Raw genomic sequence first — 55,749 nt, forward strand, 5'->3', positions numbered from 1 at the left:
GGCCAGCGGCCCGAGCAGTTCCAGCGGGATGTCCTTGTCCACCTTCACCAGCGACGACGCCAGTGCCAGCGAGTAGTCGGCGAAGGATGACTGGCCGAAGAAGTGGCCGGAGATCTTGCTGCCGTCGGCCCTGGTGTAGGCGGACTGGCCGGCGTCGGGTCCCTTGAACCGGGCACCGCTCACCAGCGCCTCGCCCAGCCGCAGGCAGTACCGGTGCTCGCCGCGCAAGCAGTTCTTGCATTCACCGCAATACGCCCAACCCATGATCACGTGGTCGCCCACGGCAACATTCGTCACGCCGTCCCCGACGGCCTCCACCACGCCGGAGCCTTCATGGCCCAGCACTCCGGGCAGCGGCAGCGGCATGTCGCCGGCCTGGGTGATCAGGTCGGTGTGGCAGAGCCCGACGGCGGCCACCTTAACCAGCACTTCGCCTGGCCCTGGCTCGTCCAGATCCAGCTGCTCGGGGACGAACGGGGCGTCCTTTTTCTCGACCACCCATGCATTGATCTTCATTGCCATGCTCCTTACAGTTTCGCCCGGCTATGTTGATGTCTCACTTGTTCAACGTTTCACTGCGGAGGAAAAGTCCCTGGGAGGCACTTGGAGCGGTTCCGCCTGGACCGCCGCTGTGGAACGGACGCCCTACCGGTCTATCGCAGCGCGGGCGGTGCGGTCCATGGCGGCTTGTGCCGGTAGCCGACGGGGAAAGAGCCGGATGCCAGATCCCCCTCCGACGGTCGCCGACTACGCCGTGGTGCCGATCTCCCGTTCCATCTCGACCGTGCTCATCACCCGGCCGAAGAAGGTGCCGATGGCGTCCAGGGTGGCGGATTGGGCCTTCTCCGACCGGCCGCCGGTGGCGTCCGACAGGAACGCCACCTTGTAGTCGTTCATGTAGGCACTGCGCGCGGTCGATTCACAGCACACCTCGGTCAACGTGCCGGCGATGATCACGGTGTCAACGGTGTTCAGGCCGCGGATGGTCGCCAGGACGCTCTTCAGTTGCGTGTTGTGGAAGGCGTCGTAGCGGTGCTTATCCAGCACGTAGTCGTCGGCTTCGGGCTTGAGTTCCTCGACGATCTCAACTCCGCTGGTTCCGCGGCGCATGCCGGCCGTCCGCAGCCGCTGGTTGTAGGTGGTCTCCAACGGCGAAACGTCGAACGAATCCAGCAGGACGTGACGGGTGTAGATGACCGGGATGCCTGCCTGCCGACAAGCCGCGGCGGCGGTCACCATTTCCGGCAGCCGGTGGCGAGCCATCGGCACTTCCATCGGCGCGCCTTCCAGCACGAAATCGTTCTGCATGTCGATCATCAGCAATGCGGTCCTGGCCGCATCAATGCGCCACATGTTGGCCCCCTGTCGGCTCGGCCGGTCCGGGCATTCTGCCCGCCGGCCCTGAGACCTAGGCTACATGTTCACGCCAATGCCGGCCCCACGGTGACCACCGGGCGGCTAGTCTTGGTCGTCGAGTTCGCGGCGGGCGGCGGCGGCAGCCTTGCGCGTCCGATCGGCGGTCTTGGCCGCGGAAACCAGGTCTTCCTCGGCAGCTTCCATCTTGCGGTCCGTCGAGGCGACCTCACGTTCCAGGTCCTCGATGCGCCTCTTCAGTTCGGCGAGCTCGCCCACCAGTTCGTCCCGCCGGTTCTGCAGTTGGTCCAGCTTGTCCAGCACCTTCTGTTCCGATGCTTCGGCGTCTTCCTTGCGCTGCTCCGCCTTGTCCAGCGCCGCCTGCGCCTGTCGGCGCCGCCGTTCGGCCTCTTCGGCTTCCTGCTTGGCGGCCCGTTCGGCCTTCGCGGCCCGGCGCTCGGCGAGTTCGTCCCGCGAGGATCGCTTCGGCTGGCGCGGTGGCGCCGGCTCGGCACCCGCATCCGGGGGAGCGCCAGCCCCGGGCAGCGCCACCCGGCCGTCCAGGTCCACCGGGTCAATCCCGTTCGACGACAGCGACTCGGTCAGCAGGCCGCTGGTTACGGCCGCCGCGGCAGCGGCATCTGCCATCGCCGCATGCAGTGTCTGCTCCGCCTCCGCGACGGCCGCGGCACTCACCCTTTGCCCGAGCTCATCGGCCAGCTTCCGGCCCTCTGCCGCCACGGCGGCCAACAGTTCCCGGCGCTGGTCGCCCAGTCGGCGCAGCTGTTGCGGATCGAGCTGCTCCTGGGCTTCGCTCATGGCGTGGCCCAGTTCCACGATCCCGGCGATGTCCGCGCTCCGGTGCCGGCTCAGGAGATTGACCAGCCAAGCCGCGGCCGACGGTTTCGCCAGCGCTTTGATCTGCCGGGCCAGTTCCTTGTGGCCGTCCTGGGCTGCCTCCTTGGCCCTCGCGTTGCGAGCCGCGGTGAATTCACCGGGCAACAGCGCGTACAGCTCCCGTGCCGCGCTCTCCAGGTCCATGTGCCCCAGCCTAATAGGAGCGGCCGTCTGCGGTTGTTTGGGCCACGGCTGGCAGGCAGTGCCAGTCCCGGGCCCGTGCGGGCGGCAGCTGTCCCGCTGGCCACCCGCAGCAATGGATTCAGCTGAGGTCAGGGCACGACGCCGAAGCCGCCGCTCCAGCCAATCTTCTCGCTGGCGGCCAAGGTGATCTGCAGGAAGCCCATGGCTTCCAGTTCCCGTGCCCGGGAGAGGGCACCGGCGTCGATAACCCGGAGTCCGGCGGCGGCGACCACCTCGGCCAGCATGGTTTTGGCCTCTGCGTCGTCGCCGGCCACCAGCACGGTGGTGGTGAGCCCGCCGACCGTCCCGGCAACCAGCGTGGCGGCCAAGGTGGTGTTAAAGGCCTTGAGCACCGCCGAGTCCGGCAGCGCGGCGGCTAGTTCCGCGGCCGCGGAGCTGTCCGCCGCCACGGTGAGGGAGTCGAAGGTCTCGAAGTTCAGCGGGTTGGTGATGTCCACGACCACCTTGCCGGACAGCTGCCCGGAGCGCTTACCGAGGATGTCGGCCAGGGCGGGATAGGGCACGGCCAAGACGACGATGTCACCGGTGACCGGCTTGTCCTCGTCGGAGTGGCCGAGCATCTCGACGGTGTTGCCGCCCTTGGTGACGACCCCGGAAATGGCCTGGCCCATCTTTCCGGTACCGATAACGCTGACGTGTGCCATGGAATGCTCCTCGATCACGGATGGATACTGGAAGACGCAGCCAAGACGCTAGCGGCAGAAGCAGGGGCAGTCAACGGCTACCGGGACTTCCTGGTCTCCCTGTCGTTGGCCTTGCGCAGCGCATCCACCAGCTCCGACTTGTCCATCTTCGACCGGCCGGGGACATCAAGCTTCTTGGCCAGATCGTAGAGGTGCTGCTTGGAGGCGTTTGCGTCCACCCCGCCCTTGGTTTCCCGCGAGGTGCCGGCGCCGCCCTCGGCTTGCGGGTCGGAGGGGCCCTTCTTTTCCTTCGGCTCCCAGTGGTCGCCCACCTTCTCGTGCGTGTGCTTGAGCGCGCTGTAGGCCACGCGGTGGGCACGTTCCTCGTCGCCGTACGTTTCGGCGGCGGAATCGTGGGCTTCCGCGAAAGTTTCCTGGGCCTTCTGGCCCGACCGCCGCAGTGTGCTGGGCAATTCGCTCTGCTTCGGCTTGCCGCTCTTCGTCGTCTTCGGCATCTGGACCACGTCCCTTCAGAAAGGTTTGTTCGCCATTCCTCCTCCAACGTGGCACAGTTCGCCGGCCCTGCCAAGGGAGATGCGGCGCCTGTGGAAATCGGAACAACCACGGCGGAGCAGCCGCCTGCCGTCGGCGCACTTTCGCGATGCCGGAGGACGCAACGGGCAGCGGCACAATGGAAGGGTGAGCCAGTCAGCCCCGCAGGAACCCGCGCACCGCCACGTCCTTTTCGACCTGGCCGCGATGGGTGCGGGGCTGGTCTTCGCCGATTCCCTGGATGACTTGGCCGCTGCCCTGACGGGCAGCCCGGTTGGGGCGGGTGCCGGCGGGCCCGCAACCACCGGAACCCGGGCCGGCACCGCCGTCGTGCAGGCTCCGCCGGGCACGGGCAAGACGACCCTGGTCCCGCCGCTGGTCGCCAACCTGGTGGCCGGTAGTGCACCGGGCCGCCGGCCGCGCATCGTGGTCACCCAGCCCCGCAGGGTCGCGGCCCGTTCAGCCGCCAGGCGCCTGGCAGCCCTGGATGGCAGCCAGCTTGGCGGCCGCGTCGGTTATACGGTGCGCGGCGAACGCCGGGCGGGTCCGCAGACCCTGATCGAATTCGTCACGCCGGGAATCCTGCTGCGCCGGCTGCTCACCGATCCCGGCCTGGACGGGACGGACGCGGTGATCCTGGACGAAGTGCATGAGCGCGGCCTGGAGACCGACCTGCTGGTCGGCATGCTCGGCGAGGTCCGCCAGTTGCGCGGGGATCTCACGTTGGTGGCGATGTCGGCCACCCTGGACGCGCCGCGCTTCGCCGCCTTGATCGGCGGGGACGACGGCGCCGGGCCGGCCCCGGTGGTCGACTGCCCTTCGGCGCTGCATCCCTTGGAGGTGAGGTGGGCTCCTGCCTCCGTGCCACGGCTGGACGGGAGGGGAGTTGCCCGCGGTTTTTTGGACCACGTTGCCTCCACCGCCGCGGCCGCGCATGCCGCGGCGCTCGCGGACGACCCCTCGGTGGACGCCCTGGTCTTCGTGCCGGGAGCCTGGGAAGTGCAGCAGGTGGCCGCGCTGATCCGGGACAGGGTCCGCGGCGGCACCGGCACCGATGTACTGGAACTGCACGGCCAGGCCGACACGGCCACGCAGGACCGCGCCGTTTCCGGCCGGGAGCCCGGCGGTGCCCCGCGCATCATCGTCTCCACCTCTCTGGCCGAGTCCTCGCTCACCGTGCCGGGCGTGCGGTTGGTCGTCGACTCCGGGCTGTCGCGCGAACCCCGCCGGGACGCGGCCCGCGGCATGTCCGGGCTGGTGACGGTGTCAGCCTCCCGCGCTTCCGCCGACCAGCGCGCCGGCCGCGCCGCCCGCCAGGGTCCGGGCACCGTGGTGCGCTGCTACGAGCCGAAAACCTTTGGCGCCGCGCCCGCCCATCCCACCCCGGAGATCGCCGTCGCCGACCTCACCAGTGCCGCCTTGGTGCTGGCCTGCTGGGGTGCCCCGGGCGGCGAGGGGCTGCAACTTCCGGACGCGCCGCCGGCGACGGCCATGGCGGACGCCGTGCGCACTTTGCATGAGCTGGGCGCTACTGACGACGGCGGCCGTGCCACCGATTTGGGGCGTGTCCTCTCCCGGGTCCCGGCCGACCCCCGGCTGGGCCGGGCGCTGCTAGATGGCGCGGCGGCAGTGGGCCGGCAGGTTGCCGCCGAAGTAGTCGCCATGGTCTCCGGCGAGGAGCGGGCACCCGGTGCCGACCTCACGGTGCTGCTGTCCCGGCTGCGTTCGGCAGGCCGCGGCGACCCCGCCGCCCGGCGCTGGCGGGAGGAGGCGCATCGGCTGGAGGGCATCGCACGGCAGGAGGGCACCGCCGTCGTCCCTTCCACCGGCGATATGGGCGGTTCGGAACGTGCCGGCTTCGTGGTGGCGCTGGCCTTCCCCGAACGGGTCGCCCGCCGCGTGCCCGGTCCCGGGCAGACCTACCTGCTGGCGTCCGGAACCCGGGCCGGGCTGCCGTCCGGCAGTCCCCTGGCCGGGCAGGAGTGGCTGGCTGTGGCCGAGGTGTCCCGGGCGCAAGGCCGCGACGCGGCAGGCACCGGGGCGGTGATCCGCGCCGCCGCCCCGTTGACGGGGGAAACGGCGGCAGCGGCGGCCCAGCACCTGATGACAGACCGGGTGGAGGCGCGCTTCGAGTCGGGCAAACTTGCGGCCCGCCGGGAACGCAGGCTTGGCGCCATCGTGCTGTCCTCGGCACCGGTCCGGCCGTCGCGGGATGAGGGCCGGGAGGCGGTAGCGCGGGCCCTGGAAGACGGCGGGCTGGACATCCTTGGCTGGTCGGAAGCAGCCCGGGGGCTGCGCCGCCGGCTGGCCTTGCTGCACCGCGAACTGGGCGCGCCCTGGCCGGACGTCGCCGACGCAGCGCTGCTGGGACGGCTGTCCGATTGGCTGGCTCCGGAACTGGAGGCGCTGGGCGGCGGGAAGCCGGCCGCCGCAGTGGACCTGGCCGAGCCGCTGCGCCGGCTGTTGCCCTGGCCGGAAGCGACCCGGTTCGATGAGCTAGCGCCGGAGCGGCTTGAGGTTCCCAGCGGTTCACGGGTGCGGATCGACTACCCGGAACGTGACGGGGGAGAGCGCCCGGTGGTGGCGGTCAAACTGCAGGAGTGTTTCGGCTGGGCGGACACGCCCCGGCTGGTGGGCGGGCGGGTTCCCGTGCTGTTCCACCTGCTCTCGCCGGCCGGCAGGCCGCTGGCCGTCACCGATGACCTGGCGTCTTTCTGGTCCGGTCCCTATGCGCAGGTCCGCGCCGAGATGCGCGGCCGCTACCCGAAGCACCCGTGGCCGGAGGATCCGTGGACCGCGCCGGCCACCGCGCGGACTAAACACCGGAGGTAACGGCCGGACAGTGCCGCCAGGGCGGACTGCCGCGCGCGTGCCTCTCCGGCCGTTCGGCGGGCGCCTGCCGCCCCGGCCGGGCGGACTGCGGCCTTCAAGCGGGTCTTTCCGGCCCGGTCCCAGTCAGCGGATGAAGTGGCGGGAGATGAGCAGCCGCTGGATCTGGTTGGTCCCCTCGAAGATCTGCATGACCTTGGCCTCGCGCATGTACCGCTCGGCCGGGAAGTCCCGGGTGTAGCCGGCCCCGCCCAGCACCTGTACGGCGTTGGTCGTCACGCTCATCGCGTTGTCGGTGGCCACCAGCTTGGCGATCGAGGCCTCCCTGCCGTAGGGGAGGCCGGCGTCCTTCAACCGCGCCGCCGCCAGGTACATGGCGCGCGCGGTTTCCACCTCCACCGCCATGTCGGCGATCAGGAAGGCCAGCCCCTCGTGCTCGATCAACCGCTTGCCGAAGGCCTCGCGCTCGTTGGCGTAGGCGGCGGCCAGGTCCAGCGCGGCCTGGCCGAGCCCGGCAGCCACCGCCGCAATGCCCAGCCGGCCGGAGTCCAGCGCCGCGAAGGCGATCGCCAGGCCCTGGCCTTCCTCGCCGATCAGGCGGTTCGCCGGAACGTACGCGTCGTCGAAGTTCATCGTCGCCGTGGTGGAGGCTGTCAGCCCCATCTTGTGCTCCGGCGGGGCCGCACTCAGGCCTTCGGTGTCGGCCGGAACCAGGAAGCAGGAAACACCGTGCCGCGGATCATCGGACGTCCTGGCCATGACCGTGTAGAAATCGGCCTCGCCGGCGTGCGTGGTCCAGGCCTTCGCGCCGCGGATCAGGTAGCCGTCGCCCTTCCGGATGGCGCGGGTGCGCATCGCCGCGGGGTTGGAGCCCGCGTGCGACTCGGAGAGGCAGTAGGCACCCAAGGTGTCGCCCGAAAGCATGTCCGGCAGCCAGGTTTTGCGTTGCGCATCGCTGCCGAAATGCACCAGCGGGAAGCAGGAGAGGGCATGGACGCTGACGCCGACCGCCACGCTGCCCCACGCGGCGCCGAGTTCCTCCAGGACCTGCAGGTAGACCTCGGCCGGCTGGCCGCCTCCGCCAAACTCCTCCGGGTACGGCAGGCTGAGCAGCCCGGCTTCCCCCAGCATCCGGAAGACCTCGCGCGGGAACCGTTCGGCGGCCTCGGCCGCGGCCGCCTGCGGCAGCAGCTCGCGGTCCGCGATGTCGCGGACCAGCTCGATCAGGTCCTGTGCTTCCTCCGTCGGCAACAACCGTTGCACAACCATCGCCACTCACCCCTCCGGCTACCGGCCTGGGTGCGGACCGGCGCCTGGATTGCCGCAGTCAGGCCGGGTTCGCCGGGCCGCTGCGGTGCGTCCACGTCATTGCGTGAGTCAACTACAACACGGCAACAGAGGCCTGACAAGCATGATCCCCGGCGTGTGTGCGGGCGGGTCTCCAGCGGGTGTCCGGGCCGATCGAACGGTGCTGACAGGCAGCAGGAGCAGTCGCTGGACATCGGCGACGGCCGGGATCCTCCGGGCGGCCTCGATCCTCCAGGGCGGCCGAGCTGTGCCAGAACGGCCTTCCGCGACGGGCCTGTGTCGACTATCGGCCGCTCTGGAGCTTGGCGCGGAACGCCAGCCATCTTTCGTCGGCTGCTTCCGGCCTGGGGCCCCGCGGCACACGTTTACACGGGCTTGAGGCAAACGCGCGCTGCCAGCTGTCGCGGGAGCCCCGCGCCGCCGCCCCGCCGCACCAACACCCGCACCCGGGCCTTGGAGCTCCGGCGGGGCCGGCTTCGCGTTGACGGGTGACCGCGGGAGGCGGGAAGCGTAGGCTGGGAAGCGAGTCCTGCAGCAGCAGAAAAAAGGTGATGTGCCATGGACCGGACGTGGAAGCGCTGGCTGCCCGCCGCCGTCGTGCCCGCGGTGATTGCCGGCGGAGTGCTCACCGGTTCCCTGCAGGCCAACGCCGCAACCGATTTGCCGGACAAGACCCCGCAGCAGCTGCTGGAGCTGGTGGCGGACAGCGACGTCCGCGCGCTCTCCGGCACGCTGGAACAGGACTCCGCGCTGGGACTTCCGGAACTTCCCGAGGACCTGCCCGCGGACGAGGGCGGCGACGTGGCCGCGGCCCTGGAGCTGCTGACCGGTTCCCGCACCGCCCGCGTCTACCTGGACGGGCCGGATCAGGCCCGGCTGCAGCTCTTCGACCGCTTTGCGGAGCGCGACGTGATCCGCAACGGCACCGAGGCCTGGCTGTACAGCTCCAAGGAGAACGAGGCGGTCCGCCTGACGTTGCCCGCCTGTGCGGACGACGGAAAGGAAGACGACGGCGGTGCACCCCATCCGGGTGGGGCCTACACCCCCGAACAGCTCGCCGAGCACCTGCTGGCCAAGATCGGCCCGGAAACGAAGGTGTCCGTCGGCGCCGATACCGAGGTCGCCGGGCGCAGCGCCTATCAGTTGCTGGTGGAGCCGAACAGCACGGCCACGCTGGTGGGATCCGTGACCGTCGCCGTCGACGCCGAGACCGGCCTGCCGCTCAGCCTCCGGGTCGCTGCCCGGGGACAGCAGGACCCGGCGTTCCAGCTGGGCTTCAGCAAGCTAAGCCTCGAGGCCCCGGACCAGAGCCTGTTCGAGTTCACCCCGCCGCCTGGAGCCAGCGTCACCGAAAAGGCCGTGCCGCGGCACGGAGAGCAGTCACGGTCCGGACGCCATGGCCCGCACGGCGGCGGCGCTGCCGCGCTGAGGGATGACGTCATCCTGCACGGCACCGGCTGGGAAACCGTTGCGGAAGTCCCCGCGGGGGCCCTGCCGGAGGGCTGGGAAGACTCGCCCTTGCTCGCCCAGGCCACCGATGCGGTGGACGGCGGCCGGCTGATCTCCACCGCCCTGGTCAACGTGTACCTGACCGACGATGGCCGCGTTCTGGCCGGGTCGGTCCCGTTCGAGTCGTTGCAGGCAGCCGCGGAGGCCCGGTGAGCGGCAGCGGCAACCCTGCCGCGCTGGTCATCGAAACCTCCGGACTGACCAAACGCTTCGGCCGGCAAACCGCCGTCGACTCCCTTGACCTGGCCGTCCCGCACGGTTCCGTCTTCGGGTTCCTGGGACCCAACGGCTCGGGGAAAACCACCACCATCCGGGTCATGCTCGGGCTGGCCGCAGCCACCAGCGGGAGCGTCCGGATCTTCGGGCAGGACATGCCCGGCTCTTTGCGGGACGTGCTTCCGCGGGTCGGAGCCCTGATCGAAGGCCCGGCCTTCTACCCCTTCCTGTCCGGCGCCGCGAACCTGCACCGGCTGGACACCGCGGACCGTTATGCCCCGTCAAACACCCGGCGGGAGAGGATCGGCAGGGCGCTGGAGCGCGTCGGCCTGACCCACGCCGCGGACAAGAAGGTGCGCGCCTACTCGCTGGGCATGAAGCAGCGGCTGGGCATCGCCAACGCCCTGATGATGCCGCGCCAGCTCCTGGTGCTGGACGAGCCCACCAACGGGCTCGACCCGCAGGGCACCCGCGAAGTCCGCAGCCTGGTCCGTTCGCTGGCGGGGGAGGGCACCACGGTATTCGTGTCGAGCCACCTGCTCTCCGAGGTGGAGCAGATCTGCACGCATGCGGCCGTCATGCGCGCCGGCAAGCTGGTTGCGCAGGGGGCCCTGGATGATGTGCGCCGGGCGGGCCTCACCCACGTGAGCGTCCAGACCCCCGACGTCGCGGCGGCGCGCGGCGTGCTGCGCCGGTTGGGCCTTGAACCAGAGGGCCCGGACGCCGCACTCGACGGACACGTGAACGCCCCGATGAACCAGGGCGGACTGCTGCCCGAGCACATCGCCGCCGCCCTCGTGGCGGACGGCGTGCGGATCCGCGGGTTCACCGTGGAGGCAAGCAGCCTCGAGGACCGGTACGTGGAGCTGACGGGGGAGGGCTTCGACGTTGTCCAGTGAGCAGCAGCCCGGCCCGGGCGGCCACCGCCGGGTGGGGCCCGAGATTGTGGAAGTCGAGGCCCCCGCCGAGGAAAACCCCGGCGCTTCGGCGGCCCATCCGGTCGAGGGACCCGAAGGCGGTAAGTCCGCCGGTTGGGCCCTTTTCGGTTCCGAGCTCAGCGTGCTCTTCCGCCGCGGCCGGACGTGGGCCATGCTGCTGGCCTTGGCCGCTGTCCCGACGCTCATCGCGGTGGTGGTCCGGTTCGCTGCGGACGAGGACGGGCCAGGCGGCGGGCCGCCGTTCCTCAACCGGATCACGGAGAACGGGCTGTTCGTGGCGCTGACCGGGCTGGTGGTGTCCATCCCGTTGTTCCTGCCGCTGACCGTCAGCGTCGTTTCCGGGGACACGATTGCCGGCGAGGCGGGCCACGGCACCCTGCGCTACCTGCTCAGCGCCCCCGCCGGCCGCCTGCGGCTGCTGGCCGTCAAGTACGGCGCGGCGGTGGCCTTCTGCGCTGCCGCGGCGCTCGCCGTCGCGGTCACGGGTGCGCTGGTTGGCGGCCTGCTCTTTGGCATCGGGCCGGTGACTCTGCTGTCCGGCGACACGATTGGCGTCGGCGAGTCCCTGGCTCGCCTGCTGCTGGTGGCCGCCTACGTTGCCTTGTCACTGGCAGGGCTGGCGGCCATCGGGCTCTTCATTTCCACCCTCACCGAAGTCCCCGTGGGCGCCATGGCGGCGACGGCAGTGCTGGCCGTCGTCGCCCAGATCGTCGGCGCCCTGCCGCAGCTGGAATGGCTGCACCCGTGGCTGTTCACCCACCACTGGCTCAGCTTCGCCGACCTGCTGCGCCAGCCCATCTCCTGGGACGCCTTCGGCGCCAACGCACTCCTGCAGGGCGGCTATATCGCCGTTTCCTGCGCCCTCGCCTACGGCCGTTTCAGCACCAAGGACGTGCTGTCCTAGAGTCAGTCGCCGCGGAGGCGGACGATAGCTGTCCGCCGCTGGTTGAGGTTTGGTTACGACATCCCGGCCTTTTCGTCGGGCTGATGGATGCCGATGGTGTTGTTTTCCGTGTCCAGGTAGTAGCCCTGCCAGGCCATTCCCGGCAGCGCGTACTTCGGCAGGGCCGTTTGGCCGCCCGCATCCAGGATCTTCCGTTCGGTCGCGTCGTAGTCATCCACCTCCATGGTGACCACCCAGGCGTTGGTACCCTGGCCGGTGGCAGGCGCCGGGGCGGGACGCTGCATGAGGCCCCCGTTGATGCCGGCCTGGTCCTCCGGGCCGGTCACGACCCCAAAATAGGGAGTGCCCGTGACCTGCGAATAGTCCTCGAACGTCCACCCGAAAACGGTCGAGTAAAAATTCTTTGCTCGTTCCAAGTCATCAGCCTGAATCTCGAAGTGAACGGGGCGGGCCATGGTGACTCCTTAGCTCAGGGGCGGAAGCTGATGCTCTCCATTCATGCGGCCCCGAGGGCACAAGTCAAGGAGGCATCAACGAATCGGGTTCGATCGCCGATGGCTGCCGGTCGACCTGGGCGACCCTCGCGCGAAGGCTATTAAGCCAGACGGTGGCGCCCGGTTCCACGGCTCCAAGGAAGCCAGCTACGGGTGCGGCGTGGCTTGCCCAGGTGGCCTTCCTTTTCCAGCGGATCGGCCGCGTCATCCGGAAGATGCCGATCCTCACCGGCAACAATGTGCCCTGTTCCGGGGCCGGGTATCTGGGCCGCTGCCAGATTCGGCATCCCCATGCTGTCCCCGGACCCATGGACAGGCTTAGGTCCCATCCGCTCCATGTTCGCCACCGGATTGGCTTCCGGCCGTTCCTGATTTTCCCGCATGGTTGGCCCCCATTGCCGCTCAGTAAGTCCCCTGCGGCCAGAGTAAACCGGATAACCCGGAAATGGGGGAGAATCCCGAAAATTTATTGGCTGGAAGGGCCGGCTGCTGCGACAGCGCTGGCAAGCGGGCGACCAAACGCCAGCGGTGGGCCGGCTCCAAGAGCCGGCCCACCGTCGTAATGCTGGGTTTTGAGGTTTAGAGCTGCGTGCCGATGGGGCCGCTGTCATTCACTTCTCCGCGCCAGGCGCCGGTTTCGGTGCCGCGGGTTTCGATGAACTCCTTGAACTTGCGCATGTCCGACTTCACTTGCTTGTCGTCGATGTTCAGGGCGGCGCCGACCTTCTCGGTGAAGGTTTCCGGATCCCACTCGAAGCGCACCGAGACCTTGGTGCTGTCGGCACCCAGCGGGCTGAACGTGACGACGCCGGCGTGGGACTTGCCGTCGACGCTGCGCCAGGCGATGCGCTCGTCCGGCTGCTGTTCGACGATTTCGGTGTCGAACTCGCGCTCCACGCCGCCGACCTTGGTCTTCCAGTGGTTGGTGGTGTCGGTCAGCTGGGTCACGGACTCAACGCCGGACATGAAGTTCGGAAAGGATTCGAACTGCGTCCACTGGTCGTACGCTGTGCGGACCGGAACGGCTACATCAATGGTTTCTTCCACGGTTTGCATCAGTTGCCTCCTTTGGAATCGGGCCAGGGCCGCTGTTGCGCCCCTTGAGGTGGCCTCGTTGCCTACGCTACACAGGCTGGTGAAAGGTGACAACTCGATAGACAGCTTGCTGATCATTTTCCGCAGTACGTAGGGTGGCGTGTGTAGCTGTCGCAGAGTCACCCGGCAGGAGTGAATCATGCGCGCTGTAGTGTTCGAGGAATTCAAGACTTTCCCCACCATCAAGGATGTGGAGCGGCCAAAGCCCCGGGCCGGGGAGGTGCTGCTGAAGGTCGCTGGCGCCGGAGCGTGCCACTCCGATGTCGCGATCTACAACGACTTCGAGGCCGGCGGCCCGGGAGCGGTGCCGCCGCCGTTCACACTCGGCCATGAAAACTCCGGGTGGGTCGAAGAGCTCGGGGAGGGCGTGGAAGGCTTCAACGTCGGCGATGCCTATCTGGTGTACGGGCCGATCGGCTGCGGGCACTGCAAGGCGTGTTCGCGCGGCCAGGACACCTACTGCGAGAACGCGGCCAAGATGCCGTACCTCGGCGTGGGGCTGGGGCGCGACGGCGGGATGGCCGAGTACGTCAGCGTGCCGGCGCGGAACCTGGTGCCGCTGGGCGACGCCGATCCGGTGGCCGCGGCGCCGCTGGCCGACGCGGCGCTGACTCCGTACCACGCCATCAAGCAGTCGCTGCCGCACCTGGCCGGCGGCGGCAAGTACGCGTTGGTCATCGGGCTGGGCGGCCTGGGCCAGATCGCCGTGCAGATCCTCAAGGCGCTGACCGGCGCCACCGCCATCGCCACCGACATGAAGGAAGAGGCAATGCGCAAGGCCGAAGAGGCCGGCGCCGTGACCGTTCCCGGCGGCGAGGGGCAGGCCGAGCGGATCCGCGAAATCACCGGCGGCCGCGGCGTCGATGCCGCGTTCGACTTTGTGGGTGTGGGTCCCACCGTCAAGACCGCCGCCGCTTCCATGGCCCGGCTGTCCAGGCTGACGGTGGTGGGGATCGCCGGCGGCACGTTGGAGTGGAGCTTCTTCACCAACCCGTACGAGTCCGTCATCACGAACACCTACTGGGGCACCATCGAGGACCTGCACGAAGTCGTGGACATGTACAAGGCCGGGCAGATTGTTCCGGAGATCGAGCGCTACAGCATGGACGATGCGCTGGAGGCCTACCGCAAGCTGCAGGCCGGCGAACTTAGCGGCCGCGCCGTGGTGGTCCCGCACGGGAGCTAGGGAATTGACGTACCGGCGGCGGGGTTGTGGCGGATATGAAGCGAATCGGTTTCCTGTCCTTCGGCCACTGGAGCCCCGCCGTCGGCTCGCCGGTTCCAACCGCCGGCGAAGGGCTGCTGCAGAGCATCGACCTTGCCGTTGCGGCTGAGGAAGTTGGGGTGGACGGCGCGTATTTCCGTGTGCACCACTTCGCGCGGCAGCAGTCCTCGCCGTTTCCGCTGCTGGCTGCGATTGCCGCTCGGACCAGCCGGATCGAGGTCGGCACCGGCGTTATCGACATGCGCTATGAAAATCCGCTGTACATGGCGGAAGAGGCTGCGGCCACGGACCTGATCAGCGGCGGCCGGCTGCAGTTGGGCATCAGCCGCGGGTCGCCCGAGCCGGCGCTGAACGGTCCGGCAGCCTTCGGGTACCGGCCGGCCGAGGGCGAGAGCGATGCGGACATGGCCCGGCGCCACACCACGGTGTTCCGTCGGGCCATCACGGGTGCTGGCATGGTTCCCGCCGACCCGAACCACCTCCAGGGCAGGCATGCCGGCATGCTTCCGGTGGAGCCCACCTCCCCCGGGCTGCCGGAGCGGATCTGGTGGGGTGCCGGATCCCGAGCCACCGCAGTGTGGACCGCCGAGCAGGGCATGAACCTGATGAGCTCCACCCTGCTGATCGAGGACACCGGCGTGCCCTTCGACCAACTGCAGGCCGAGCAGATCCACCTGTTCCACGAGGCGTGGCAGAAGGCCGGCCACGCGCATGCTCCGCGGGTGTCGGTCAGCCGCAGCGTGATGCCAATTGTCGACGACGAGGACCGCCGTTACTTCGGGCTGCGCGGCCAGGCCGACCAGCACGACCAGGTCGGCATACTGGACGGCGCCCGCTCAAGGTTCGGCAAGAGCTACATCGGCGAGCCGGACAAGATCGGCGCCGACCTGGCCGTGGACCAGGCCGTGCAGGCGGCGGATACGGTGCTGTTGACGGTGCCGAACTACCTGGGCGTGGCGTACAACGCCAAGTTGTTGGACAACATCGTGCGGCACGTGGCACCGGCCGCCGGCTGGCGCTGAGACCCGGGCGACGTCATCCGGGCCGGCGGGCGCCGGGACCCGGTCGACGCACTACAACAGCACGTCGTTCAGGTCGTAGGAGACCGGCTCGTCCAGTTGCCCGTAGGTGCACGACTCCGGATCGCGGTCCGGCCGCCAGCGGACGAACTGCGCGGTGTGCCGGAAGCGTTCGCCCTCCATGTGGTCGTACTTGACCTCGAGCACCCTCTCCGGCCGCAGCGGCACTAAGGACAGGTCCTTGCCGCCGCTCCAGCGGCTGCCTTCGGTCGTCAGGGGAGTCCGCTTGCCGGCCTCGTGCTGCTCACGGTTCCAGGGGTGGCCGTCCGCATCGGCAATCAGCGGCTGCAGCTCCTCGAACAGCTCCTGGCGGCGTTTCATGCTGAACGCCCCAGCCACTCCCACGTGCACCAGGGTTCCGCCGTCGTTGTACAGGCCCAGCAGCAGCGACCCCACCAGGCCGGGCCCGCTCTTGTGCACCCGGTAGCCCGCGACCACGCAGTCGGCGGTGCGCTCGTGCTTGATCTTGAACATGCTCCGCTTGTCCGGCTGGTATTTTCCGTCCAGCGGCTTGGCCACCACGCCGTCCAGCCCGGCGCCCTCGAACTCACCGAACCACCGTTCGGCCACCGCCGGGTCCGTGGTGGCCCGGGTCAGGTGGATGGGCTTGACGACGGCGGAGAGCGCCTTCTCCAGCGCGGCCCGCCTTTCCTCGAAGGGACGGGAGGTCAGATCGTCGTCGCCGAGGGCCAGCAGGTCGAAGGCCACGAACCGGGCCGGTGTTTCCGCCGCGAGGAGCTTGACCCGGCTGGCCGCCGGATGGATGCGCTGCTGCAGCATCTCGAAGTCCAGCCGGTCGCCGCTTTCGCCCACCAGGATGATTTCCCCGTCCACCACGCAACGCTCGGGCAACTGCTCGCGGACTGCGTCCACCAGTTCGGGGAAGTAACGCGTCATGGGCTTTTCGTTCCGGCTGCCGATCTCCACTTCGTCGCCGTCGCGGAAGATGATCGAACGGAAGCCGTCCCACTTCGGCTCGTACGTCATTCCGCCGTCGGGTATCTTGGCCACGCTTTTGGCCAGCATGGGCGGAACGGGCGGCATTACGGGCAGGTCCATGCGCCCATTCTCGGTGCTGTCCCAGCCAGTGTCCATGACCTCGCGGACACGGACGACGCCGGAACGGGAAGGAAACCCTGCCGGCATGCGGAACTTTGGCTGCTTTACCCGTCTGCAGGCCGCTGGCCGGCGATGGGTGTCCTGAAGGCTGCAGACCCGGCGGGAGACCTACCTGTGGAGGCCTTAACCCCGGCGATAGATGTCCGCCACCGGACACTGGAAGGGATCGGAAGCGGCTATTCCTACGGCGCCCAAGTAGCGGACTATGGCCGCGTAGGATGCCAGCAGGCTGGTCTCCGTGTAGGGGATCGAGTGCTCGCGGCAGTATTGGCGAACCAGCGGCGCCGCCTTGCCCAAGCAGGGACGGGGCATGTCAGGGAATAGGTGGTGTTCGACCTGACGGTTCAGGCCGCCCATCAGCAGGTCCATGATCCAGCCGCCGCGGATGTTGCGGGAGGCCGTCACCTGGCGGGTGACGAAGTCCGGCCGGCTGGATTTGGAATAGATCGGCATGCCCTTGTGGTTCGGCGCGAACGACGCGCCCATGTAGAAGCCGAAAACCGCCATCTGCACGCCGATGAACGCGAACGCCTGCCCTAACGGGAGCAACCAGAAGACAACCGTTAGCAGCACCGCGGCGCGGGCCACGAGGATGCCCAGCTCCAGCCAGCGGTGCTCCACCTTGCCCTGCCGGATCAGGTACTTGAAGGAATCTGCATAGAGGCTGAAGCCCAGGAACGGCAGCAGCGGGAACAACAGGTAGCCCTGGAGCCGCGTGACACGGACCATGGCGCCGCGGCGGCCGGCCGCAGCATCCGGATGGAAGGCGATAGAACCTGTCCTGATGTCCGGGTCCTTGTCCACGGTGTTGGGAAATCCATGGTGCTTGGTGTGTTTGCGCATCCACATGGCGTAGCTGATGCCCACCAGGCAGGTGCCAACCAGGCGGGCAGCCCACTCGTTGACCCGCTTGGTCTTGAAGACCTGCCAATGGGCAGCTTCATGGGCGAGAAAGGCGAACTGCGTCAACAGGATGCCCATGCCGGCCGCGATCAGAAGCTGGAACCAGCTGCTCCCGAGCAACGAGAATCCCGTCCAGGCCGCGGCCAGCAGCATCGTGAGCACTGCGAAAAGGGTGATGTAGTAGCCCCTGCGGCGGGTCAGCAAGCCGGCGGACTTCATGCGGGCCATGAGTGCCAAGTACCCGGCAGCAATACTGTTGGGTGCGCGGGACGGAGCTGGTTCGCGAGCGAAATTGGGCTGGGGAGCCGTATTGGTCTGGGGCTTGGGCTGAAAGTCCATGACATGCCTTGCGTCCGGCGGGTTGATAAAGTCGGTGCAGCCGGCCGTAAAGCTTCAGCACCAGTCTTGTGAACTTACCGCCGCTGCGCCAGGTTGTCACCGCTGAGGGCCGTCCGGGCCACCATCCGGGGCCATTTTTTTGTTCCTTCGCCGCAAGCGACCGCTGCTGCGCTTTTCGAGGCGCTGTCGCGAGCGTAGATGGACTTTAGGCGATCACAAATCAGCGGGCCCCTTCCCACGCGTGGGAAGGGGCCCGCTGATCGTTCGATGCCGGACCGTTTAGTCGGCGATGTAGAACAGGCGCTTGTTGACGAACTCGTCCATGCCCAGCGGGCCGAGCTCGCGTCCGAAGCCGGAGCGCTTCACGCCGCCGAACGGAATGTCTGCGCCTTCACCGACTCCGTTGACGTTGGCCATGCCAACCTCCAACTGCTGGGCGATCTTGCGGGCGCGCTCCTCGTCGGTGGAGAAGACGGCGCCGCCCAGGCCGTAGTCGGTGTCGTTGGCCAGTTCCAAGGCTTCCTCGTCGCTGCTGACCTTGTAGACCACGGCCACCGGGCCGAAGAGCTCTTCGCGGTAAGCGCGCATTTCCGGAGTGACGCCGGTCAGGACGGCCGGGGCCAGGTATGCACCGGGGCCATCGTGCAGGGTGCCGCCGGCGTGCAGGGTGGCGCCCTTGTTGACGGCGTCCTTGAGCTGCTCGGCCAGCCCTTCGGCGGCGGCCCGGGAGGAGAGCGGAGCGAAGGTGCCCTCGGCTTCTTCGGCCGGGTTGCCGGGCTTGAGATCCTTCGCCAGGTTGGTCAGCTCCGCCACGAAGTCGTCGAAGATGTCCTCCATGACGATCATGCGCTTGTTGGAGTTGCAGGCCTGCCCGGTGTTCTCGATGCGGGTGGCCCACGCTTGGGCGGCAGCCGCCTTCACGTCGTCGGTGTCCAGCACTACGTAGGGGTCGGAACCGCCCAGTTCCAGCACGGCCTTCTTCAGGTTCTTGCCGGCCAGCTCGCCGATGATGGCGCCGGCCCGTTCGGAGCCGGTCAGCGAGACACCCTGCACGCGCGGGTCGGCGATGATGTCCGCGATCTGCTCGTGGCTGGCGAAGAGGTTGATGTACACGCCGTCGGGCACACCGGCGTCGTCCATGATCTTCTGGATGGCCAGGGCCGAGCGGGGGCAGGTCTCGGCGTGCTTGAGGATGATGGTGTTGCCCAGCATCAGGTTCGGCGCGGCGAAGCGGGCCACCTGGTAGTAGGGGTAGTTCCACGGCATGATGCCCAGCAACGGGCCGACCGGCAGCTTCTGGATCATGGCGCGGCCGCCGCCGATGGCCTTGATTTCCTGGTCCGCCACCAGCTCGGGACCTTCAGTGGCGAAGTAGCTGAAGATGTCGGTGCAGAACTCGGCCTCGCCCTTGGACTCGGACAACGGCTTGCCCATTTCCTCGGTGATGATCGCGGCGAGCTCGTCGGCCCGTTCGGTGAACAGTTCCGCGATGCGGGACACCACCTTGGCGCGGTCCGTGATCGGCGTGGCCTTCCATGCTGTGTAGGCGGCCTGGGACCTGGCGAGGGCGTCCTTGACCTCGGCGTCGGTGGCGGTGGGGAACTCCTCGACCACCTCGCCGGTGGACGGGTTTTGGACCCGGTAGCCCGGCTGGGTGGATGAAGCGGCGTGGGAAGTGGTGGTCACAGCCCTGATCTCCTTCAGATGATGACATAGCAGCGGGACGGCGGCGCGGCCGTCTCCGCTTCCCATCTTGTACCGTCCGGCCGGTTATGTGAAGTGAGTTACGCTCAAGGCATGAGGCGAAGAAGCCCGGCACCGCCAGATTTGACCGGCAGCCCGGGCACGGTGCGGTCCAGCCCCGCACCGTCCGCACGCCCTGAAGTATCCGGCGAACCGCTTCCGGGCTCCCGTACCTAGCGCGGGCCGCGCAGCCTGTCCATCTCCCGCCGGTCCTTCTTGGTCGGCCGGCCGGTGCCCCGGTCGCGCTGCGGAATGCCGAGCGACGGCATGGCCGGGCGCGGCGGCGTGTGGTCGGTGAAGCAATGCGAGGCCGCCTCGGCACCCACCCGCTTGGCGATCAGCCGGCGCACCTCCAGGATCCGCTCGTAGCCGGGCTGCCGCACCCGCAGGGTGTCGCCCGGTACCACCGGCTGGGAGGCCTTGACCGGGTTGCCGTTCAACCGGACGTGTCCCGCGCGGCAGGCGGCGGTAGCCGCGGAACGGGTCTTGTAGGCGCGGATGGCCCACAGCCACGCATCGACGCGCACCGAGCTCGGGGTATTGGCGGAAGTATTCATGCCCCTCCGAGTCTAGCGCCGCCGCGGTTGGGGGCCCCGGCCGGGCGGATCACGCCGCCGCCGTCACGGTCACGTCCCTCCCACTCGCAGTGGTGTTTCCTTTCACCCCTTGTTCACAGCCGGTTAGCCGGCAGGTTCACTGGCGCTGTGAAGCTCGATGGCGGGGAAACCCGGAAAACCACTACGAAGGGCGTCATATCCCATGGCATCTCGCCTGCTCAGAACATTGACCACATCCGCCGCGGCCGTCGCCGTCGGCGCTACCCTCGTGGCCGCCCCGGCGGCCGGCGCGCAGATCAACCCCGGCGGGCAGGATGAAGCCCCGCTGCTGATCGGCCACCGCGGGGCCGCCGGCACCGCGCCCGAAAATACGGTCGCGGCCTTCCAGGACGGGCGCGCCTCCGGGGCCGACTTCTTCGAGATCGATGTCCAGCTCAGCGCCGATGGAGTGCCGTTCCTGTTCCACGACGACACTCCCGTCCGGACCACCAACGTGGAGGAGGTGTTCCCCGAGCGTGCCGGCGACCCCATCACGTCCTTCACCTGGGATGAACTGCAGCAGCTCGACGCCGGATCCTACTTCGGCGCCAAGTACCAAGGGGAGCGGATCCCGCACCTGGATGACGCCGCGAAGATTGCCACGGTGAAGACCGGCGTGTACATCGAAATCAAGTCGCCGAAGAACTCCCCGGGCATCGAGCAGCTCGTCGCCGACGAGCTCCGCACCGATGCCACCTGGAAGAAGCTTGTTGCCGCCGACAAGGTCCAAGTCCTCGGCTTCGACGAGGCCTCCAACCGCACCTTCGCCGAGGTGGCCCCCGAGATCGCGCTGCAGCAGCTCTCGAGCACCGTCCCGGGTCCGGCCACGCTGGAATCCTGGGCGGCCTTTGCCGATTCGATCGGCACCAACTACCGCACCCTGACGGCGCAGCATGTTGCAGACGCCAAGGCTGCCGGGCTGGTCGTCGGCGTCTACACCGCGAACTCGCCCGAGGCCGTCCAGCACTCCATTGACCTCGGCGTCGATGCCGTCACCGGTGACTTCCCGATCCAGACCATGCGCTACCTGGACGGGCGGAAGCCCTTCCCTGCGGGCACCGGCCTGGAAATCTCGGGCGCGGTGAATGACCCGGCCGGCAGCGACGTCCAGCCGGAAACCGGCGAGCACGTGGTGCTGCGCAACACCGCCAACCACAGCATCGACGCCAGCGGTTACATCATCCGCGACGCGGCGAACAATATCCTGGCTGTGGGCGAGGGCTACGTGCTTGCCCCCGGCGCGGAATTACGGGTCTACACCGGTCCCGGCACCAACAGCGCCGAGGCCTACTACAACAATGGCACCGCGTCACTGCTGAACAACGGCGGCGACTCCATGGCGCTGTGGACCCCGCAGGGCACGCTGCAGGACGTCTTCGCCAACTAAGCGGCAACCGTCTGCACGACGCCGGCACCGCGGACAGGCTTCCACCCCGCCCGAGGTGCTGGCGTCGTTATCAACTGCTGCCCCGAGAGTTACGAGGGCGGAGTCCCCGCCGTCGGTGTCCCGGAACCCAAACGGACGCCAGCCAGGGCGGAGTTCATTTTGCCGCGTAGACATCAAACGTCTAACGTTTAGGGGTGAGATCGAACCGACTTCCATCCAACGGCGCCAGCAGCGGGCAGGAGCCGGGCGGGGAGGACGTTCCGGCGGTGGAGTTCGCCGAGGCTCTGGTACCTGAGCTGGACGTGCAGGAGCCCGCCCCGGCCCCGGCCGCACGCCGCCGGTGGTTCATCGCCGCGGCCGTGGCCGCCGTGATACTCATCGGGCTGAACCTGCGGGCCGGCATTGCCAGCGCGGCCGCGCTCTTCCACGACCTGCAGCAGCTGCTGGGGTACGGGCCGCTGGTCGCCGCGCTGCTGCCAACCGTTCCCGTACTGTGCTTCGCGGTGGCCGGAGCCGCGACCGCCTGGCTGAGCAACCGCGTGGGACTGGAACGGGCCATCGCGCTCGCGCTGACACTGTTGATTGCCGGACTGGGCCTGCGGGGGATCGAATCCGTCGGGATGCTGCTGGCCGGCACGGTGGTGTCCATGTCCGGACTCGCGGTCTGCAACGTGGCGCTGCCGGCGTTCATCCGCAAGTACTTCGCTCACCGGCCGTCGACGATGACCGGTGCCTACACCATCTCCATGTCCGTCGGCGCCACCGTGGCCGCCGCAGCCAGCGTCCCACTGGCCGCGCAGTTGGACTCGCCGTCGCTCGCCCTGGCCGCCTGGGCGCTGCTGGCCGTCGTCGGGCTGGCAGTGTTCCTGCCCATGGCTTTGGCCGGCAGGCGCGAGTCAGGCACGCGGACCCGGGGCCACTCGTCGCCGTGGCCGCTGCTGCTCACGCGCAAAGGCGCGCTGCTCACCGGCCTGTTCACCATCCAGGCACTGCTCGTCTATACCGTGATGGGCTGGCTGCCGTACATCCTGATCTCGCGCGGGGTGGATGCCGCGGCGGCGGGGCAGCTGCTCGCGCTGGTCCAACTGGTGTCCATCCCCGCCGTCGTCCTGCTGCTGGCGATGGCGGCGCGCCCGGGCCTGCTGCGGCCGGCCTTCATGATCACCTGCGCGGCGTCGCTGGCAGGCTATCTCGCCTTGCTCGTGCTGCCCGCCGAACTCGCCGTGCTGCCCGCGGTTCTGATCGGCCTGGGGTTTGGCGTTTTCCCGCTGCTGATGCTGGTGATCAGCCGCAGCGGTTCCGATGCGGCCGAAACCACGGCGCTGTCCACGCTGGCCCAATCGGTGGGCTACCTCTTCGCCGCCTTGGGCCCGTTCGGCCTCGGCCTGCTGCACAATGCACTCGCCGACTGGACCATACCGCTGGTGCTCCTGGTGGCCGGCGCGGCGCAGCAACTGCTGCTGGCCCACGCGGTCAGCGGCCTGGTGCGGAAGGCGCGGGCGTGAGGTCCGGCCCGCTCCAGCGGCCGGCGCTGGCGGAGGAAGTCACGTCGAGGCTGCGGGAGTCCATCGCGGCGGGGCAGTGGCAGCTGGGTGCCCGGATCCCTTCGGAGCCGGAACTGATGTCAAGCCTGGGCGTCTCCCGCGGCACGCTGCGCGAGGCGGTCAAGGCGCTGGCCCACGCCGGGATGCTCGAGGTGCGCCGCGGCGACGGCACGTACGTCCGGGCCACCAGCGAGATCAGCGGCACCGCACGCCGCGCCTACCGCGAGTACGACGACGAGGACGTGCTTCAGGTGCGTTTTGCGCTGGACACCCAGGCCGCGCGGCTGGCCGCACAGTCGGCCCGGTCGGCACCGTCAACCGGTGGCGGCGCCGTGGAGGCGCTGCGGGAAATGCTGGCCCGGCGCCGGCACGCCTGGGCGGAGCAGGACCTGGAGGGCTGGATTGCTGCGGACTGGGACTTCCACCTGGCCGTGGCCGAGGCCTCCGGCAACCCGCTGCTGCACGAGCTGTACGGCAGCTTTGGCGACGTGTTCCACGGGGCCAAGATGGCCCAGCGATTGCGGGACGGCTTCGACGGATGCCTGCGCGCCGGACACGAGGACCTCGCGGATGCCATCGCGGCCGGAGACGAAGAAGCCGCCGTGCGGACCGTCACCGCCAACCTGCGCTACTGCCTGAAATGGATGCCGCAGAAAGGCCAATAGCGCCCCGCCAACGCCGGGCGGCGGCCGGCTTCGGCCGCCACGGCCGGGCTTGTGGCACGATCCCGCGAAGGCGGGGTACCTTGAATCACGAAGCCCGGACTGTCGGGAAGCAGGGAACGAGGAAAGCTGGCGATGTCCACTTCGACGAAACCGTCCGGAAGCACCCGGAAGACGTGGCTGAAGATCACCGCGGCAGTGGTCGCCGCCGTCGTCGTGCTTCTGCTGTTGGTGTTGCTGGCCAAATGGCTGCGGACCATGCCGGGCGTGCAGGACTTCCTGGCCGCCTACCCGGGCCGCTCCGAACTGCCCGAGTCCGCGCCCGTCGGGTTGCCCGCCTGGCTGGGCTGGCAGCACTTCCTCAACTTCTTCCTGATCGTGTTGATCATCCGCACCGGCCTGCAGGTGCGCGCCGAAACGCGCTCGCCGGCGTACTGGACCCGCAACAACAAGGGCCTGGTGAAGACCAAGAACCCGCCGACAAAGATCACCCTGAATCTGTGGTTCCACCTGACCCTGGATGCGTTGTGGGTGCTGAACGGCATCGTCTTCATGGTGCTGATCTTCGCCACCGGGCACTGGATGCGGATCGTGCCCACCAGCTGGGACATTTTCCCGAACGCGCTCTCCGCCGTGCTGCAGTACGCATCGCTGGACTGGCCACTGGAGAACGGCTGGGTGAACTACAACGCGCTGCAGCTGCTGACCTACTTCGCGACCGTCTTCATCGCCGCCCCGCTGGCCATCGTCTCCGGCCTGCGCACCTCCGCCGCCTGGCCCAAGCGGGCGGCGGTCAACAAGTACTTCCCGATTGAGGCGGCCCGGGCCATCCACTTCCCGGTGATGGTGTACTTCGTGCTGTTCATCATCGTGCACGTGACCCTGGTGCTGGCCACCGGCGCCCTGCGCAACCTCAACCACATGTATGCGGCAACGGACGACGGCGGATGGACCGGCTTCTGGATCTTCGCGGCCTCCATCGCGGTGACGGTGGCGGCCTGGTTCCTGGCCCGGCCGATCTTCCTGCGGCCGATCGCCTCCCTGACCGGCAAGGTCACCAGCCGCTGACGGGCAGGGCCGCCAGCCGCTGACGGCGCGACCGCCTGACCGCGTGACGGCCTGACCGCTGCCGGAGGGAGCACCGCTACACTGCTCCCCATGATCACCGTTGCGGCCATCGCCGCGTGCATTGTCTTCGCGCTGTTGGCCGTCTTCCAGATCCTGCTTGCCGCGGGCCTGCCGCTGGGCCGGTTCGCCTGGGGAGGAAGCCACCGCACCCTGCCGGCGAAGCTGCGCCTTGGAAGCGCGGTCTCGGTAGTCCTGTATGCGTTCTTCGCGTTCATCATCATGGACCGGGCGCAGCTTCTCGACACGCTGCCGGAGTCCGCATCGCTCGTCTTGATCTGGATCCTGACGGCGTACCTGTTCATCGGCGTCCTCATGAACGCCATCTCGCGCAGCAAGCCCGAGCGGTGGACCATGACGCCGGTCGCGTTGGCGCTGGCCGGCCTGAGCCTGGTGGTTGCCCTCGGCTGACAGGCATTCCGGCCGTTGGCCGGCGGGGCTTGCCGGCCGTTGGCGGGAGGCGGGGGAGGGACTTGCCCTGCGAGCGGGGCGGCCTCACGATTGGTTCACTACCGGCCGACGGGAGGAAGCAATGCGGGTCCGTTTCCGCCGCGCACTGGCAGCCATCGCCGTGCTCGTCACCGTCCCGGCGGCTCTTGCCGGCGGCCTGGTCTTCTGGCTGCGATTCAGCCCGCGGCCGCTGGCGGTGCTGCTGCGGGTGCTGTCCGAGCGGGACGGCCGGCGCACGGCCCGCGCCATGGCAAGGCATGTGCCGGACGGCATCAGCGAAGTGTTGGATCAGGAGTACCTCAGCAACCACGGGCATACCCACCTGGACGTGTTCTTCCCGGACAAGGCGGCCGCGGATTCGCTGCGCCTTCCCACGATCGTCTGGATTCACGGCGGGGCCTGGATCTCCGGCACCAAGAACGACGTCGCCAATTACCTTCGGATCCTCGCCTCCTACGGCTTCACCGCCGTGGGGGTGGACTATTCGCTGGCCCATGTGCGCCGCTACCCGGCCCCGGTGCGCCAAACAGCCGCCGCGCTGCGCTACCTGGAGCACAATGCGGACCGGCTGCACATCGATACCGAGCGGATCGTGCTGGCCGGAGACTCGGCGGGCGCGCAGATCGCTGCGCAACTGGCGCTGGTCATTGCCGACCCGGACTATGCCAAGAGGCTGGGCATTGCCTCGCCCACCAGGCCGGACCGGCTGCGCGCCGTGCTGTTGCACTGCGGGGCCTACGACCTCTCGCTCGCCGGGGCGGACCAAGCCGGGAACCAGAACTACCTGCGGACGGTGCTGTGGTCCTACACCGGGGCCAAGGACTACCTGGAGCGGCCGTACATCACCCTGGCCTCCGTTGCCCGGCATGTGGACGCCAACTACCCGCCGGCTTTCGTTTCTGCAGGCAACACCGACCCGTTGCTGCCGCACTCGCTCGGGCTGGTCGAAGCGCTGCGGGCCAAGGGCGCGGTGGTGGAGGAATTCTTCCCCCAAACGGACGCCGGGCTGGGGCACGAGTTCCAGTTCAACCTGGAGCTGGAAGCGGCGTGGCAGGTGCTGGAGCGCAGCGTGGCGTTCCTCCGCCGCCACACCGGGTGAAGCTGGGGACACACTGAACCGCCGCCGATTGTGAAACCGCAGGCGCCGACTGCACTGCCACCGCGGGAACACCCGGACCACCGGCCCCGGGCAGAGCACCGTCATCTAGAGTTCTGCATGTTTTCTTTGCCGGTGCTGCTTCACCCAGCGACGCTTCAGGCCTACCAGACGCATGACGAGGGCCCAGTAGACCACTCCCGAGACGAGTGCGGCGGCTACAGCCACCGCCGGATGAATGGAGAGGAGGGGCGGAAAGACGAGCCAATGGGTGAGGTAGATGTACAGCGACGCGCTGGCCAGCAGGACTGTTAAGCGCTGCAGACCGCGGGGTACTGGCAGGGACGGCAGCCAGACGAGCACCACAATCCCGGCCAACAGCGTTGCCTCCCGGGGTGGGTCATTGAAAAAGCCCGGAACGCTGATCAGTGCGAGGGCGGTAACCAGCCAGCGATGGGCACCGGTACGAGCTTGGGCCACGGCCCACCCGAGGGCGAACAACCACAGGGCGGGACCTGTGTTGGGCACTCCAAGATCAACGATTTCGAAGCGGCCGACCAAGCCGACGGCGGTGAGTCCGAGCGGGAAACCAAGGGGAAACCGCCGTTCCAGCCGCGTCAGCGAAGGAATAGCGAGCAACACGATCATGCAGACAAGGAGGTAGGTCAGAACCTCCACAAACCAGAAGTGCCATTCGGTCGTTACCTCCTGGGGGCCGACGAGTGCGTTCAGCAGGAAAATGTTGGCAACGCTGTAATCGTCGGTGATGGCGTAGGCCATGGCAATGAAGGCGACGCTCGGGACAACTATCCGCGCGAGGCTGGTCAGTTGGCGGCGCAGCCGCTTGGTGCGTTCGCCCCGCAGCTGGAAGCGCGCGAAGTTGTACCCGGCGACTGCCAGGAGCACGTGGGCAGTGCCCTCCCAATGGAACAGCCCGATGTGCGTGCTGACGATGAAGACGATCGCTATGGCGCGCAGCACGATGCTGGATTCGATCGGTGCAAGCAGCTTCCGCCGTCGAACCGGTAGTGCACCCCGCTCCAGCTCGGCGACGGGCCGCAGATGCCAGTCGTCCGGCAGCGAGCCGAGCGCGTTCTCCAGACGGACCGACGTAGCCACATAGGACAGCGAGTCGCCACCGAGTGACACGAAGGTGCTTGTGTCTTCGACGGCAGGGACCTCCAGCTGCTCGGCCAGAATCGTGCGCACGTCCTGCGGTCCTTCCGCACGTGAAGGCGCATGTTTCCGCGGGATCGGGGCGGGCTCGGCGAGGGCCAGCACGGCCCGATAATCCGGCTTTCCGTTGCCTAGCCGTGGAAGCTGGTCCATGGCATATATCTTCAGGGCGGAGCGCGGAATACCCATGTCCCGGGCCAGCACCTTCCTGAGGAGGCCGGGGTCGTGGTCGCCTTGGACGGCGACCACAAGGTGCTCATCGGTGCCGGCACTCGTGGCCTGCACACCCAGGTCTGCCAGGACCTGTTCCACCCTGCCAAGGTCGATGCGCAGCCCGGCGATCTTGATGAATCTGCTCCGCCGTCCCACAACCTCATACAGTCCGTCGGGATGCCTGCGCGCAAGATCGCCGGTGCGCAGCTCGCTAACTGTGCGGCCTGCTGCCAGATCAGCCGGGTTTTCGGCGTAACCGAGCATGACGTTGGGACCCGCGTACACCAGTTCGCCGTCATCGAGTCCGTCCACCGGGTCAATCCGAAAACTGCCCCCGGGCACAGGTACCCCGATGCGGGAAGGGTTTTCTGCGGCCAGCCGCGGAGGGAGATAGGCCATCCTTGCCGTGGCTTCGGTCTGGCCGTACATGACGAACAGTTCCCAGCCCTGTTCCCGGCCGAGCTCGGCGTACCGCCGGACTAGCTCGGGGGCCAAGCGTCCCCCCGCCTGCGTCACGTAGCGCAGGTGCGGCAGCTCCATGTCGGAGAACCCCACGCGTTCCAGGAGCTCGAAGGTGTACGGCACAGCGGCGAACGTCGTTGCCTCGCTGCTGCTGAACAGATCCCAAAAGCAGGGGTCCACTACGGAGAGGTCGGTGAGCACTACTGAAGCGCCGGTGAGCAGGTGGCTGTTGATCACTGAGAGCCCGTAGCAGTACGACATCGGCAGGGTCGTGACGGCCCGGTCCATGGGGCCTATGCCCAGGTATTCTGCAATGGCTTCCGCGTTGGCCTGCAGGTTCGAATGCGAGAGCCGCACGAGCTTTGGGGAACCGGTGGAACCGGATGTGCTCAGCAGGAGGGCAAGGTCCGGATGCAGCTGGTGTCTGGTGACCGGACGCATCTCCAGTATCCTCGGTTCCCCGTTCCCGGCGCCGGCTTCCATGACGACGTCTGGATCGAACGCGTCCCTGATGGGTCCCACGGCGGAGGGCTTGTCCCCCGGCACCAGAATCAGCGGATGCCCCCCGGACAGCGCAGCCAGGTAGGCCACGAGGGAATCGACGTCGTTGGACGCCGCCAGCAGCACCAGCCGCCGTTCCGGACCAAGCCGGCCAGCGACCGCCTCCACGCGGTCCGCCAGCTGCCGGTAGCTGAGCGTAGCGTCATCCGACACCACGGCAGGACTGTCGGCGAAGCGCGCGAGTTCCGCGGCGAAGGCGACAGACGGTGCCGTCTCCAGCGGCATGGTTGGCATTGCATTGGGCAAGGGAATTACCTCGATGTAGTGGCTATCGGGACGGTACCGGCAGTACCAGGGGGCGGCGCGGTGACGGCCTCGTCGCCGACCAACAGGGTCGGTGAGGTCCCGGCTGTGACGGTCACGCTGACGGGGGTGCCTGGCCCATAGCGCACCTGGTGCGGCTGCCAGGACCGCAGCATGCGGCCGGAGGGCAGGCGGATGTGGTGGAGCACAAAAGCTCCCCGGTACTCCAGGGAGACCACCTTGGCCTGCGCGCCAGGGTCCGGCGAGAGCGCCACTTCATGCGGCCGCAGCACCACGTCAACGTCTCCATCGCAGTTCGCCCACCCCGGCACCGTGGAGACAACCCCGATTTCGCAGGTGAGCAACCCGTCGTGGACATTCGCGGGAAGAAAATCTGCGTCGCCCATGAAGGAGGCCACAAAGCGTGTGGCCGGCTGTTCGAAGACGTTCTCCGGTGAGTCGATCTGTTCAATGGCCCCGTCCCGCATGACCACTACCCTGTTGCCTACCGAAAGTGCTTCCGTCTGGTCGTGGGTCACCAGCAGTCCCGTGGTTCCGGTCTCCTGAAGCACCGCGACAATATCCGTTCGTACCCGCCCTCGAAGAGTCTCATCCAGGCTGGAGAACGGTTCGTCCAGCAGGACGACGGCGGGGCGGGGGGCAAGAGCACGGGCCAGCGAGACCCGCTGCTGTTCCCCTCCGGACAACTCGTGCGGATAGCGGGCGGCCAAATGGCCAAGGTGCACCAGTTCAAGCACCTCGGCGACCCGCTTCTGCCGTTCCACAGCAGGCAACCGGCCCAGCCCGAAGGCGACGTTCTTCTGCACGGTCAGGTTCGGGAACAGAGCATGGTCTTGGAACACCAGCCCCACCCGGCGGCGTTCCGGTTCCTGGAACCGTCGGCGGTCCGCGACGATCTCGCCTGCGATGCTTATCGTTCCGGTGTCGGGACGCTCCAGTCCGGCGATGAGCCTGAGCATGGTCGACTTTCCGCATCCTGATGGGCCGACAACGGTCACCAGCTCCCCGGCGCCAACCCGAAGGTCGAGCCCCGCGGCAGCTGCGACGGAGCCGTAGCGCCGGCCAACGCCGCTGAGTTCCAAGGCCGGGGTGCGCGGCTTGTTCCTTGGATCACCGGTCATGGCCCACCGCCCCCGTCCGGAAGCCGGCTGTCCGGCGAAACAGCAAATAGACCGGGATAACGGCCACCGCAACAATACCCAGTGCGGGCAGCGCAGCCTTCTCCCAGAAGTTCTCCCGGGCCAGCTCGTATACCCAAACAGAAACCGTCGTGAACCCGAACGGCCGCAAGAGAAGCACGATGGGCAGCTCCTTTACAGCGTCGATTGCCACCAGGACCATCGCTACAGCTGCGCCCCGGCGGGCCAGGGGCAGATGCACGCGGGCCAATAGCCTTGTCGGCGTGGCTCCAAGACTCATCGCAGAGGAAGTCAACGCGGGCGGGATTTTGGAGAAGCTCGCGTCTACCGCCTGATGAGCGGGCGCCAGGAAACGCACTACATAAGCGAAGAGGATGCCCGCCACCGAACCGGTAACCAGCAGTCCCGTGCCACCTGGAACACCGGCCCACTCGAGCATCTCATCGAACCGTGCGAACGCGATCAGCACGCCGATTCCGATCACCGCACCGGGGACCGCGTAGCCGAACGTAGTCACCTGCGCGGCCCCGGCCACCACGGCACCTCCGCCGAGGCGCAAACTGTGCCCGATGGTAAGGGCCAGTGCGGCGCACAGCAGTGCGGCGATCGCGGCGACGGCCATGCTGTTCAACAGGTACTCCAGGAACCGGGGGTCCAGCAAGGGCCCGGCACGGCCGAGGGTCTCCCCGGCGGCCCATACGAGCAGCTGGGCAACCGGAAGGATGAAGCCGGCCCCCAGCACGCCCAAGCCCCCGAGCGCCGCCAGCCATCCGGCCCAGCCGGTGAGCCGCCGGGCCTGCAGGCCCTCGCCCCGTCCGCCTTTCTGGTGAAAACGAGAGCGTCCCCGAAGCAGGCGTTCCCCGGCAAGCACCGCGACCGCGAACAGCAGCACCAACACCGAGAGCTGGGTGGCCGCATGGAAGTCGAAGCTGCCCTTCCAGACAAGGTAGACGCCCACGGACACGGTCTGCACATTGAAGTACTGAACGGTTGCAAAGTCCGTCAGGGTTTCCATCATCACCAGTGCCAGGGCGGCGGCAAGCGATGGCCTGGCCATCGGCGCCAGCACCCGCCAAAACGTGCGGGTGCGGCTGGCACCCAGGGTGCGGGCGGCATCGTATGTGGCTGCGCTCTGTTCAACGAGCGCGGCCCGCGCCAAGAGGTAGACGTACGGGTAGAGAGTCAGCGACATGACAATGACGGCCCCGGGCAGGGACCGCACCTGGGGCAGCCATGCACCCGGGCCGAGTACTGCCCGCAGCATCTCTTGCACCGGGCCGCCGACGTCGAAGGTGGAGAGGAACACAAAGCCAAGGATGTAGGCAGGCATGGCCAGCGGCAGCACCAGGGCCCACAGAAGCACGTTTCGGAGCGGAAAATCGTAGGCGGTGACCAGCCACGCCAGCCCCCCGCCGATCAGCAGCGTGCCCGCCCCGACTCCTGCCATCAGCAAAAGGGTGGTCAGGACCATCCCGCCCAGGTCGCGCGGCAGGGTGCCGTTGGTCAAGCCCCCCAGTCCGTCCAGGACCACGGCGACGACGGGCGTAGCCACCAGCGCCGCAGTGACCAACACGACCGCCGACCACAGCCGGCGGCCGTGTCCGGTCAAAGGGCGCCGGTGCTGTCCGGAAACCCCTGCATCAGCCAGAACGGCTGATTCACTCACTTGTAGCCGGCCTCGGCAAGTACCGCGGTAGCCTCGGCGTTGAGATCACCGTAGGCTTCGGCGTTCAACGGCATGCGGTTGAAGTCTCCGAACGCAGCTATCACCGGCTCAGGTTTGACCGACGGGTTGACGGGAAACTCATGGTTGGCGTCCACGAACGCGTTCTGTCCCGTGGTGGCCAGCCACTCAATGAGCCGCTGGGCCTCCGCCGCATTATCTGAATCAGCCACGACCCCGGCACCGGAAATGTTTACGTGCGCGCCCGCCCCCTCCTGGCTGGCCCAGAACAGGTCGACGGACAGATCGGGGTCCTTCTCCAGGGTGCGGGCCAGGTAGTAGTGGTTGTTGATTCCCACGTCGCAGGCCCCGGCGTCGATGGCTTCGAGCAGGAGGACGTCGTTGCTCATGATCTCCACGTCGTTGGCCACCCAACCCTGGACGATTTCCAGGGCCTTGGCCCGCCCGTGAAGATCGATGAGGCTGGCGACCAGGGACTGGGTGTAGGACGAGGTCGCATCGCGCATGCAGAGCCGGCCCTTCCACTGTGGGTCGGCCAAGCCCGCGTAGCTGTCCTGCGCGTCAAATTCCGAGGGATCGACATTTTCCGGGTTGTAGGTGATGGTTCTGGCTCTCATGGCCAGTCCGAACCACTGCCCCTCGGGGTCGCGCAGGTCCTTCGGGACCGCCTCCTCCAGCTTTTCCGAGCGGATCGGCGCCAGCACGTCCTGACGCGCCGCGTTCCAGAGGTTTCCGGCGTCCACGGTCATGAACACGTCAGCCGGGGTATCGCTTCCCTCAGCCTTAACCCGCTCAAGCAGCTCCGCGTCGTCACCGGTGATGAACTCAACGGAGATTCCGGTTTCATCGGTGAACTGGGCGAAAGCCCCCTCCAGGTCATAGTGCCGGGCGGAATAGATCTGCAGATCGGCGGGCGCTTTACCTATTCCCAAGACGCCGCAGCCGGAGATGGCCAACATGGGCACGGCCAAGGCGACGCAGCCAGCAAGAAGCTTGGGTCGGTGCATAAAAGGTACTCCTGGAGGAAGCGGCGAGGCCGCGTGTAAAAAAGGTGAGGCTAACCTAACCCGAAGGAGCACATTAAACAATTTGGAACGAAACGATCAGGTCATCGGCACCGCGCATCCGGCGTTGAAGACAGCCTCGCAAGGCGGTTCGGGGTGGGTCACGGCGCATTGGTCGGCACCGTTGCTTCGTCCAGATCGGAATGCTCCTGGGGCACGGGCAACGTGTGGCGGCACCCTCCCGCTGCTTCCCGGGCACCGCCGTCGTACGCTGGGAACCTGCCCAGCGAAGGGGGAACTACCAATGGACGACGCCGGATCCCGGCTCATTTTCGGGTGCATGGGTTTGGGCGGCGGCTGGGGGAGCGGGCCGCTGGAAGCGGCCGACGTTGCGGCCGCGCACGCGGCCGTCGCGGCGGCACTGGAGGCAGGGATCACGACGTTCGACCACGCCGACATCTACGCCCACGGCAAGGCCGAGGCTGCGTTCGGGCGGGTGCTGGCGGAACGTCCCGAGCTGCGCGATTCGATCAGGCTGCAGGGCAAATACGGTATCCGGCTGCCGGTACCCGGCCTGGTCGGGCAATACGACTCCTCGCGCGAAGCCATCCTGGCCCGCACCGACGAAAGCCTGCGCCGGCTGCACACCGATCACCTGGACACGCTGCTGATCCACCGGCCGGATCCGCTGGCGCCGGCTGAAGAGATCGCCGCGGCGTTCAACGAGCTCCGGATGGCCGGGAAGGTCCGCCGTCTTGGTGTCTCGAACATGTCCGGCGAACAGATGCGCTGGCTGCAGTCGGCGCTGGATGAGCCACTGGCGGTAAACCAGCTGGAAATGAGCCTGTACCGACGCGACTGGCTGGAATCCGGCGTGCTGGTGAACCACCCGGACGGGACGGGCACCAGCTTCCCGCACGGCACCTTGGAATACTGCGCCGCCAACGGGGTGGAACTGCAGGCCTGGGGCGCGCTGGCCCAGGGCCGCTACAGCGGGCGTGCGGCAGGCCTGGCCGGGGCGGCGGCCGGCGCGGGAACACCCGCCGCCGGGATCGCACAACATCACGTCCGGGCGGCAGAGGGGGCTGCGGCAACGGATGCTTCCGCACGGGCGGACGCCTCACTCCCGGCGGATCACGCGGCCGCTGCCCTGGTCACGGAACTTGCCCGGGACAAGGGCTGCCCGCCGGAAGCCGTGGTGCTGGGCTGGCTGCTGCGGCATCCGGCAGGCATCCGGCCGGTCGTCGGTACCAGCAGCCCGGACCGGATCCGGGCCTGCGCCCAGGCGGAGGCGGTCGGAGCGGCGATGACCCGCCAGGAGTGGTACTCCCTGTGGGTGGCTGCCCGAGGCAGGCCGCTGCCCTAGCTGGCCGCTGCCGCCGGAGCGGTAACGTTCGTCCTAGACGAAGGCTGGCTGTTCCAGCCGGCGGAACCCGGAATCGTGGAAGACCAGGGGCTCGTGGGTGCCGTCGTGCGTGGACAGGCCGTGCACCTGCAGCAGCACGACGTGGTGGTCCCCGGCCGGGACCTCCTGGTGCACCGAGCAGTCCAGCCACAGCGCCGCGTCGTGCAGGAACAGCGCGCCGTCGTCTGTGCCGTGCAGGCCGAGGCCGGCAAAGCGGTCACCGTTCTTGGACGCGATCTGGCGGCAGACGCCGTCGTGCCCGGTGCCGAGCACCGAGACGCCGATCCGGTCGGCCCGGCGGACCACCGGCCAGGTCCGGGAGGTGTTTTGCACGGCGAACATCACCAGCGGCGGCTCGAGGGAGACGCCGACGGTGAACGAGGAGGCGACGATGCCCTGGGGCTCGCCGTCGACGATCGCGCACAGCGCCGCGATTCCTGAGGGGAAGCGGCCGAAGGCGGAGCGCAACGTGTTTGGTGTCAGGTCATTGTGTAGCGACATGGCGTCCTTGGGGCTTGGGCGCATCCGCTGCTGCCGAGCTGCTGCGGGAGGATACGCGTACTTGCCTGCCGACATACCCGGCGGGCCGAATCATCACCTGGAGCACCCCGCTACGGTAGAGGGTTGCCGGCCAACCAGCCAGGGCTGTGTAGTTGGCGCTCTTGATTCGTCTCCACGCTAAGAGCGGGGAAGGGCCTGGGTCAAACGTCGGTAACAGTTCGTCAAATGCCGCGGTTTACTCGAGGCGGCCCGACGGCTGTTGCCCCACTGCTACCGGGCGACGCCGTCCGGGCGCACGGTCTGTTGGCGGAACGGATGCGCCGGATAGACGCCCAGAAGGCGGATCTCCGTGGTGAAGAAGTCCAGTTCCTCGAAGGCGTGGACCATGGCCTGGTCGTCCGGGTGGCCTTCGACGTCCACCATGAACATGGTGGCGGCAAACTCGCCGCCCACCATGTAGCTCTCCAGCCGGGTCATGTTGATGCCGTTGGTGGCGAATCCGCCCAGCGCCTTGTACAGCGCCGACGGCACGTTCCGCACCCGGAAGACGAAGCTGGTCACGGCCGGACCGGGCAGCTCCTCGCGGGACGGGACCGGCCGACGGTCGGCCAGCACCACGAACCGGGTGGTGTTCGTCGGATCGTCTTCGACCTTTTCCGCGAACACTTCCAGGCCGTAGAGCTCGGCGGCCATCGGCGGCGCCAGCGAGACCTTGGTCGGGTCGTTCCACTCCGCGACCTCGCGTGCGGAGCCGGCGGTGTCGCCGGCGATCACCGGAATCAGGCCGAGCCGGCGGATGAGTTTACGGCACTGGCCCAGCGCGTGGATGTGGCTGTGCACTTCGCGGGCCTGCTCCACCGTGGCCCCGCGTATGCCCAGCAGGCTGAAGCGGATGGGCAGGAAAAACTCTTCGACGATCTGCAGGGTGGTCTTGGGCAACAGCGCGTGGATGTCCGCCACCCGGCCGGCGATCGAATTGTCGATGGGAATCATGGCCAGTTCCGCCTCGCCGCCCGTGACGGCGGCGAAGGCGTCCTCGAAGCTGGCACAGGGCACCGCTTCCCAACCGGGGCGCACTTCCAGGCAGGCCATATGGGAGTTCGAGCCGGGTTCACCTTGGTACGCAATTGCTGGAGCCATGGGCGAAATTATCCCACCGGGGCCGGCCGTTGCTTCATTTCGGAGGTCCTGCCGGCGTCACAAAACAAGGCCGGCCCGCCGGCGGCTTAGTACAGATGGGATTCCTGGGTGATGCCGTAGGGCACGTCGTCGCTCAACTCCACGGTGAACTGTCCGGGGCCGGTGCGCGTGACCAAGATGCCGCAGTCGCCGTCGAGGGCCGCGATCTCTTGCAACTCTTCGACCGCGGCATTGAGAAGATCGTGCGCCTCGGAAGCCGTCTGTGCCGTCAAGGACTTGGTAGCCAAGGAAGTGGCCATGGTTCTGCCTTTCGTGGCCGGAGGTTTCCGCAGAGGAGAAAACGCGGGTTGGAAGCTTCCGGCCGGAACGAGCCTGCCATGCGGAACGGTGCATGGAAGTTTACATTCTGCCATCCCAATGGACATCAGATGAATTTTGGATGGGGCGTGGCGTTAGAACGGGTTCAGCAGCCGGTGGACGAACTGCCGGGTGCGCTCTTCCTTCGGTTCGCGCAGCACCTGTTCGGGGTGCCCGCGTTCCACCACCACGCCGCCGTCCATGAACACCACTTCGCTGGCCACCTCACGGGCGAAGGCCAGCTCGTGGGTCACCAGGGCCATGGTCCAGCCTTCGTCGGCCAGTTCCTTGATGACGTGCAGCACGTCGCCCACCAGCTCGGGATCCAGCGCCGACGTGGGTTCGTCGAACAACAGCAGCGAGGGTTTGAGCGCCAGGGCCCGGACAATGCCGACCCGCTGCTGCTGCCCGCCGGAGAGCTGATGCGGGTACTGGTCTTCCTTGCCGGACAGCCCGACGCGGTCCAGCAACGACCTGGCATCGCGCACGGCTTCGGCCTTGGGCCGCTTCTGGACCTGGACCGGGCCCTCGATGATGTTCTGCAGCACGGTCATGTGCGGAAACAGGTTGTAGTGCTGGAACACCATGGCGCTGCGGTCACGCAGGGCGGCGATCTGTTTCCGGTTCACCGGCGAACCGAAGTCCACGGCTGGGCCGCCGGAAAAGGCGACCCTGCCGCCGTCGGGGGTTTCCAAGCCGTTCAGGCACCGCAGCACGGTGGTTTTGCCCGATCCGGAGGGTCCGATCAGGGCCAGCACCCCGCCCGTCTGGACGGACAGGTCGATGGACTTGAGCACCTGGTTGCTGCCAAAGGACTTGCGCAGCCCCTCCACGGAGAGCACGGGCCCGGCTGCGGCGCCGGGCTGCGGCGCGGGGGCGGCAGGGACGTCAGTGGGCGACATAGCGTTCCAACCTCTTCTCCAGTCGGGACTGCCCGGCTGACAGGACCAGGCAGAACACCCAGTAGACAACCGCGGCCTCTATGTAGAGCAGCATGAACTCCTGGCTGAACGCCGCAATCTCCTGCGCCGCACGGAACGCCTCGGTCACCAGGATCAGCGAGGCGAGGGACGTGTCCTTGACCAGCGAGATGAAGGTATTGGACAGCGGCGGTACCGACACGCGCGCAGCCTGCGGCAGGATGATCCTGCGCAGGGTGGTGGTGCCGGCCATGCCGATGGTGTGGCCGGCTTCCCACTGACCCTTGGGAACGGACAGGATCGCGGCGCGGATGATTTCGGCCGCATAACCGCCCACGTTCAGGGAGAACGCGATGATCGCGCTCGGCCACGGGTCGAGCACCACGCCGATCGACGGGAGGCCGTAGAAGATCACGAACAGCTGGACCAGCAGCGGGGTGCCGCGGATCACCGATACGTAGGCGCGGGCGATGCCGGACAGGAGCCGGTTGCGGCTCAACCGCATGAGGGCAACGACAAGCGCCAGCGCCAGGCCGATGGCGAAACTGGCCAGAGTGAGGGGGATGGTGCCGGTCAGCCCGCCCTGGACGATAGGCCAGAGCGAATTGCCGACGAGCTCCCAGTCGATGTCCATACGGTTACGTTAGCGTCTCCCTTTAGACCCAGACCCCTCTACTTGGTGACGTCCGCGCCGAAGTACTTCTCGGAGATCTCCGCCAGCGTGCCGTCGGCGCGCAGCTCCTCCAACGCGCTGTTAAAGGCCTCCACCAGGTCGTCGCTGCCCTTCTGGAAGGCGAAGGCGCTCTGCGTCTCCTCGTCCGTTTCGGCGGCTACCTTGATGTTCTGGTTGTTGTTGGTGGCCTGGTAATCCAGGTAGGTCAGCTTGTCGTTGACGGTGGCGTCCACGCGGCCCTGCTCCAGCAGCGAAACCGCCTGCGCCCAGCCCTCCACGGCCTCAACTTTGGCGCCGGCGGACTTGGCCAGTTTGTAGAAGTTGCTGGTCAGCGACTGGGCGGAGGTTTTGCCCTCCAGATCCGCCAGGGAGGAAATGTCGTTGTTGTCCGACTTCACGACGACGACGCCGGTGCTGACCGTGTACGGATCCGAGAAGTCGTAGGTGGCCAGGCGGTCTTCGTTGATCGAAACCTGGTTGGCGATCACGTCGAAACGCCCCGCCTCCAGCCCTGCGAAGATGGCGTCCCACTGGGTCTCTTCAAACTGGACGTCGACGCCGAGCTTTTCCGCCACCGCGGTGACGATCTCAACGTCGTAACCAGTCAGGTCGCCGGTGCCGTTCTCGTGGAAGCTGAACGGACGGTAGGTCCCCTCGGTCCCCACGGTGATCACGCCGGCGTCCTGGATCTCCTGCAGCGTGGTCGCGGCGGCAGAGGTCGCCGGCTCCGACTCCGACGGCGAGGACGTGCTGCAGCCGGCCAGCACCAAAGCGGCTGCTGCGGCGGCACCGAGGACGGACAAACGACGACGAATCATGGTGGAAAACCCCTTGTGGTGTGGGACGAAAAGCCAACCGGCGGGTGACCGGCAAACGCTGAACGCTAGCACGTACAACAACGGGCACCTCAAGATATGTTCCGAACTGTGTCGGCAATGTGAGCAGCCGCACCCCCGAAGGCGTGCACCGGCGTCGTTATGCTTCTATTCCGCAGCCACCCGCACCACGAGTGCGCCGGGATCGACGCGCATCATCAAACGGGAACCCATGCCGATATGGTCGCCGTCCAGCTGCATCTCCTGGGGCCTGCCGGCGTGGATCTCCACGTGCTTGCACTGATAGTAGTCAACCGAAGGATCCACGCTCCGGCCGCGTTTGGCGAGCCCGGCCAGCACGCCGAGCCAGCCCAGCCGGCCGCGCGGGGAGATGGTCATGATGTCCAGCAGGCCGTCGTCGAGCTGCGCGCCGGGGAACATCTCGAATCCGCCCTGGATCTTGCCGCAGTTGCCGCCCATCACGCTGCGCATTCGCAAGGTCATGGGCTTCCCGCCGTCTATGGTGAGCGTGGCACGGACCGGCTTGCCCGGAAGGTTGCGCAGACCGGCTTCCACGTACGCCAGCCACCCAATACGGTCCTTGAGGCCGTCGTCGGTGCCGCCGATGACGGCAGCGTCAAAGCCGAGACCGGCCATGACCAGGAACACGGAATCGCCGCCCGATTTGTCCACGGTGGCCCGGACGACGTCGATCCGCCGGTCCCGGCCGGCCAGGGCGATGCCGGCAGCGGTCTCCGGGTCGTCAACAGGCAGGTCCAGGTTGCGGGCCAGCAGGTTGCCGGTGCCCAAAGGGATCACGCCCAGCGGCATGTCCGTTGCCGCCAGGCGGCCGGCCACCCGGCGCACCGTCCCGTCGCCACCGGCGGCGATCACCAGGTCGACCCCTGCTTCCATCGCCTGGTGTGCCTGGCCGGCGCCCGGATCCTCGAGCGTGGTCTCGAGCCAGAGCGGCGGCTGCCAGCCGGTTTCGGCGCACAGGCCCTCGACCAGCGCCACCAGGTCAAAGTTGAACTTTTTGGACGGGTTCCAGATCACCGCGGCACGGCGGGAACCTGGGGGAGCGGATGCGGTCATGGTGTCCTTACTGTCCTGTTTGCCGGCTCCAGGGCCGACGTCCCGACGAACCCATTCAAGCACCATCCGGCCCTCGCCGCCCGGCTCGACATCGCTGCTGGCCGCTTATAGGTTCTAACAGGACACCCTCGGATCCGGGAGAAGAATTGCTTCGGCGCGCACTTGCACTCATCATGGCCCTGCTGCTGACGGTAGCGGTGGCTGCCTGCGCTCCGGAGCGGGAGTCGCCGGATCCGACCGCCCAGGCGCTGGCGGAAGCGCTGGCGGCCAACGACGTGTCGAAGGTACCCTTCGCCGATGCCACCGGCGCCCAGGTGCAGGAAGAACTGGCCGGGCTGACCGAGGGCATGGGCCCGTGGGAGCCCGACGTCACCGTGACCGGCGTCGAAGAGGTCGAATCCAACCTCTTCCGGGCCACCCTTTCCTATGACTGGCCGGGGCCGGATGCGGAGCAGGGCTGGAGCTACACCACGAGGGCGGACCTGCACTACGCCGAGGACGCCTGGCAGGTCCGGTGGACGCCCCAAATCCTGGAGCCCTCGCTTGCCGAGGGCGAGCGGCTGGTGCTGTCCACCGAGGAGCCGCAGCGCGGCCAGATCCTCGACGCCGAGGGGAAGGCGATCGTCAAGAACCGTCCGGTCAAAATCGTCGGCATCGACAAGACAGGCCTGGACAAATCGGCCGTCGAGGACTCCGCGCGGGAGCTGGCCAAGCTGGTGGACATCGATTCCGCCGGTTACGTGGAAAAGGTTGCCGCCTACGGGCCGAAGGCTTTCGTGGATGCCATCACGCTGCGCGAGGACGCCTTCGACGACCTGGACCAGAAGAAGCTGAAGGACATCGACGGTTTCCTGTCGGTGGATGACCAGATCCCGTTGGCGCCCAGCCGCACGTTCGCCGCGCCGGTGTTGGGATCGGTGCGGGAGGCCACGGCCGAGGACATCGAGAAGTCCAAAGGCACGGTGGTGGCGGGCGAGACCGTTGGCTCGTCCGGCTTGCAGGCAGCCTTCAACACCGAGCTCTCCGGCGCGCCGGGGGTCACGGTCTCCGCGGTCGGGCAGCCTGCCGAAGAAGGCGGCGAAGCGCCGTCCCGCCAGCTGTTCCGCCAAGATCCGGTTGGCGGCGAGGACGTGAAAACCACGCTGGTGCCGGACCTGCAGTCGGCGGCCGAGGACATCCTGGCCGACATCGACTCGCCGAGTTCGATCGTCGCGCTGCGGCCGTCGACCGGTGCCGTCCTGGCGGCCGCGAACGGTCCGGACAGCGAAGGCTACAACACGGCGTTCCTGGGCCAGTATGCCCCGGGTTCCGCCTTTAAGATCGCCACCGCACTGGGCCTGCTGCGCAACGGCATGACACCCGACTCCGCCGTCACCTGTGATCCGGAACTCGTGGTGGACGGCCGCAGCTTCGAGAACGCGGACAGCTATCCCGCGGCGTTCACCGGCGAGATCACCTTGACCGAGGCCATCGCCCACTCCTGCAACACGGCGTTCATCGCCGAGCACCAGGAACTCTCCCAGGACCAGCTGGCGGACGCCGCCGGCGCCCTGGGCATAGGCATGAAGGCAAACCCCGGCATCGAGGCCTTCATGGGCCACGTGCCGCGCGAGGATACCAAGGGGACCGCGCACGCGGCCTCGCTGATCGGCCAGTCACGGGTGCAGACGTCCCCGCTGGCGCTGGCCACGTTAATGGCCGCCGTGGTGGAAGGCGGATCGGTCGTGCCCACGCTGGTGGACGGGCACGACCCCAAGGCCGAGCTCCCGGAGGCACCGGAGCTGACCGCCGAGGAGGCCAAGCAGTTGCGCACCATGATGCGCTCGGCAGTGGTGGACGGCTACCTGACGAACTTGGCCGACCTGCCCGGCAAACCCGCCATTGGCAAGACCGGCACCGCAGAGTACGGCTCGCAGGACCCGCCGCAGACCCACTCCTGGGTCATCGCCGGCCACGGGGACCTGGCCATTGCGGTGTTCGTGGAGGACGGCGAGCTCGGCTCCGAAACCGCCGGCCCGCTGGCCGAGGCGTTCCTGGAAGCCGCCGCCGGCTAGGCAATAAACAACGACGGCGGTGCCCGCCCGAGGTGCGTGAATGCACCGAACGGGGGCACCGCCGTCGTCAGCGGAAGGCCGGGGCCGGACACCGGCCTGCCTGTAGCGCTTCAGGGCTACCAGCGGTGGGCCACGTCAATCACCAACCGGGACATGCTGCCCGGGCCATCCAGGGTGAAGACCCGGAACGGCAAGCGGGCGCGGACGCCGAGGCCGATGGTGGTGTACCCCTCGAAACTGCCGCCCCAGGAGAGCTGGCGGAACGTGGTGTAGCCGGTGACGTTAACCAGTTCCCTCGGGTTGGCTGGCCGGTAGGTGGCGTGCCCGTTGGAGTCATACGCCGGAGCTTTCACGACCACCGCCAGATCGGCGCCGCCGCGCAAGGGGATCGCATGGCCGGAGCCTTGGGCCCGCACCGTCCCGTACCTCACCGAGTAGCCGGCCACATCGCCGCGAAGGTCAACGACCATGGGTCGAAGCAGGCGTGCCGGCCGGTGCGGACGTTCGTTATGGGGGCGGTGGTGGTCCCCGGCGCCGACTCCGGCGTTGAGCCCCAGGTAATGCCGCAGTAGGGCGCTGCCGTGGCGGGGCCGGGCGCCACCAGTCCCAGACCGAGAACCAGCAGGATTACGGACAGCCATGTGGGGAGCTTGCGCATGGCACACCGCCTTTCATGGGGGTGACAGATGCACTCAGAATAGGGGCGTTTTCCGCGAAGGGACCCGGCACCTTCGGGATAACGCCAAAACCGTTAAGGCCCGCGGCCCCGGCATGCATTTCTTGATCCTTCGGTAACCGGAAACGCGCTCCGCCCGTGATCAAAGACCGTGATGAGGAAGTGTTACGTGATCTCGTAACATAAATCACATCGCTGATATTTAATGGGCGGCCAGTGGCATAATTCCAGCATTAGCCGGTTCGGACCCCCACTTTTTTGCCCGGGCCGGCGAACCCCCAAGAGCCGGTCCCGCGTGAACATGCCGCGGGGCCGGCTCGACTTAAACGTCACACCACGACCAGCGGCGGAAGATCCCCGGCACGCCTCCGGGCCGGTGGGAATTCAGCCCACTTCAAAGCCGGTGAAGCCGCCCGTCGGCGGGGCGTACGTCGCTTCGACCGCGTCCACCCGCCCCGGCGCCGCGCCGGACTCAAACGCAGCCGCGAACTGCCTCACTGCATCCACGGGGCCCTCTGCCACCACACCTACGGTGCCGTCTGCCTGGTTCACGGCCGAGCCCACCAGTCCCAGGCGTTCGGCGCGTTCCCGTGCCCAGTACCGGAAGCCCACTCCCTGGACACGGCCGCTCACCGTCGCGATCAGGCGGACGTTCCCGGTGGGTTCCTGTTGTTGGTGCATGCTTCGCTCCTGTTCGGGACCCCCGTCCGGCGTACGACGGCGCTGCCTCGCCTCACGCGGTGCCGGAACCGTAGGGGCGTGTTATGGCTTCCAGGAAGTGGCCGTTCGGGTCAGTGAAGTAGACGCCGCGGCCGCCGTCGTTGCGGTTGATTTGTTGGGGCCGGCTGCGGCCAGGGTCCGCCCAGTAGTCGATTCCGGCCGACCCTATGCGGGTGAGGATCCCGTCGAAGTCGTCCTCGGTGACCAGGAAGGCGTAATGCTGGGGCTGAACCTTCCCGCCTGCGTCCGCGTAGTCGAGTGCCACACCGCCCTCCAGCAGGACCGTCATGAAGTGCCCGAACATCGGCTGCGGCGGATCGAGGCCGAAGATCTCCGCGAAGAATTCCGCCGACGCTTTCTTGTCTGCGGCGTAGACGATGGTGTGGTTGAACGAGACGGCCATGGCTGCTCCGAAGGCGGTGGCCGGGGCGGTGGCCGGCCGGAATGCTGGCACCCATTCAACTCCGCCCGGGCCGCCGGGACAAGCGCGTGAACCCGGAAGGGTCAGGTTAACGAAGCAACGGACGACGCCGGCGCTGTGGTGAGTGCCGAAGCCGTCCGCTCCGTGGGCGGAGCTGTGCCGCCCCGTGGTGGTGTCAGCTCTTCTGTGGCAGCCGCCAGACGGTGCAGTCCTGCGTGCTGATGGCGCGGCGTGAGCCGTCCGCGTCATCGCGGATCCACACCAGGCCGACGCCGGGGGCGGTGCGGTCCACGCGGCCCCGGTACTGGACGGCGTTGTCCATGCGGGCCTCGACCGAATCGCCGCGGCGCAGATGCCCGAGATTGCGGATCCGGGTGGGGGTGGAATTGACCAGCGGGGACTGACCGGGTGCGGATGGTGTCATGCGTGACCTCCTGTGTCGTGACGGTAAGGGCGTGCTGTACCCGGCGGACCAGCCGTGCGGCTGACCCTGCCGTGGCAAAGTTCGGGGACTGCTTGGCAGGCGAAAAGGCGTCGGCTCATGCCGGGTGCCGGTGAGCGCTAACAGTAAGGGCGGGCATCGATCCGGCAGGGCGCGGGAAAGAGCGTCTCCGCTGAGCTCCTGCTGCAAACTCGGTGGTCCCTCAGCTGTCCGTTGGCAGTCTCAGTTTATGGAACACGCCCCGCGGGCCGGTTTATTCCGGGAGGAAGAAAAGTTTCTCCGGCCTTCCGTCGACGGCGCGGGCGCAACCAGGCTCCGGCCACGGCAGATGAAGGACGACCTCACACCGCGGCGGGGCGGTACGGCCCGCCTGGAAGCCTGGTCGCGGGGTGAGTGTGCGAACGGCACGTTCAGTTCGTGGGCGGCATCTGCTGCAGCGCCCAGGTGTTGCCGTCCGGGTCGCTGAAGTAGACGAAATTCCCCCACGGCTGTACGTCCACGGCGCTCGCCGCGACGTCGCGGCTGAGCAGTTCTTCCCGGGCCGCTTCGGCATCGGCAACGACCATCTGCAGCCCCTGCTGCGAGCCGGGCGCCATCTCCGTGATGCCCTCGCCGATCACGATGGAACAGGCCGAGCCGGGCGGCGTGAGCTGCACGAAGCGCAGGCCTTGGCTTACCTGGTGGTCGTGGTCGGCGTTGAAGCCGACCTGCTCCACGTAAAACTTCTTGGCCCGGTCGACGTCGGTGACCGGCACGGCCACTAGCTCGAGTTTCATTTCCATGACGGACACGCTAGCGCCGGCAGGGCACTCGGCGGTAGGGATCGGCGTGGGACTGCGGTCAGGCACTGTCCGCAACCAGATGGAGCCGGTACCCCTCGGACTTTTCGAACAGACGGCGTGGTTGTAAGCCACTGTTGGCCAGCCAGACGATGTCCGCATCAAGTGTCACCGCATCGACTCTTCCGGTGCGCAGCAGCGTTCCGTCCCTGTACACCTCCACCAGCGTGCCGGGAACGAGGTCCCAGTTTTCGAGCGGGGTCTCAGGCATGGTGGTGCTCCTCGGATCGAGTTATCGGCCGCGCATCTCTCCTCCACCATCCGGGCGGGCGAGGGCGGCCACAAGGGATCCAGCCGCATGTTCACGATGAATTCACGCACCTGGCAGCCGGCGAGGCCGGCTAATTCCCGAAATAGCCGCGCTCCAACAGGGAGCCGGGGTAGTACAGGCAAGCGGAGGTGCGCTCACCGGAATCCCAGTCCGCTTGCGTGGGGAACAAGATCCGGTGGGTACCGTCCGGAATCAACCGCGCTTCGAGAAACTGCAAAATCACGTCGCCGCACAGTGGCCCGGCCTGGCGTTCCAGCGCTGACTGACCCGGAAACAGTTCGCCGGCGTGTGTGACGGTCCCGAAAATCTCGCCTTCATGCGGCTCCTGGCAGGGCACCTGAAACAACGCGGTGGTCGTAGGGCCGGAGGAATACTCCCAATCGAAAAACACGCAGTCGCCGACGGACGCCTCACCCAAGGCCGAGGGCCCGACACCGGAAGACCATTGGGTCGCCAGGAAGTCGTCGATGTAGGCCTTCGTGCCCTCTGGATCTTCTGCTCCGACAGTTTCCGCGGGTGTCACGGTCGGGCGGCCCGGCCGGGGAGAGGCCAGCCGGATGGAGCTGTGGGATGTACCGCCCGCCGAACCGGCGGTGTGCCCGCCGTCGGAGGCTGCCGCGGTCGGACTCGCCGTCCCTGCCGCTGCGGCTCCTGCCTCCGCCGCCGGTTCCGAGCAACCCGTGAGCAGCAGCGCGCACAGCGCAATAAGGGCGGCCGTCGGCCTGGTCTGCATGTTCCCCCGATGCCCGGCACTACAGCCGCCCGACCGGCGGCTGAAATTGTCAGCAGCCTAGCAGGCAAGTGCCGTCGGTCCGGGGCACGCTCTGCTCACAGGTCCACGCGCTGGACGCGGCCGACCGGGCGCGGCTTAGGCCGCGCCCGGCATGCTTGCTTCACCCGGCGGGCCGGGCCGGCTCTAGACGGCGGCAGCGGCGTCGGCCGTCTTCTTCCGGTGGATGGCCAGGAAGGAAGAAATTCTGCGCACCGCCTCTTCGATATCCTCCACCGACGGCAGGATCACGAACCGGAAGTGGTCCGGCGTGGGCCAGTGGAAGGCAGTGCCGTGCGAGACCAGGATTTTCTCCTCCTCGAGCAGGTCCAGCACAAACTTCTCGTCGTCCTCGAAGGGGTAGACCGCAGGATCGAGCTTGGGGAACAGGTACATCGCCCCGGCCGCGGGGACACAACTGACCCCCGGAATCTGGTTGAGCAGCCGGCAGGCCAGGTCGCGCTGTTCGTGCAGCCGGCCCCCGGGCTTCACCAGGTCGCCGATGGACTGGTAGCCACCCAAGGACGTCTGGATGGCGTGCTGCGCCGGGACGTTCGAGCACAGCCGGAGCGAGGCCAGCAGCTCCAGTGATTCGCGGTAGGCCGCGGTCTCCGCGCGCGGCCCGCTGATGGCCACCCAGCCGGCGCGGTAGCCGGGCATCCGGTACGCCTTGGACAGCCCGCTGAAGGTCAGCACCGGCAGGTCGGGGGCCACGGAGGCGGTGTGGATGTGGACGGCGTCGTCGTAGGTGATCTTCTCGTAAATTTCGTCGGAGAACAGCACCAGATCGTGCTTGCGCGCCAGGGCCGCGAACTGTTCCAGCACGTGCCGCGGGTACACGGCGCCGGTGGGATTGTTGGGGTTGATCAGCACGATCGCCCGCGTCCGGTCGGTGATTTTGGCTTCGACGTCCGCCATGTCCGGCCACCAGTGGTTGTCCTCATCGCAGAGGTAGTGCACGGCCTTGCCGCCGGAGAGCGTGACCGAAGCCGTCCACAGGGGGTAGTCGGGCGCGGGGATCAGCACCTCGTCGCCGTTTTCCAAGAACGCCTGCAGCGTCATGGAGATCAGCTCGGACACCCCGTTGCCGATGAAGATGTCCTCCACGCCGATCTGCATCAGGCCCTTGGTCTGGTAGTACTGCGAAATGGCCGTGCGGGCGGAGAAGATTCCCTTCGAATCGCTGTAGCCCTGGGCGTCGCGCAGGTGGTGGATCATGTCCACCACAATCGACTCCGGCGCCTCCAGCCCGAACGGCGCCGGGTCGCCGAGGTTCATCCGCAGGATGCGGTGGCCCTCCGCCTCCATCTTCTTGGCGGCGTGCAAAATAGGGCCGCGAAGTTCGTATCGGACGTTCTGAAGTTTGCTGGAATGTTGCATCGGACGCATGCCCCATTTTTTCACACAGTGCATCGGGCGTTCATGTGGGCTTCACCACTGCGCGGGTCTGGTGCCCGCTGCTGCAACCGCCTACCGTGGTTACGCTCCCGCACGGGCGCCGCACGCGGTGCCCGTCCAGCGCACCGGAACCGGAAGATGGAGGAAAGCCATGACCCTCACGCACATTAATCCGGCGGGCATGTTCCGCAGTCCGGCCTTTTCCCAGGGCGTGCTCGTGGACGGCCCCGGCCGGCTGCTGATCGTCGGTGGCCAGAACGGGATCAACGCGGACGGCGAGTTGGTCAGCGATGATCTTGCCGGCCAGACCAAACAGGCGATGCGCAACGTGCTGGCGGTCCTCGAGGAGGCCGGTGCAACGCAGCAGGACGTGGCCAAGCTGAACATCTACCTCGCCGCCGGGCAGGACGCGAACGAGGGGTACGCCGCGGCCGCGGAGGTGTGGGGCCGGGTGCCGACGGCGATCACCGTCCTGCAAGTGGGCTCTGTTCGGCCAGGCGTGCTGGTCGAGATCGACGCGCTCGCCCAGGTCCCGCCGCGGCCTGAGTAGCCACTGCCCTCGTGCGGCGCCAGGCCGCGCCGCCGTCGTGAGCCGCGCAGCGCGGTGTGCCGGCGTGTGCCGCCGGGGCTGGCTACTGCGGCCGGACCGGATGCTTGCTGACGATGGAGACGCGGTTGAAAGCGTTCATTGCGACGGTGATCCAGCTGACCGCGGAGAACTCGTCGTCGGTAAGTTCCTCGCGGGCTGCGGAGTAGGCGCGCTCCTGGCTGTGGTGGTCCGGCAGTTCGGTCAGTGCCTCGGCCAAGGCCAGCGCGGCGCGTTCCTTGTCGGTGAAGACCTCGGTGTCCCGCCAGGACGGAAGCACGGAGAGGCGTTGCGCGGTCTCGCCTTCGTCCAAGGCAAGCCGGGTGTGCATGTTCAGGCAGTAGGCGCAGCCGTTGATCTGCGAGATGCGCAGGTTCAGCAGTTCCACCAGTTTCCGGTCCAGGCCGGCTGCCTCGGCGGCGTCGGCGACCTTGAGCGCGACCCCGTTCAAGGCGCGGTGGGCCGCCGGTGTCTGCTTGTCGATGTAAAACCTGCCCGGACGTTCCTCGGTGCTCACTCAAAGCCTCCTTGTTGCTGGCGGTGACCTCCATTCTGACAGCACTGCCCGCGGCGGCACGATCGGAGTAGCGTGTGCCACATGGAATTTGAAAGGCCCTTCACGGAACCGACCGCGCGGCGCATCCGGGTGCGGCTGGGCGGGAGCCTGGTGGCGGACAGCACCCGGGCCAGGCTGCTGGTCCAGTACGACACCGGCAGCCTGCCCACCTACTACGTGCCGCGGGAGGACGTGGCGGAAGGCGCGTTGTCCAATCCGCGCACCGGGCGCGCGGGGCAGCAGGTGTGGGACGTGGCCATCGGCAGCAAGAGGGCCGAAGCCGGGGCGTGGGAGCATCCCGATCCGTCGGGCGAACTGGCCGCCCTGGCCGGGCAAGTGACGTTCTCGTGGCGCCAGTTGGAATGGTACGAGGAAGACGAACGCGCGCTGGTACACGCCCGCGATCCCTACAAGCGGGTGGACACGCTGCGCAGTTCGCGCCGGGTCCAGGTCTATCTTGAGGGCGAGAAAATAGCTGACAGCATCCGGCCGCTGATGCTCTTTGAGACCCACCTGCCCGTCCGCTACTACCTGCCCGCCGACGACGTGCGCACTGACCTTTTGGAAGGCAGCGACGCGGTGACCAGCTGCCCGTACAAAGGCCAGGCCAGGTACTGGTCGGTTCGCGTCGGTGAGAACATCGTTCACGATGTGGTGTGGAGCTATCCGGAGCCGATCCCGGAAAACCCCAAGATCCGCGACCTTTTCTGCTTCTACAACGAAAAGGTGGACCTGGTGGTCGACGGCCAGGCGCAGGAGAAGCCGGACACGCCCTGGTCCTGATCCGCTGACGAACGCCTGAGCGGCCACCGGCCTGCTTCTGCTGCTTATACCTTCTTCTCCGCGGAGAAGAAAAGACTTTTGCGCATTTTTTCGGCGGCGACCTGTTGCGTAATCAGCATGCTTATGGTCTCTTGGGGGAGAAGCGGTTCTGGTCGCGCACTTCCCAACAGAGGGTGGGCTTCTGATGCAACACAACGAGAAAGACATACAGGTTTTATTCCGCAAGGCGAGACGCGCCAGGGGATCCCTGCGCGCCGCCCTGGAAGAGGAGCTGGTGCTGGGGCACCTGGGCATTGCGGAGGGGATAGCCCGCAACTATTCCGGCCCCGGCAGGGAGCTCGATGACCTAAACCAGGTTGCGCGGCTGGGGCTGCTCAAGGCGGTCCGCGGCTTTGACCCCGACCACGGCGCGGACTTCCGCGCCTACGCAGCCCCCACGGTCCACGGCGAACTGAAGCGCTATCTGCGGGACAGCTCGTGGATGATCCGCCCGCCGCGCCACCTCCAGGACCTGCGGACGGCGGCGATCAAAATGACGTCCGAACTCGCCCAGCGGCTGGGCCGCGAACCCGGGCTGCAGGAGCTGGCCGACGCGCTCGCCGAAAGCCCGGAAACGGTTGCCGAAGCCCTCAACTGCCACGGCAGCCTGCGGCCGGAGTCACTGGAGGGGACCCCCGAGGGACAGGGCCTGGCCGAAACGCTGGCTGCCTCCGACGGCGGGACCGAACGGACCGAGGAACTGTTGATGCTTCGGGGCGCCATCCGCGAGCTGGAGCCGCAGGAACGGCAGCTGCTCTTCTACCGCTACTTCCAGGAGGAGTCCCAGCGCCGCATCGGGGAACGTATCGGCATGACCCAGATGCAAGTGTCCCGCGCGCTTGCCAGGATCCTGGTCAAGCTCCAGCACCGGGTGCTGGGGGAACGGCAGGCCCCGGCCCGGCAGCGGATGCGGACGGCGTAGCTACCGGCAATTGCGCGACGGCGGCCAGGACGTCGTCCGGGCTGACGGCCAGCAGGGCGGGGTCCGGGTCCGCAGAGAACGTGTCGCCCACCCGCAGGCTCTCGTCGGTCAGGACCGTATGGGGTCCGGGCGGCGGACCCCAGACGCTGACAGGTGCCGGCCCGAAAATGACCACCGACGGCCGGGCATAGGCCGCGGCCAGGTGGGCGGCGCCGGTATCGGCGGAAATCACGACGGCGGCCTCGGCGATCGCCGCGGCAAACTCCGCCAGTGGGAGGGTTCCGGCGACCACGGTGTCCGGACCCAGCCCGGCCAATTCGGCCACCGCCTCTGCCCGAGGCCGTTCCGCCGTGCTGCCGGTGAACAGGATGCGGTGTCCCTGGGCTGCCAGTTCCCGAGCGACCGCGGCAAAGCGCTCGGCGGGCCACAGCCGGCTGCCGTAGGCGGCACCGACATGAAGCACCGCCGCTCCCGGGCAGGGGCTCTGGACGGCGGGTTTGTCCAGCCGGTAGTCGAGCGGATCCGCGTCGATACCGTGCCACTGCAGCAGCCGGGCCCAGCGCTCGCGTTCGTGCACGCCTTCCGGCCATTGGGGGCCGTCCCATCCGTGGGCCTGGTGGCCGATGCGCACCGCGGGCTGCAGGGCTTCCAGCCGGCCGCGGCTCTCCGGCCCGTTGCCGTGCAGGTTCACGGCGATCTCCACCCGGCCGGGAGCCAGTGCCAGCGGGACATCGAGTCCATGGGTGGCCAGCAGGTCGTCCACCGAGCCGGTAAGTCCGAGGATGGGCCGCAGCCAGGCTTGGGCGGCGTAGATGATCCGGTGTTCGGGGTAGGCCGCGCGCAGTGCCCGCAACGCCGGAACCGCGACCAAAAGATCGCCCAGCTTGAGCGCCCGGAGTACCAGCAATTCCGGGCGTCCGTCCCGTTCAAGTCCTTCAGGTTCTGCCACTTCACCCGTCCTTCCTTCCGGCTGTGCCCATCCTCCCAGATGCCCGCACCTCACGCTTCCAGCGGCAGCGGTTGCCGCGGCGGGAAGTGTGCGACACAAAAGTAGTAGCAGGAGAAGTGTTTAGGTCGCAGCCGTGCTGGGAACAGTGCTGGTATGAGCACAACTGCCGCATGCCCGCCGCGGGCCATCCTGTTCGACCGGGACGGCACGCTGGTCACGGACGTGCCCTACAACCCGGACCCCGCGAAAGTCCGGCCGGTGGCCGGCGCCCGGGCGGCCGTCGATGCGGTCCGCACCGCCGGGTTGCCGTGCGGGGTGCTCACCAACCAGTCAGGCATCGGCCGCGGCCTGCTGAGCCGGGAACAGGTCGACGCCGTCAACCTGCGGGTGGAAGAGCTGCTGGGACCGTTTGACGTCTGGGAGATCTGCCCGCACAACCCGGACGACGGATGCCCCTGCCGGAAACCGCAGCCCGGCATGATCCTGGCGGCCTGCCGCCGGCTCGGGCTCGATCCCGCGGAGGTGGCCTACGTCGGGGACATTGGGGCCGATGTCGAGGCCGCTGCCGCCGCCGGCGCCACCGGCGTCCTGGTACCGACCCCGGTGACCCGGCGCGAAGAGGTCGAGGCCGCCGCCGTGGTTGCCGAAGACCTCGCCGCCGCGGTGTCGCTGCTGCTGGAGGGCCGGCGGTGAGCCGTGTGTTGGTGGCGCGGCTGGACAGCGTCGGAGACGTACTGCTGGCGGGTCCGGCGGTGCGGGCAGTCGCGGCAGGCCACGGTGGCAGTCCCCGCGACGTCATGATGCTGTGCGGCCCGCAGGGCAAAGCCGCCGCGGAATTGCTGCCCGGCGTCGCGGGCGTTTTCAGCTGGGCCAGCCCGTGGATCGTCGACCCCGCGCCGCCGGCAACCCGGGAACATGTCGCCGCGCTGGCGGACTGGGTGCGGGCCTCGGAGATCTCCGAGGCCGTCATCCTCACGTCCTTCCACCAATCGCCGTTGCCGCTGGCACTGCTGCTGCGGTTGGCCGGCGTCGGCCGCATCACCGGCGCTTCCGTCGATTACGCCGGGTCGCTGCTGGATCAGCGGCTCCGGCCCGGCGAGGACTTCCCGGAGGACCAGCCGGAGGCCGAACGGGCGCTGCAGATCGCCGCTGCCGCCGGGTACCGGCTTCCAGCCGCCGACGACGGCCGGCTGCAGGTGCGCGGTATTCCGGATACCTCGGACCTGACCGGCGGCGAGCCTTACATCGTCGTTCACCCCGGCGCCTCCGTTCCGGCGCGGGCGTGGCCGCCGCTGCACCACGCCGCCGCCGTCGAACTGCTGATCGGCGCCGGCTACCGCGTGGTGGTCACCGGCGGCCCGCAGGAACAGGAGCTGACGGCGACCGTCGCCGTCCCCGGCGCGCTGGACCTGGGCGGGAAGACCGACCTGCGGAACCTGGCGGGGGTCCTGGCCGGCGCGTCCGCCGTCGTGACCGGAAATACCGGGCCGGCCCACCTGGCGGCGGCCGTGGGCACCCCGGTGGTGTCCCTGTTCGCGCCGGTGGTTCCGGCGGTCCGCTGGGCACCGTACAAGGTACCGCTGGAGCTGCTCGGCGACCAGAATGCGCCCTGCCGGCTCAGCCGGGCACGCACCTGCCCGGTTCCCGGACATCCCTGCCTGGCCCAGGTGGCACCCGAAGAAGTGCTCGAGGCTGTACAGCGGCTGACCCGCGGCGTGACGTACCTGTCCGCCCGGAGAAAGACGAGGAACGCATGAAGATCCTGCTTTGGCATGTCCACGGCGGCTGGACCGACGCTTTTGTGCGCGGCCGCCACGAATACCTGCTGCCCGCCACCGCCGAGGGCGGGCCGTGGGGCCTGGGCCGCGCCGGTCGCGACTGGCCGTCCTCGGTCCGGGACGTGCACCCGGACCGGCTGCGAGACGAAGCCCCCGACGTCGTGGTCCTGCAGCGGCCTGAGGAGATCGAGGAATGCGAGCGGCTGCTCGGCCGCCGGCCGGGACGGGACATCCCGGCGGTGTTCCTGGAGCACAACACTCCCAAGGGGGACGTGCCCAACTCGCTGCACCCGCTGGCCGACCAGCAGGACATGACCGTCGTGCATGTCACCCACTTCAACCGGTTGTTCTGGGACTGCGGAACGGCGCGGACCACGGTGATCGAACACGGCATCGTGGATCCCGGCCCGCTCTACACCGGGGAACTGGAACGCCAGGGCGTGGTGGTCAACGAGCCGGTCCGCCGCTGGCGCGTGACCGGAACGGATCTGCTGCCGGCCTTCGCCGAGGCAGGACCGCTGGAAGTCTTCGGCATGGGCGCCGACCAGCTGGGCGCCGCCGCCGGGCTGGGCCCGGACCGGCTGCGGGTGCGCGGCGACCTGCCCGGCCCGCTGCTGCACGCGGAACTGGCCCGTTGCCGCCTCTATCTGCACCCGCTGCGCTGGACCTCGCTGGGCCTGGCGCTGCTGGAAGCCATGCATCTGGGCATGCCGGTTCTGGTGCTGGCCAGCACGGAAGCGGCCCGGGCCGTGCCGCCGGAAGCCGGCGCCATCTCAACGGATGTGGACCAGCTGCGCCGCGAGGCGGCCCGGCTGCTGCGGGACCCGGAGGAGGCCGCAGCCCGCGGCGCCGTGGCGCGCGAGGCGGCACTGCGGAACTACGGGCTGCAGGCCTTCCTGGACAACTGGGACGCCCTGCTGGCAGAGACCACGACGCGCACCGGACGGGCCATTGCCGCCAACGAGAGGAGAGAGCCGTGAGGATATCGATGGTTTCCGAACACGCCAGCCCGCTGGCCGCGCTGGGTGGTGTGGACGCCGGCGGCCAGAACGTGCACGTGGCGGCCCTCTCCGCCGCACTGGCCCGGCGCGGGCACAGCGTGCGCGTCTACACCCGCCGCGATGACCCGATGCTTCCCGCCCGCGTGACCATGCGGCCGGGAGTGGAAGTGGTCCACCTCAACGCCGGACCGCCCGAGCCGGTCGCCAAGGATGAACTGCTGCCCTTCATGGGCCAGTTGGCCGACGGGATCAGCGCGGACTGGGCGGACACACCGCCGGATCTGGTGCACGCGCACTTCTGGATGTCAGGGGTGGCGGCCCTCGACGCCGCCCGCCGCCCGGGGAGCCCGCCGGTGCCGGTGCTGCAGACATTCCACGCGCTCGGCACCGTGAAACGGCGGCACCAGGGCGCGCAGGACACCAGCCCGGCCGAGCGGGCCTGGCTGGAACCGTCCGTCGGCCGCAGCGTGGACCGCGTCATCGCGACGTGTTCGGACGAAGTGTTCGAGTTGGCGGCCATGGACATCCCGCGCGGCAATATCTCCATTGCCCCCTGCGGCGTGGACCTGGGACTCTTCAAGGCCGACGGCGAGGCCGAGCCGCGCGGCCGCGCCCACCGCATCGTCGCGCTGGGCCGGTTGGTTCCGCGCAAGGGCATCGACCTGGCCGTGCAGGCCCTGCGGTTGCTCAAGGACCAGGGACTGGACGACGTCGAACTGATCGTGGTCGGCGGCGCCTCCGGTGCCACCGGGCTGGCGTCCGATCCGGAAGCGCAACGGCTGCGCGGCCTCGCCCGCGGGCTCGGCGTGGAAGACCAGCTGGTGCTGCGCGGCCAGCTGCCGCGGGAAGAAATCCCGGCGGTGCTGCGCAGCGCCGACGTCGTCGTCTGCGCGCCGTGGTACGAACCGTTCGGGATTGTCCCGCTGGAAGCGATGGCCTGCGGCGTCCCGGTGGTCGCGGCCTCGGTCGGCGGGCTGATCGATACCGTGGTGGACCGCAAGACCGGCCTGCACGTACCGCCGCGCGATCCGGCGGCGGTGGCCGAAGCGGTGGCCGAGCTGCTGGCGAATCCCCAGCTGCGCCGCGAGCTCGGCCGCGCCGGCCAGCAGCGCGTGCGGAACCGCTACTCCTGGGACCGGGTGGCCGCCGACACCGAGAAGGCCTATCACCTGGCGGTCAGCAGGGGCTCGGGCGCGGTCGCCGCCGGCGTCCGGCAGCTGGAAGGGGAGGCACTGTGAAGCGCCCGACCGGCATCGCCAAGACGGCAGCACGGACCACGGCGCTGGCCGCGGCCGCCCCCGCCGCCCCTGCCCGCACGGAGGCTTACGTGCGGCCGCCCGGGCCGGGGCCCGCGGGACCCGCCCTGGTTCCGGTGCCGGCGACCGGCCCGAAGCAGACCGGGACCGAAGCGGTGGACGCGGTCCTGGCGCACCTGCAGGCGGTGGCGCCGGCGGTGGAGTCGCTGCGCGCCCAGGCCGGCCAGCTGGCCGGTTGGGGAACCGAGCTGGCCCGGCGCCTGATGGGCGGCGCACGCCTGCTGGCGGCCGGCAACGGCGGCTCCGCGGCGGAAGCCCAGCACCTCACCGCCGAACTGGTGGGCCGGTTCGACGGCGAACGCCGGGCCTTCTCCGCCATCTCGCTGCATGCGGAGACATCGGCGGTCACGGCCATCTCCAACGACTACGGCTTCGACCAGCTGTTTGCCCGGCAGGTCCTGGGCCACGGCCGGGCCGGCGACGTGCTGCTCCTGCTGACTACCAGCGGCAAGAGCGGGAACCTGCTGCGTGCGGCCGAAGCTGCCCGCAGCATCGGCGTGACCTGTTGGGCGCTGACCGGCCAGGCACCGAACCCGCTGACCCTGCTGTGCGACGACTACGTAGCCGTGGAGGCTGCACCGGCCAATGTGCAGGAAGGCCACCTCATGGCGCTCCACGCCCTCTGCCGGG

The 55,749-nt window shown here is 68.3% G+C and carries 54 protein-coding genes, 1 pseudogene and 1 riboswitch (2 of these 56 running past the window's edge); of the genes and pseudogenes, 22 read left to right on the forward strand and 33 right to left on the reverse strand.

Translation table 11 applies throughout. The features are described 5' to 3' along the window. From AC5RVS_RS05140 to AC5RVS_RS05160, 5 genes are all read right to left on the reverse strand, one after another. On the reverse strand, nt 1–516 hold the beginning of the coding sequence (locus AC5RVS_RS05140; RefSeq protein WP_494107398.1) for an NAD(P)-dependent alcohol dehydrogenase. It extends 600 nt beyond the left edge of the window; 516 of the gene's 1,116 nt are visible here — the first part of the coding sequence; the start codon lies at nt 514–516; the stop codon falls past the left edge of the window. Nucleotides 517–747: 231 nt separating this feature from the next. Continuing rightward, nucleotides 748–1,353: an isochorismatase family protein gene (locus tag AC5RVS_RS05145; protein WP_494107399.1), complete on the reverse strand. Its 606-nt coding sequence runs from the start codon at nt 1,351–1,353 to the stop codon at nt 748–750. Nucleotides 1,354–1,458: 105 nt separating this feature from the next. Continuing rightward, entirely contained in the window at nt 1,459–2,394 is a 936-nt protein-coding gene (locus AC5RVS_RS05150) for a transposase (RefSeq protein WP_494107400.1), read from the reverse strand. A gap of 128 nt (nt 2,395–2,522) precedes the next feature. After that, nucleotides 2,523–3,098, reverse strand: a complete 576-nt coding sequence (locus AC5RVS_RS05155) for an NADPH-dependent F420 reductase (RefSeq protein WP_493989730.1) — start codon at nt 3,096–3,098, stop codon at nt 2,523–2,525. A 77-nt stretch (nt 3,099–3,175) separates the two neighbouring features. After that, nucleotides 3,176–3,592 (reverse strand): ChaB family protein, encoded by a 417-nt coding sequence (locus AC5RVS_RS05160; protein WP_493989729.1) that lies wholly within the window; start codon nt 3,590–3,592, stop codon nt 3,176–3,178. Between the two features lie 244 nt (nt 3,593–3,836). Here AC5RVS_RS05160 and hrpB point away from each other — a divergent pair, with 244 nt between their 5' ends. After that, complete coding sequence (gene hrpB, locus AC5RVS_RS05165; protein WP_494107858.1) at nt 3,837–6,461, forward strand: ATP-dependent helicase HrpB; 2,625 nt, start codon at nt 3,837–3,839, stop codon at nt 6,459–6,461. A 123-nt stretch (nt 6,462–6,584) separates the two neighbouring features. Here hrpB and AC5RVS_RS05170 read toward each other — a convergent pair whose 3' ends face one another. Next, complete coding sequence (locus AC5RVS_RS05170) at nt 6,585–7,727, reverse strand: acyl-CoA dehydrogenase family protein (RefSeq protein ID WP_494107859.1); 1,143 nt, start codon at nt 7,725–7,727, stop codon at nt 6,585–6,587. Nucleotides 7,728–8,324: 597 nt separating this feature from the next. Here AC5RVS_RS05170 and AC5RVS_RS05175 point away from each other — a divergent pair. The 3 genes from AC5RVS_RS05175 to AC5RVS_RS05185 are packed head-to-tail and all read left to right on the forward strand — an operon-like array spanning nt 8,325 to nt 11,333. Then, nucleotides 8,325–9,428: a LolA family protein gene (locus tag AC5RVS_RS05175; protein ID WP_494107401.1), complete on the forward strand. Its 1,104-nt coding sequence runs from the start codon at nt 8,325–8,327 to the stop codon at nt 9,426–9,428. Continuing rightward, complete coding sequence (locus AC5RVS_RS05180) at nt 9,425–10,390, forward strand: ABC transporter ATP-binding protein (protein ID WP_494107402.1); 966 nt, start codon at nt 9,425–9,427, stop codon at nt 10,388–10,390. Before AC5RVS_RS05175 ends, AC5RVS_RS05180 begins: the two co-directional genes overlap by 4 nt. Then, nucleotides 10,380–11,333 carry an ABC transporter permease gene (locus AC5RVS_RS05185; RefSeq protein ID WP_494107403.1) on the forward strand — a complete coding sequence of 318 codons (954 nt, stop codon included), beginning with the start codon at nt 10,380–10,382 and terminating at the stop codon, nt 11,331–11,333. Before AC5RVS_RS05180 ends, AC5RVS_RS05185 begins: the two co-directional genes overlap by 11 nt. Nucleotides 11,334–11,386: 53 nt before the next feature. Here the strand turns inward: AC5RVS_RS05185 and AC5RVS_RS05190 are convergent, their stop codons facing one another. Together AC5RVS_RS05190 and AC5RVS_RS05195 are read right to left on the reverse strand one after the other, a co-directional pair. Continuing rightward, entirely contained in the window at nt 11,387–11,788 is a 402-nt protein-coding gene (locus AC5RVS_RS05190) for a VOC family protein (RefSeq protein WP_493989726.1), read from the reverse strand. 618 nt (nt 11,789–12,406) lie between these two features. Beyond that, a complete protein-coding gene (locus tag AC5RVS_RS05195; protein WP_493989725.1) occupies nt 12,407–12,883 on the reverse strand; it encodes an SRPBCC family protein in 477 nt (158 codons plus the stop codon). A gap of 178 nt (nt 12,884–13,061) precedes the next feature. On the opposite strand from AC5RVS_RS05195, the gene AC5RVS_RS05200 reads away from it, so the two are divergent. Both AC5RVS_RS05200 and AC5RVS_RS05205 read left to right on the forward strand, forming a co-directional pair. Beyond that, nucleotides 13,062–14,108 (forward strand): NAD(P)-dependent alcohol dehydrogenase, encoded by a 1,047-nt coding sequence (locus AC5RVS_RS05200; RefSeq protein WP_494107404.1) that lies wholly within the window; start codon nt 13,062–13,064, stop codon nt 14,106–14,108. Between the two features lie 35 nt (nt 14,109–14,143). Next, entirely contained in the window at nt 14,144–15,169 is a 1,026-nt protein-coding gene (locus AC5RVS_RS05205; RefSeq protein WP_494107405.1) for an LLM class flavin-dependent oxidoreductase, read from the forward strand. A gap of 51 nt (nt 15,170–15,220) precedes the next feature. On the opposite strand, the gene AC5RVS_RS05210 is transcribed toward AC5RVS_RS05205, so the two are convergent. The 4 genes from AC5RVS_RS05210 to AC5RVS_RS05225 all read right to left on the reverse strand — a co-directional run bounded on the left by AC5RVS_RS05210 (nt 15,221) and on the right by AC5RVS_RS05225 (nt 19,887). Then, entirely contained in the window at nt 15,221–16,285 is a 1,065-nt protein-coding gene (locus AC5RVS_RS05210) for an ATP-dependent DNA ligase (protein WP_494107406.1), read from the reverse strand. Nucleotides 16,286–16,468: 183 nt separating this feature from the next. After that, nucleotides 16,469–17,587 carry a fatty acid desaturase family protein gene (locus tag AC5RVS_RS05215; protein ID WP_494107407.1) on the reverse strand — a complete coding sequence of 373 codons (1,119 nt, stop codon included), beginning with the start codon at nt 17,585–17,587 and terminating at the stop codon, nt 16,469–16,471. Nucleotides 17,588–17,866: 279 nt separating this feature from the next. Beyond that, nucleotides 17,867–19,273, reverse strand: a complete 1,407-nt coding sequence (locus AC5RVS_RS05220) for an NAD-dependent succinate-semialdehyde dehydrogenase (protein ID WP_494107408.1) — start codon at nt 19,271–19,273, stop codon at nt 17,867–17,869. Nucleotides 19,274–19,503: 230 nt separating this feature from the next. Next, complete coding sequence (locus AC5RVS_RS05225; RefSeq protein ID WP_493989720.1) at nt 19,504–19,887, reverse strand: RNA-binding S4 domain-containing protein; 384 nt, start codon at nt 19,885–19,887, stop codon at nt 19,504–19,506. A gap of 226 nt (nt 19,888–20,113) precedes the next feature. Between AC5RVS_RS05225 and AC5RVS_RS05230 the strand changes: the two genes are divergently transcribed. From AC5RVS_RS05230 to AC5RVS_RS05255, 6 genes are all read left to right on the forward strand, one after another. Continuing rightward, a complete protein-coding gene (locus tag AC5RVS_RS05230) occupies nt 20,114–21,313 on the forward strand; it encodes a glycerophosphodiester phosphodiesterase family protein (protein WP_494107409.1) in 1,200 nt (399 codons plus the stop codon). Nucleotides 21,314–21,507: 194 nt separating this feature from the next. After that, complete coding sequence (locus AC5RVS_RS05235; protein WP_494107410.1) at nt 21,508–22,818, forward strand: MFS transporter; 1,311 nt, start codon at nt 21,508–21,510, stop codon at nt 22,816–22,818. Continuing rightward, nucleotides 22,815–23,522, forward strand: coding sequence for a FadR/GntR family transcriptional regulator (locus AC5RVS_RS05240; protein WP_494107411.1), 708 nt, complete (start codon nt 22,815–22,817; stop codon nt 23,520–23,522). Before AC5RVS_RS05235 ends, AC5RVS_RS05240 begins: the two co-directional genes overlap by 4 nt. 132 nt (nt 23,523–23,654) lie before the next feature. Then, nucleotides 23,655–24,587, forward strand: a complete 933-nt coding sequence (locus tag AC5RVS_RS05245) for a cytochrome b/b6 domain-containing protein (RefSeq protein ID WP_494107412.1) — start codon at nt 23,655–23,657, stop codon at nt 24,585–24,587. 90 nt (nt 24,588–24,677) lie between these two features. Further along, entirely contained in the window at nt 24,678–25,055 is a 378-nt protein-coding gene (locus tag AC5RVS_RS05250) for a hypothetical protein (RefSeq protein ID WP_493989715.1), read from the forward strand. Nucleotides 25,056–25,176: 121 nt separating this feature from the next. Further along, nucleotides 25,177–26,193 (forward strand): alpha/beta hydrolase, encoded by a 1,017-nt coding sequence (locus AC5RVS_RS05255; protein WP_493989714.1) that lies wholly within the window; start codon nt 25,177–25,179, stop codon nt 26,191–26,193. Between the two features lie 105 nt (nt 26,194–26,298). Here AC5RVS_RS05255 and AC5RVS_RS05260 read toward each other — a convergent pair whose 3' ends face one another. The 4 genes from AC5RVS_RS05260 to AC5RVS_RS05275 are packed head-to-tail and all read right to left on the reverse strand — an operon-like array spanning nt 26,299 to nt 32,696. Further along, a complete protein-coding gene (locus AC5RVS_RS05260; RefSeq protein WP_494107413.1) occupies nt 26,299–28,827 on the reverse strand; it encodes an AMP-binding protein in 2,529 nt (842 codons plus the stop codon). Nucleotides 28,828–28,853: 26 nt separating this feature from the next. Beyond that, nucleotides 28,854–29,987, reverse strand: coding sequence for an ABC transporter ATP-binding protein (locus AC5RVS_RS05265; RefSeq protein WP_494107414.1), 1,134 nt, complete (start codon nt 29,985–29,987; stop codon nt 28,854–28,856). Further along, nucleotides 29,977–31,671, reverse strand: coding sequence for an ABC transporter permease (locus tag AC5RVS_RS05270; protein ID WP_494107415.1), 1,695 nt, complete (start codon nt 31,669–31,671; stop codon nt 29,977–29,979). Before AC5RVS_RS05270 ends, AC5RVS_RS05265 begins: the two co-directional genes overlap by 11 nt. Next, nucleotides 31,668–32,696: an extracellular solute-binding protein gene (locus tag AC5RVS_RS05275; RefSeq protein ID WP_494107416.1), complete on the reverse strand. Its 1,029-nt coding sequence runs from the start codon at nt 32,694–32,696 to the stop codon at nt 31,668–31,670. Before AC5RVS_RS05275 ends, AC5RVS_RS05270 begins: the two co-directional genes overlap by 4 nt. A gap of 301 nt (nt 32,697–32,997) precedes the next feature. Here AC5RVS_RS05275 and AC5RVS_RS05280 point away from each other — a divergent pair, with 301 nt between their 5' ends. Beyond that, on the forward strand, nt 32,998–34,059 hold the full coding sequence (locus tag AC5RVS_RS05280) for an aldo/keto reductase (RefSeq protein ID WP_494107417.1): 1,062 nt from the start codon (nt 32,998–33,000) through the stop codon (nt 34,057–34,059). A gap of 33 nt (nt 34,060–34,092) precedes the next feature. Here AC5RVS_RS05280 and AC5RVS_RS05285 read toward each other — a convergent pair whose 3' ends face one another. The 7 genes from AC5RVS_RS05285 to AC5RVS_RS05315 all read right to left on the reverse strand — a co-directional run bounded on the left by AC5RVS_RS05285 (nt 34,093) and on the right by AC5RVS_RS05315 (nt 39,599). Continuing rightward, a complete protein-coding gene (locus tag AC5RVS_RS05285) occupies nt 34,093–34,599 on the reverse strand; it encodes a flavin reductase family protein (RefSeq protein WP_494107418.1) in 507 nt (168 codons plus the stop codon). Between the two features lie 52 nt (nt 34,600–34,651). Beyond that, nucleotides 34,652–34,766, reverse strand: a riboswitch (SAM riboswitch). Nucleotides 34,767–34,869: 103 nt separating this feature from the next. After that, nucleotides 34,870–35,739 carry a prephenate dehydratase gene (locus tag AC5RVS_RS05290; RefSeq protein WP_494107419.1) on the reverse strand — a complete coding sequence of 290 codons (870 nt, stop codon included), beginning with the start codon at nt 35,737–35,739 and terminating at the stop codon, nt 34,870–34,872. Nucleotides 35,740–35,825: 86 nt separating this feature from the next. Next, complete coding sequence (locus AC5RVS_RS05295; RefSeq protein ID WP_493989706.1) at nt 35,826–36,038, reverse strand: hypothetical protein; 213 nt, start codon at nt 36,036–36,038, stop codon at nt 35,826–35,828. A gap of 153 nt (nt 36,039–36,191) precedes the next feature. After that, nucleotides 36,192–36,998 (reverse strand): amino acid ABC transporter ATP-binding protein, encoded by an 807-nt coding sequence (locus AC5RVS_RS05300; RefSeq protein WP_494107420.1) that lies wholly within the window; start codon nt 36,996–36,998, stop codon nt 36,192–36,194. After that, a complete protein-coding gene (locus tag AC5RVS_RS05305; RefSeq protein ID WP_493989953.1) occupies nt 36,985–37,644 on the reverse strand; it encodes an amino acid ABC transporter permease in 660 nt (219 codons plus the stop codon). The genes AC5RVS_RS05300 and AC5RVS_RS05305 overlap by 14 nt, the downstream gene beginning before the upstream one ends. A gap of 44 nt (nt 37,645–37,688) precedes the next feature. Then, on the reverse strand, nt 37,689–38,507 hold the full coding sequence (locus tag AC5RVS_RS05310) for an amino acid ABC transporter substrate-binding protein (protein WP_494107421.1): 819 nt from the start codon (nt 38,505–38,507) through the stop codon (nt 37,689–37,691). A gap of 165 nt (nt 38,508–38,672) precedes the next feature. Next, entirely contained in the window at nt 38,673–39,599 is a 927-nt protein-coding gene (locus AC5RVS_RS05315; RefSeq protein ID WP_493989703.1) for a diacylglycerol/lipid kinase family protein, read from the reverse strand. 173 nt (nt 39,600–39,772) lie between these two features. Here AC5RVS_RS05315 and AC5RVS_RS05320 point away from each other — a divergent pair, with 173 nt between their 5' ends. Next, a complete protein-coding gene (locus AC5RVS_RS05320; RefSeq protein WP_494107422.1) occupies nt 39,773–41,653 on the forward strand; it encodes a penicillin-binding transpeptidase domain-containing protein in 1,881 nt (626 codons plus the stop codon). A 116-nt stretch (nt 41,654–41,769) separates the two neighbouring features. Here AC5RVS_RS05320 and AC5RVS_RS05325 read toward each other — a convergent pair. From AC5RVS_RS05325 to AC5RVS_RS05360, 8 genes and pseudogenes are all read right to left on the reverse strand, one after another. Then, nucleotides 41,770–42,311 (reverse strand): annotated as a pseudogene (locus AC5RVS_RS05325) (AMIN-like domain-containing (lipo)protein). A gap of 402 nt (nt 42,312–42,713) precedes the next feature. After that, nucleotides 42,714–43,010, reverse strand: a complete 297-nt coding sequence (locus tag AC5RVS_RS05330) for an acylphosphatase (RefSeq protein ID WP_494107423.1) — start codon at nt 43,008–43,010, stop codon at nt 42,714–42,716. A gap of 52 nt (nt 43,011–43,062) precedes the next feature. Beyond that, on the reverse strand, nt 43,063–43,503 hold the full coding sequence (locus tag AC5RVS_RS05335) for a VOC family protein (RefSeq protein WP_494107424.1): 441 nt from the start codon (nt 43,501–43,503) through the stop codon (nt 43,063–43,065). 142 nt (nt 43,504–43,645) lie between these two features. Continuing rightward, nucleotides 43,646–43,894: a hypothetical protein gene (locus tag AC5RVS_RS05340; RefSeq protein WP_493989698.1), complete on the reverse strand. Its 249-nt coding sequence runs from the start codon at nt 43,892–43,894 to the stop codon at nt 43,646–43,648. Between the two features lie 428 nt (nt 43,895–44,322). Then, the gene (locus AC5RVS_RS05345) at nt 44,323–44,694 is read right to left on the reverse strand and encodes a glyoxalase superfamily protein (protein ID WP_493989697.1); all 372 of its coding nucleotides are present in this window, start codon (nt 44,692–44,694) and stop codon (nt 44,323–44,325) included. A 58-nt stretch (nt 44,695–44,752) separates the two neighbouring features. Further along, nucleotides 44,753–44,962 carry a hypothetical protein gene (locus AC5RVS_RS05350; protein ID WP_494107425.1) on the reverse strand — a complete coding sequence of 70 codons (210 nt, stop codon included), beginning with the start codon at nt 44,960–44,962 and terminating at the stop codon, nt 44,753–44,755. A 130-nt stretch (nt 44,963–45,092) separates the two neighbouring features. After that, entirely contained in the window at nt 45,093–45,545 is a 453-nt protein-coding gene (locus AC5RVS_RS05355) for a septum formation family protein (RefSeq protein ID WP_494107426.1), read from the reverse strand. A 393-nt stretch (nt 45,546–45,938) separates the two neighbouring features. Next, on the reverse strand, nt 45,939–47,180 hold the full coding sequence (locus AC5RVS_RS05360; RefSeq protein WP_493989696.1) for a pyridoxal phosphate-dependent aminotransferase: 1,242 nt from the start codon (nt 47,178–47,180) through the stop codon (nt 45,939–45,941). Between the two features lie 160 nt (nt 47,181–47,340). Here AC5RVS_RS05360 and AC5RVS_RS05365 point away from each other — a divergent pair, with 160 nt between their 5' ends. Then, nucleotides 47,341–47,739, forward strand: coding sequence for a RidA family protein (locus AC5RVS_RS05365; protein WP_494107427.1), 399 nt, complete (start codon nt 47,341–47,343; stop codon nt 47,737–47,739). Nucleotides 47,740–47,821: 82 nt separating this feature from the next. On the opposite strand, the gene AC5RVS_RS05370 is transcribed toward AC5RVS_RS05365, so the two are convergent. After that, nucleotides 47,822–48,292: a carboxymuconolactone decarboxylase family protein gene (locus tag AC5RVS_RS05370; protein ID WP_494107428.1), complete on the reverse strand. Its 471-nt coding sequence runs from the start codon at nt 48,290–48,292 to the stop codon at nt 47,822–47,824. Between the two features lie 81 nt (nt 48,293–48,373). Here AC5RVS_RS05370 and AC5RVS_RS05375 point away from each other — a divergent pair, with 81 nt between their 5' ends. Together AC5RVS_RS05375 and AC5RVS_RS05380 are read left to right on the forward strand one after the other, a co-directional pair. Further along, on the forward strand, nt 48,374–49,114 hold the full coding sequence (locus AC5RVS_RS05375; RefSeq protein ID WP_493989693.1) for a DUF427 domain-containing protein: 741 nt from the start codon (nt 48,374–48,376) through the stop codon (nt 49,112–49,114). A 184-nt stretch (nt 49,115–49,298) separates the two neighbouring features. Further along, nucleotides 49,299–50,075: a sigma-70 family RNA polymerase sigma factor gene (locus tag AC5RVS_RS05380; RefSeq protein ID WP_493989692.1), complete on the forward strand. Its 777-nt coding sequence runs from the start codon at nt 49,299–49,301 to the stop codon at nt 50,073–50,075. Here the strand turns inward: AC5RVS_RS05380 and AC5RVS_RS05385 are convergent. Continuing rightward, a complete protein-coding gene (locus AC5RVS_RS05385; RefSeq protein ID WP_494107429.1) occupies nt 50,008–51,024 on the reverse strand; it encodes a glycosyltransferase family 9 protein in 1,017 nt (338 codons plus the stop codon). The two genes, AC5RVS_RS05380 and AC5RVS_RS05385, sit on opposite strands and share 68 nt — an antisense overlap. 153 nt (nt 51,025–51,177) lie before the next feature. On the opposite strand from AC5RVS_RS05385, the gene AC5RVS_RS05390 reads away from it, so the two are divergent. From AC5RVS_RS05390 to AC5RVS_RS05410, 5 genes are all read left to right on the forward strand, one after another. Beyond that, on the forward strand, nt 51,178–51,717 hold the full coding sequence (locus AC5RVS_RS05390; protein ID WP_493989690.1) for a D-glycero-alpha-D-manno-heptose-1,7-bisphosphate 7-phosphatase: 540 nt from the start codon (nt 51,178–51,180) through the stop codon (nt 51,715–51,717). Continuing rightward, entirely contained in the window at nt 51,714–52,781 is a 1,068-nt protein-coding gene (locus AC5RVS_RS05395; protein ID WP_493989689.1) for a glycosyltransferase family 9 protein, read from the forward strand. The genes AC5RVS_RS05390 and AC5RVS_RS05395 overlap by 4 nt, the downstream gene beginning before the upstream one ends. Next, nucleotides 52,778–53,782 (forward strand): glycosyltransferase, encoded by a 1,005-nt coding sequence (locus tag AC5RVS_RS05400; RefSeq protein ID WP_494107430.1) that lies wholly within the window; start codon nt 52,778–52,780, stop codon nt 53,780–53,782. Before AC5RVS_RS05395 ends, AC5RVS_RS05400 begins: the two co-directional genes overlap by 4 nt. Further along, nucleotides 53,779–55,041, forward strand: a complete 1,263-nt coding sequence (locus AC5RVS_RS05405; RefSeq protein ID WP_493989687.1) for a glycosyltransferase — start codon at nt 53,779–53,781, stop codon at nt 55,039–55,041. Before AC5RVS_RS05400 ends, AC5RVS_RS05405 begins: the two co-directional genes overlap by 4 nt. A 125-nt stretch (nt 55,042–55,166) precedes the next feature. Beyond that, on the forward strand, nt 55,167–55,749 hold the 5' portion of the coding sequence (locus AC5RVS_RS05410; protein ID WP_494107860.1) for a D-sedoheptulose-7-phosphate isomerase. 71 nt of this gene lie beyond the right edge of the window; the window shows 583 of its 654 coding nt (coding positions 1–583); it begins with the start codon at nt 55,167–55,169; its stop codon lies off the right edge, out of view.

This window comes from Arthrobacter sp. Y3221048, from assembly GCF_059092685.1.

Bases quoted from the DNA above. Each gene is read 5' to 3' on its own strand.
- AC5RVS_RS05145 (WP_494107399.1), bottom strand. From the start codon at position 1,353: ATGTGGCGCATTGATGCGGCCAGGACCGCATTGCTGATGATCGACATG.
- AC5RVS_RS05150 (WP_494107400.1), bottom strand. From the start codon at position 2,394: ATGGACCTGGAGAGCGCGGCACGGGAGCTGTACGCGCTGTTGCCCGGT.
- AC5RVS_RS05155 (WP_493989730.1), bottom strand. From the start codon at position 3,098: ATGGCACACGTCAGCGTTATCGGTACCGGAAAGATGGGCCAGGCCATT.
- AC5RVS_RS05160 (WP_493989729.1), bottom strand. From the start codon at position 3,592: ATGCCGAAGACGACGAAGAGCGGCAAGCCGAAGCAGAGCGAATTGCCC.
- hrpB (WP_494107858.1), top strand. From the start codon at position 3,837: ATGGGTGCGGGGCTGGTCTTCGCCGATTCCCTGGATGACTTGGCCGCT.
- AC5RVS_RS05170 (WP_494107859.1), bottom strand. From the start codon at position 7,727: ATGGTTGTGCAACGGTTGTTGCCGACGGAGGAAGCACAGGACCTGATC.
- AC5RVS_RS05175 (WP_494107401.1), top strand. From the start codon at position 8,325: ATGGACCGGACGTGGAAGCGCTGGCTGCCCGCCGCCGTCGTGCCCGCG.
- AC5RVS_RS05190 (WP_493989726.1), bottom strand. From the start codon at position 11,788: ATGGCCCGCCCCGTTCACTTCGAGATTCAGGCTGATGACTTGGAACGA.
- AC5RVS_RS05195 (WP_493989725.1), bottom strand. From the start codon at position 12,883: ATGCAAACCGTGGAAGAAACCATTGATGTAGCCGTTCCGGTCCGCACA.
- AC5RVS_RS05200 (WP_494107404.1), top strand. From the start codon at position 13,062: ATGCGCGCTGTAGTGTTCGAGGAATTCAAGACTTTCCCCACCATCAAG.
- AC5RVS_RS05205 (WP_494107405.1), top strand. From the start codon at position 14,144: ATGAAGCGAATCGGTTTCCTGTCCTTCGGCCACTGGAGCCCCGCCGTC.
- AC5RVS_RS05210 (WP_494107406.1), bottom strand. From the start codon at position 16,285: ATGGACCTGCCCGTAATGCCGCCCGTTCCGCCCATGCTGGCCAAAAGC.
- AC5RVS_RS05215 (WP_494107407.1), bottom strand. From the start codon at position 17,587: ATGGACTTTCAGCCCAAGCCCCAGACCAATACGGCTCCCCAGCCCAAT.
- AC5RVS_RS05225 (WP_493989720.1), bottom strand. From the start codon at position 19,887: ATGAATACTTCCGCCAATACCCCGAGCTCGGTGCGCGTCGATGCGTGG.
- AC5RVS_RS05245 (WP_494107412.1), top strand. From the start codon at position 23,655: ATGTCCACTTCGACGAAACCGTCCGGAAGCACCCGGAAGACGTGGCTG.
- AC5RVS_RS05250 (WP_493989715.1), top strand. From the start codon at position 24,678: ATGATCACCGTTGCGGCCATCGCCGCGTGCATTGTCTTCGCGCTGTTG.
- AC5RVS_RS05255 (WP_493989714.1), top strand. From the start codon at position 25,177: ATGCGGGTCCGTTTCCGCCGCGCACTGGCAGCCATCGCCGTGCTCGTC.
- AC5RVS_RS05260 (WP_494107413.1), bottom strand. From the start codon at position 28,827: ATGCCGCTGGAGACGGCACCGTCTGTCGCCTTCGCCGCGGAACTCGCG.
- AC5RVS_RS05265 (WP_494107414.1), bottom strand. From the start codon at position 29,987: ATGACCGGTGATCCAAGGAACAAGCCGCGCACCCCGGCCTTGGAACTC.
- AC5RVS_RS05275 (WP_494107416.1), bottom strand. From the start codon at position 32,696: ATGCACCGACCCAAGCTTCTTGCTGGCTGCGTCGCCTTGGCCGTGCCC.
- AC5RVS_RS05280 (WP_494107417.1), top strand. From the start codon at position 32,998: ATGGACGACGCCGGATCCCGGCTCATTTTCGGGTGCATGGGTTTGGGC.
- AC5RVS_RS05285 (WP_494107418.1), bottom strand. From the start codon at position 34,599: ATGTCGCTACACAATGACCTGACACCAAACACGTTGCGCTCCGCCTTC.
- AC5RVS_RS05290 (WP_494107419.1), bottom strand. From the start codon at position 35,739: ATGGCTCCAGCAATTGCGTACCAAGGTGAACCCGGCTCGAACTCCCAT.
- AC5RVS_RS05295 (WP_493989706.1), bottom strand. From the start codon at position 36,038: ATGGCCACTTCCTTGGCTACCAAGTCCTTGACGGCACAGACGGCTTCC.
- AC5RVS_RS05300 (WP_494107420.1), bottom strand. From the start codon at position 36,998: ATGTCGCCCACTGACGTCCCTGCCGCCCCCGCGCCGCAGCCCGGCGCC.
- AC5RVS_RS05310 (WP_494107421.1), bottom strand. From the start codon at position 38,507: ATGATTCGTCGTCGTTTGTCCGTCCTCGGTGCCGCCGCAGCAGCCGCT.
- AC5RVS_RS05315 (WP_493989703.1), bottom strand. From the start codon at position 39,599: ATGACCGCATCCGCTCCCCCAGGTTCCCGCCGTGCCGCGGTGATCTGG.
- AC5RVS_RS05320 (WP_494107422.1), top strand. From the start codon at position 39,773: ATGGCCCTGCTGCTGACGGTAGCGGTGGCTGCCTGCGCTCCGGAGCGG.
- AC5RVS_RS05330 (WP_494107423.1), bottom strand. From the start codon at position 43,010: ATGCACCAACAACAGGAACCCACCGGGAACGTCCGCCTGATCGCGACG.
- AC5RVS_RS05340 (WP_493989698.1), bottom strand. From the start codon at position 43,894: ATGACACCATCCGCACCCGGTCAGTCCCCGCTGGTCAATTCCACCCCC.
- AC5RVS_RS05345 (WP_493989697.1), bottom strand. From the start codon at position 44,694: ATGGAAATGAAACTCGAGCTAGTGGCCGTGCCGGTCACCGACGTCGAC.
- AC5RVS_RS05350 (WP_494107425.1), bottom strand. From the start codon at position 44,962: ATGCCTGAGACCCCGCTCGAAAACTGGGACCTCGTTCCCGGCACGCTG.
- AC5RVS_RS05360 (WP_493989696.1), bottom strand. From the start codon at position 47,180: ATGCGTCCGATGCAACATTCCAGCAAACTTCAGAACGTCCGATACGAA.
- AC5RVS_RS05365 (WP_494107427.1), top strand. From the start codon at position 47,341: ATGACCCTCACGCACATTAATCCGGCGGGCATGTTCCGCAGTCCGGCC.
- AC5RVS_RS05375 (WP_493989693.1), top strand. From the start codon at position 48,374: ATGGAATTTGAAAGGCCCTTCACGGAACCGACCGCGCGGCGCATCCGG.
- AC5RVS_RS05380 (WP_493989692.1), top strand. From the start codon at position 49,299: ATGCAACACAACGAGAAAGACATACAGGTTTTATTCCGCAAGGCGAGA.
- AC5RVS_RS05390 (WP_493989690.1), top strand. From the start codon at position 51,178: ATGAGCACAACTGCCGCATGCCCGCCGCGGGCCATCCTGTTCGACCGG.
- AC5RVS_RS05400 (WP_494107430.1), top strand. From the start codon at position 52,778: ATGAAGATCCTGCTTTGGCATGTCCACGGCGGCTGGACCGACGCTTTT.